The sequence below is a fragment of the Acidaminococcus sp. BV3L6 genome, assembly GCF_000468835.1.
In the GTDB taxonomy this organism is placed as follows: domain Bacteria; phylum Bacillota; class Negativicutes; order Acidaminococcales; family Acidaminococcaceae; genus Acidaminococcus; species Acidaminococcus intestini.
Genome location: NZ_AWUR01000034.1, coordinates 56,288 through 102,399, shown reverse-complemented (window position 1 = coordinate 102,399; position 46,112 = coordinate 56,288). Strand labels below are relative to the sequence as shown.

General features: G+C 50.7%; 44 protein-coding genes, 1 tRNA gene and 1 riboswitch (1 of these 46 cut by a window edge). Of the genes, 30 read left to right on the top strand and 15 right to left on the bottom strand.

The annotated features are described in order from the left end of the window. Positions 1–49: 49 nt before the first annotated feature. From HMPREF1246_RS06745 to HMPREF1246_RS06675, 15 genes are all read left to right on the top strand, one after another. Entirely contained in the window at positions 50–841 is a 792-nt protein-coding gene (locus HMPREF1246_RS06745) for a serine hydrolase (protein WP_021737010.1), read from the top strand. Between the two features lie 315 nt (positions 842–1,156). Further along, complete coding sequence (locus HMPREF1246_RS06740; RefSeq protein ID WP_009014899.1) at positions 1,157–3,055, top strand: glutamine synthetase; 1,899 nt, start codon at positions 1,157–1,159, stop codon at positions 3,053–3,055. Between the two features lie 28 nt (positions 3,056–3,083). Next, on the top strand, positions 3,084–3,665 hold the full coding sequence (locus tag HMPREF1246_RS06735) for a 3D domain-containing protein (protein WP_035224495.1): 582 nt from the start codon (positions 3,084–3,086) through the stop codon (positions 3,663–3,665). 13 nt (positions 3,666–3,678) lie between these two features. Then, the gene (locus HMPREF1246_RS06730) at positions 3,679–4,125 is read left to right on the top strand and encodes a PaaI family thioesterase (protein ID WP_009014897.1); all 447 of its coding nucleotides are present in this window, start codon (positions 3,679–3,681) and stop codon (positions 4,123–4,125) included. A 111-nt stretch (positions 4,126–4,236) separates the two neighbouring features. Beyond that, positions 4,237–5,370 (top strand): acyl-CoA dehydrogenase family protein, encoded by a 1,134-nt coding sequence (locus HMPREF1246_RS06725; protein ID WP_009014896.1) that lies wholly within the window; start codon positions 4,237–4,239, stop codon positions 5,368–5,370. A 60-nt stretch (positions 5,371–5,430) separates the two neighbouring features. Continuing rightward, complete coding sequence (locus HMPREF1246_RS06720) at positions 5,431–5,703, top strand: hypothetical protein (RefSeq protein ID WP_016459725.1); 273 nt, start codon at positions 5,431–5,433, stop codon at positions 5,701–5,703. A 293-nt stretch (positions 5,704–5,996) separates the two neighbouring features. Continuing rightward, on the top strand, positions 5,997–7,562 hold the full coding sequence (gene pckA, locus HMPREF1246_RS06715; RefSeq protein WP_021737029.1) for a phosphoenolpyruvate carboxykinase (ATP): 1,566 nt from the start codon (positions 5,997–5,999) through the stop codon (positions 7,560–7,562). Between the two features lie 136 nt (positions 7,563–7,698). Further along, on the top strand, positions 7,699–8,160 hold the full coding sequence (tsaE, locus tag HMPREF1246_RS06710; protein WP_009014893.1) for a tRNA (adenosine(37)-N6)-threonylcarbamoyltransferase complex ATPase subunit type 1 TsaE: 462 nt from the start codon (positions 7,699–7,701) through the stop codon (positions 8,158–8,160). After that, positions 8,154–8,846, top strand: a complete 693-nt coding sequence (gene tsaB / locus HMPREF1246_RS06705) for a tRNA (adenosine(37)-N6)-threonylcarbamoyltransferase complex dimerization subunit type 1 TsaB (protein WP_009014892.1) — start codon at positions 8,154–8,156, stop codon at positions 8,844–8,846. The genes tsaE and tsaB overlap by 7 nt, the downstream gene beginning before the upstream one ends. After that, positions 8,819–9,280 (top strand): ribosomal protein S18-alanine N-acetyltransferase, encoded by a 462-nt coding sequence (gene rimI, locus HMPREF1246_RS06700; protein ID WP_009014891.1) that lies wholly within the window; start codon positions 8,819–8,821, stop codon positions 9,278–9,280. The genes tsaB and rimI overlap by 28 nt, the downstream gene beginning before the upstream one ends. A 9-nt stretch (positions 9,281–9,289) precedes the next feature. After that, positions 9,290–10,312 (top strand): tRNA (adenosine(37)-N6)-threonylcarbamoyltransferase complex transferase subunit TsaD, encoded by a 1,023-nt coding sequence (tsaD, locus tag HMPREF1246_RS06695; protein WP_021737046.1) that lies wholly within the window; start codon positions 9,290–9,292, stop codon positions 10,310–10,312. A gap of 178 nt (positions 10,313–10,490) precedes the next feature. Beyond that, complete coding sequence (gene wbaP / locus HMPREF1246_RS06690; protein ID WP_026385645.1) at positions 10,491–11,888, top strand: undecaprenyl-phosphate galactose phosphotransferase WbaP; 1,398 nt, start codon at positions 10,491–10,493, stop codon at positions 11,886–11,888. A gap of 33 nt (positions 11,889–11,921) precedes the next feature. After that, positions 11,922–12,800, top strand: a complete 879-nt coding sequence (galU, locus tag HMPREF1246_RS06685; protein WP_021737022.1) for a UTP--glucose-1-phosphate uridylyltransferase GalU — start codon at positions 11,922–11,924, stop codon at positions 12,798–12,800. A gap of 19 nt (positions 12,801–12,819) precedes the next feature. After that, positions 12,820–14,055 (top strand): nucleotide sugar dehydrogenase, encoded by a 1,236-nt coding sequence (locus tag HMPREF1246_RS06680; protein WP_009014887.1) that lies wholly within the window; start codon positions 12,820–12,822, stop codon positions 14,053–14,055. Between the two features lie 77 nt (positions 14,056–14,132). Beyond that, positions 14,133–15,323, top strand: coding sequence for an iron-containing alcohol dehydrogenase (locus HMPREF1246_RS06675; RefSeq protein ID WP_231368254.1), 1,191 nt, complete (start codon positions 14,133–14,135; stop codon positions 15,321–15,323). A 308-nt stretch (positions 15,324–15,631) separates the two neighbouring features. On the opposite strand, the gene HMPREF1246_RS06670 is transcribed toward HMPREF1246_RS06675, so the two are convergent. The 7 genes from HMPREF1246_RS06670 to HMPREF1246_RS06645 form a co-directional block, all read right to left on the bottom strand. Continuing rightward, positions 15,632–16,846, bottom strand: a complete 1,215-nt coding sequence (locus HMPREF1246_RS06670; RefSeq protein WP_009014885.1) for an FprA family A-type flavoprotein — start codon at positions 16,844–16,846, stop codon at positions 15,632–15,634. 78 nt (positions 16,847–16,924) lie between these two features. Further along, positions 16,925–18,832, bottom strand: a complete 1,908-nt coding sequence (locus tag HMPREF1246_RS10860; protein ID WP_009014884.1) for an acyl-CoA dehydrogenase family protein — start codon at positions 18,830–18,832, stop codon at positions 16,925–16,927. 487 nt (positions 18,833–19,319) lie between these two features. Beyond that, positions 19,320–19,475 carry a FeoB-associated Cys-rich membrane protein gene (locus HMPREF1246_RS10280; protein ID WP_016459719.1) on the bottom strand — a complete coding sequence of 52 codons (156 nt, stop codon included), beginning with the start codon at positions 19,473–19,475 and terminating at the stop codon, positions 19,320–19,322. A 46-nt stretch (positions 19,476–19,521) separates the two neighbouring features. After that, positions 19,522–21,675 carry a ferrous iron transport protein B gene (gene feoB / locus HMPREF1246_RS06660; protein ID WP_009014883.1) on the bottom strand — a complete coding sequence of 718 codons (2,154 nt, stop codon included), beginning with the start codon at positions 21,673–21,675 and terminating at the stop codon, positions 19,522–19,524. 53 nt (positions 21,676–21,728) lie between these two features. Further along, the gene (locus HMPREF1246_RS06655; protein ID WP_014128177.1) at positions 21,729–21,956 is read right to left on the bottom strand and encodes a ferrous iron transport protein A; all 228 of its coding nucleotides are present in this window, start codon (positions 21,954–21,956) and stop codon (positions 21,729–21,731) included. Positions 21,957–21,969: 13 nt separating this feature from the next. Next, a complete protein-coding gene (locus HMPREF1246_RS06650) occupies positions 21,970–22,182 on the bottom strand; it encodes a FeoA family protein (protein WP_009014881.1) in 213 nt (70 codons plus the stop codon). 144 nt (positions 22,183–22,326) lie between these two features. Then, positions 22,327–23,223 carry a DUF368 domain-containing protein gene (locus HMPREF1246_RS06645; protein WP_009014880.1) on the bottom strand — a complete coding sequence of 299 codons (897 nt, stop codon included), beginning with the start codon at positions 23,221–23,223 and terminating at the stop codon, positions 22,327–22,329. Between the two features lie 138 nt (positions 23,224–23,361). On the opposite strand from HMPREF1246_RS06645, the gene map reads away from it, so the two are divergent. The 3 genes from map (at position 23,362) to HMPREF1246_RS06630 (ending at position 25,317) form a co-directional block, all read left to right on the top strand. Then, a complete protein-coding gene (gene map / locus HMPREF1246_RS06640) occupies positions 23,362–24,180 on the top strand; it encodes a type I methionyl aminopeptidase (RefSeq protein ID WP_021737026.1) in 819 nt (272 codons plus the stop codon). A 17-nt stretch (positions 24,181–24,197) separates the two neighbouring features. Next, complete coding sequence (locus HMPREF1246_RS06635) at positions 24,198–24,713, top strand: nitroreductase family protein (protein ID WP_009014878.1); 516 nt, start codon at positions 24,198–24,200, stop codon at positions 24,711–24,713. Positions 24,714–24,855: 142 nt separating this feature from the next. Continuing rightward, positions 24,856–25,317 carry a hypothetical protein gene (locus tag HMPREF1246_RS06630; RefSeq protein ID WP_021737053.1) on the top strand — a complete coding sequence of 154 codons (462 nt, stop codon included), beginning with the start codon at positions 24,856–24,858 and terminating at the stop codon, positions 25,315–25,317. Positions 25,318–25,695: 378 nt separating this feature from the next. Here the strand turns inward: HMPREF1246_RS06630 and HMPREF1246_RS06625 are convergent, their stop codons facing one another. Together HMPREF1246_RS06625 and HMPREF1246_RS06620 are read right to left on the bottom strand one after the other, a co-directional pair. Then, complete coding sequence (locus HMPREF1246_RS06625; RefSeq protein WP_009014876.1) at positions 25,696–27,081, bottom strand: NCS2 family permease; 1,386 nt, start codon at positions 27,079–27,081, stop codon at positions 25,696–25,698. A 35-nt stretch (positions 27,082–27,116) separates the two neighbouring features. Then, complete coding sequence (locus tag HMPREF1246_RS06620) at positions 27,117–27,902, bottom strand: ATP-binding protein (protein WP_021737058.1); 786 nt, start codon at positions 27,900–27,902, stop codon at positions 27,117–27,119. 104 nt (positions 27,903–28,006) lie between these two features. Between HMPREF1246_RS06620 and pcrA the strand changes: the two genes are divergently transcribed. Beyond that, positions 28,007–30,259, top strand: coding sequence for a DNA helicase PcrA (gene pcrA / locus HMPREF1246_RS06615; protein ID WP_021737037.1), 2,253 nt, complete (start codon positions 28,007–28,009; stop codon positions 30,257–30,259). A 12-nt stretch (positions 30,260–30,271) separates the two neighbouring features. After that, entirely contained in the window at positions 30,272–32,305 is a 2,034-nt protein-coding gene (ligA, locus tag HMPREF1246_RS06610) for an NAD-dependent DNA ligase LigA (protein WP_021737047.1), read from the top strand. A gap of 60 nt (positions 32,306–32,365) precedes the next feature. Here the strand turns inward: ligA and HMPREF1246_RS06605 are convergent, their stop codons facing one another. Continuing rightward, on the bottom strand, positions 32,366–33,292 hold the full coding sequence (locus tag HMPREF1246_RS06605; RefSeq protein WP_014128181.1) for an AEC family transporter: 927 nt from the start codon (positions 33,290–33,292) through the stop codon (positions 32,366–32,368). Positions 33,293–33,449: 157 nt separating this feature from the next. On the opposite strand from HMPREF1246_RS06605, the gene HMPREF1246_RS06600 reads away from it, so the two are divergent. Further along, positions 33,450–34,064, top strand: a complete 615-nt coding sequence (locus HMPREF1246_RS06600) for a PolC-type DNA polymerase III (protein WP_021737060.1) — start codon at positions 33,450–33,452, stop codon at positions 34,062–34,064. A gap of 79 nt (positions 34,065–34,143) precedes the next feature. Here the strand turns inward: HMPREF1246_RS06600 and HMPREF1246_RS06595 are convergent, their stop codons facing one another. Continuing rightward, positions 34,144–35,808, bottom strand: a complete 1,665-nt coding sequence (locus tag HMPREF1246_RS06595) for a carbon starvation protein A (RefSeq protein WP_016459714.1) — start codon at positions 35,806–35,808, stop codon at positions 34,144–34,146. Between the two features lie 588 nt (positions 35,809–36,396). Here HMPREF1246_RS06595 and HMPREF1246_RS06590 point away from each other — a divergent pair. Beyond that, complete coding sequence (locus HMPREF1246_RS06590; RefSeq protein ID WP_014128184.1) at positions 36,397–37,356, top strand: lactate dehydrogenase; 960 nt, start codon at positions 36,397–36,399, stop codon at positions 37,354–37,356. An 80-nt stretch (positions 37,357–37,436) separates the two neighbouring features. Here HMPREF1246_RS06590 and HMPREF1246_RS06585 read toward each other — a convergent pair whose 3' ends face one another. Continuing rightward, on the bottom strand, positions 37,437–38,297 hold the full coding sequence (locus HMPREF1246_RS06585) for a fumarylacetoacetate hydrolase family protein (RefSeq protein WP_021737035.1): 861 nt from the start codon (positions 38,295–38,297) through the stop codon (positions 37,437–37,439). Positions 38,298–38,456: 159 nt separating this feature from the next. Here HMPREF1246_RS06585 and HMPREF1246_RS06580 point away from each other — a divergent pair, with 159 nt between their 5' ends. Further along, entirely contained in the window at positions 38,457–38,645 is a 189-nt protein-coding gene (locus HMPREF1246_RS06580) for a hypothetical protein (protein WP_009014867.1), read from the top strand. 37 nt (positions 38,646–38,682) lie between these two features. Here HMPREF1246_RS06580 and larA read toward each other — a convergent pair whose 3' ends face one another. Next, complete coding sequence (larA, locus tag HMPREF1246_RS06575) at positions 38,683–39,984, bottom strand: nickel-dependent lactate racemase (RefSeq protein WP_021737027.1); 1,302 nt, start codon at positions 39,982–39,984, stop codon at positions 38,683–38,685. Between the two features lie 114 nt (positions 39,985–40,098). Between larA and HMPREF1246_RS06570 the strand changes: the two genes are divergently transcribed. Then, a complete protein-coding gene (locus tag HMPREF1246_RS06570) occupies positions 40,099–40,485 on the top strand; it encodes a C-GCAxxG-C-C family protein (protein ID WP_009014865.1) in 387 nt (128 codons plus the stop codon). A 56-nt stretch (positions 40,486–40,541) separates the two neighbouring features. On the opposite strand, the gene HMPREF1246_RS06565 is transcribed toward HMPREF1246_RS06570, so the two are convergent. Continuing rightward, positions 40,542–41,762, bottom strand: a complete 1,221-nt coding sequence (locus HMPREF1246_RS06565; RefSeq protein ID WP_021737039.1) for an OFA family MFS transporter — start codon at positions 41,760–41,762, stop codon at positions 40,542–40,544. Positions 41,763–41,874: 112 nt separating this feature from the next. Then, positions 41,875–41,956: riboswitch (ZMP/ZTP riboswitch) on the bottom strand. A 108-nt stretch (positions 41,957–42,064) separates the two neighbouring features. Then, positions 42,065–42,141, bottom strand: a tRNA-Val gene (locus HMPREF1246_RS06560). 187 nt (positions 42,142–42,328) lie between these two features. On the opposite strand from HMPREF1246_RS06560, the gene HMPREF1246_RS06555 reads away from it, so the two are divergent. From HMPREF1246_RS06555 to HMPREF1246_RS06530, 6 genes are all read left to right on the top strand, one after another. Further along, positions 42,329–42,898 carry a peptidylprolyl isomerase gene (locus tag HMPREF1246_RS06555; RefSeq protein ID WP_009014860.1) on the top strand — a complete coding sequence of 190 codons (570 nt, stop codon included), beginning with the start codon at positions 42,329–42,331 and terminating at the stop codon, positions 42,896–42,898. 13 nt (positions 42,899–42,911) lie between these two features. Beyond that, positions 42,912–43,913, top strand: coding sequence for a PhoH family protein (locus HMPREF1246_RS06550; protein WP_009014859.1), 1,002 nt, complete (start codon positions 42,912–42,914; stop codon positions 43,911–43,913). Further along, positions 43,891–44,373, top strand: a complete 483-nt coding sequence (ybeY, locus tag HMPREF1246_RS06545; protein ID WP_009014858.1) for an rRNA maturation RNase YbeY — start codon at positions 43,891–43,893, stop codon at positions 44,371–44,373. The genes HMPREF1246_RS06550 and ybeY overlap by 23 nt, the downstream gene beginning before the upstream one ends. A 2-nt stretch (positions 44,374–44,375) precedes the next feature. Beyond that, the gene (locus HMPREF1246_RS06540; RefSeq protein ID WP_009014857.1) at positions 44,376–44,762 is read left to right on the top strand and encodes a cytidine deaminase; all 387 of its coding nucleotides are present in this window, start codon (positions 44,376–44,378) and stop codon (positions 44,760–44,762) included. 5 nt (positions 44,763–44,767) lie between these two features. Further along, positions 44,768–45,688, top strand: coding sequence for a GTPase Era (era, locus tag HMPREF1246_RS06535; RefSeq protein WP_021737009.1), 921 nt, complete (start codon positions 44,768–44,770; stop codon positions 45,686–45,688). A 184-nt stretch (positions 45,689–45,872) separates the two neighbouring features. Further along, on the top strand, positions 45,873–46,112 hold the 5' end (the start) of the coding sequence (locus HMPREF1246_RS06530; RefSeq protein ID WP_009014855.1) for a hemolysin family protein. 645 nt of this gene lie beyond the right edge of the window; the window shows 240 of its 885 coding nt (coding positions 1–240); its start codon is at positions 45,873–45,875; the stop codon falls past the right edge of the window.

Genomic DNA, 46,112 nt, shown 5'->3' with positions numbered 1-46,112 from the left:
CCCCAAAATAAATTATAGAACCTCTCTTTTTGTGAAAGGAGGAATTGTTGTGGAAACATGGGATGCATTGCAAAAGGATGTGGAGATGTATCTTGCAAAGCGCCCGGGCAAGACCGCAGTCAGTTGCTGGCTCCTTACGGAGAAGCAGGGGTTTTCCATCGGAGGAAAAAATGAACTGCCTTCGGCAAGTCTCATCAAGCTTCTTGTTCTTGTGGAACTTTGTGAAGAAGTCAGGCGAGGCAGGGCAAACCTTAAGGAAGCAATCTCCATTTTAGGGTCAGCCATAACTGGCGGTGATGGAATCATAAAGGAATTGAAAATTGGGCACACTTTCACGCTGGAGGAACTGGCCACGCTCATGATCATTGTCAGTGACAACGAAGCGGCCAATCAGCTGATAGATAGACTGGGCATGAAGGCCATCAATGAAAGAGCAAAAAAGTTGGGCCTTGCACAGACTCACTTGGGACGCTTGATGATGGCTGATGCGTCAGGGGAAAAAGAAAGGGACAATTGGACAAGCGCTGATGACACAGTTCATCTGCTGCGTGTAATCTGCGAGACTGCTAAAACAGGCAGCCCCCTCGGCCGCTGGATGATTTCCCTTCTTGCCCGTCAGCAGCAGGAGGGAGGCCTTAGACGCAATCTTCCTGACTTTGTGCAGGTTGCCCATAAATGTGGAAATCTTGCTGGCGTGGAACATGATGCAGGCATCTTCTTTGGAAAACGGCCTTACTTATTGGCCGTCCTTACGACAGAACAGCCTGCATCTTATGTGGGACGGGAAACCATCGGTATGGTCAGTCTCCTTTGTGCCAGAGCCTTTGGCTTGTTAGGATAATCTAATTTACTAAAGTTCGGGAAAATAAAGGAAATGCGCGAAAAAAGAGAAGAAAAATAGATGAAAATGAAAAAAATATGATAAAAACTCAAACTTTAAGATTATAAAAATATAAAACGTTCGTAAAATTTGCAAAAAAGACTAGGCAATCTTTTTTTCGTATGCTATAATAAGCCATGTAATTCAAGAGGAGATTCAATTCTCTCGGATTGCTTCCTTGTTGAAGGGTGTACATTGTGGATGGATGGCTGTCCGCGGTGCAGACCAAATGTGTAAGTCGATAGATAGGCGAGATAGGAAAGGGGTAATGAAACTATGTATCAGAAAGATCTTCTTTATGTGATCAAACCGAGCCAGCTCACACCGGATACGTTGAGAGCCATCCTCCTGCAGCATCCGGAAGTCCAGTTCGTTTCTTTCATGGGCATTGATTTTGCTGGCAACGATACGGATGAAAAAGTTCCTATCAGCGCTTTGCTCGATGATATGGAAACCATGCTCTATGAACACACGGCCCAGACGGATGGTTCTTCCGTTGTCCTGCCTGGCGTGGCTTCTCTTGATGACGCCCGTGTTGACATGGTGGCCGATCTCAGCGTCAACTGGTTTGTTGACTACAACACGGAAAACTTTGATGCTGATAACGGGAAGATGATTGGGACGCTCCGCATCCCTTGCTTCTTGAAGCACAACAACGAATTCGTTGATTCCCGCTATATCCTTAAGAGCACCCTTGATTATGTGGGAAAGGAACTGCTCGCGGAAATGAAGAAGGAAGGCAGCGTCCCGGGCCTTGCCTGCGATCCCAAGGAAATCGAGGAAATTGTTTTCACCAGCGCAACGGAACTTGAGTTCTGGACCAAGACTCCTCGTGAAAATGTTTCAACAACGGATCTTTCCTCTTCCCAGGTCATGCAGGAACAGTATTGGCAGCGTACGCGCGGCAATGTTCGGACTTCCTTGGAACAAGCCGTCCAGACCTTGAATCTCTATGGTCTTAACCCTGAAATGGGGCATAAGGAAGTGGGCGGTGTCCGCGGCCAACTCGATGAAAACGGCAATATGACCCACGTCAATGAACAGCTGGAAATTGATTGGCGTTTTTCGACCCCGCTCCAGGCTGCGGATAATGAAATCCTGGTCCGCAGTGTTGTGAAGGAAATCTTCCGCTCCAATGGACTTGAAGTTTCTTTCCAAGCCAAACCAATCTTCGGGGTGGCCGGAAGCGGTGAACATACTCACGTCGGGATTGCCGCCCGCCTGAAAGACGGTAAGATCATCAATCTCATGAGCCCTGCTGATATGAAGAAAGATTTTCTTTCTGCCGTAGGCTATGGCGTGCTCATGGGCATTCTCAAGAACTATGAAGTCGTAAACCCCATCGTTTCGGCTACGACCGATGCTTTTAACCGTCTGAGACCTGGATTTGAAGCCCCTATCTGTATCGTAACGAGTCTTGGCCGCAGCTATGATGTGCCGACCCGTAATCGGACCATCCTTGCTGGTCTCATTCGTGATGTTGATAACCCGAAGGCAACGCGTATCGAAATGCGGGCTCCCAATCCTTTTACCAACACTTATATGGTTACGGCGGCTTTCTACCTGTCCGCCCTTGATGGAATTGTTGCCGTCTTGCGTTCGGGCAAGGATACAAAAGCCCTTGAAAAAGAAATCTCCAAGAAACCGGGAGAAGAAGGATTCTACCTTGAAAAAGATCGGGCCTATCGCGCTGAAGATAACGTCTTTGAGGACTATACGGAAGACGAACGGAACAAGTACTTTGGCAAACCGCCGGCAACGGTTTGGGAAAACATGAAAGCCTTTGATGCCTATCCGGAAAAGGTGGAAGTCCTGACCCGCGGCAACACATTAAAGAAGCTGTACCTTGAATCCTTCAAGGAAGGAGCCTTGATTCGCTGGCAGACGGAACTGCTCCAGCATCTTATCCCCAATGACCGCAATAAGGTCAAGGCCATGAAACCCGTGAAGACGGCTTCGTCAACGGCTTGGGATGATGGACTGTGGCAGCGTGTAGAGGACCTGCGTGTTGAAATTGCCAAGGATACGGACACGAATACGAGCCTTTTCAGTCAAATCAAAAAAGCGTTTGCTGACGGAGATTTTGACAAAGCCTCCAATCTTCAAGTACAATTAAATCGTAAGATGGAAGAATTGGAAGCGTTGTATACGGATTACCTAGACAACATGATCTGATCCTTCCCGTAAGGGAGGTTGAGAAGCTGTGCGTGTAAGGAAATTAGGTTTCCTCCTGGCACTCCTTCTTCTTTTGACAGCGCCCCTTAGTTGCGTACAGGCCGCCAAGCTAGTGGCCCAGTACGGTGCTAAGGGGCGTCGTGTCGAAGAAGTCCAATCGATGCTCCATGAGCTGAAACTCTATCGGGGCGAAATTGATGGAGAGTTTGGTAAAGGAACCAAGGAAGCTGTCCTATCATTTCAGAAAAAACAAGGCAAAAAATTAACCGGTTCCGTAGATTGGCCCCTTTATAACCTGATGAGTAAAAAAAGCGGCCTTTCTTTTGGTCGGTACCGTAAGATCTGGACCATGGAAGCCTCGGCCTACAGCCCTCAGGATCCCGGTGTAGGAAGAATGACTTCGACCGGGCGCGTCCTGCGCAAGGGGATTGTGGCCACCGATCCTTATATCATCCCCATGGGAACCAAGCTCTATATCATGGGCTATGGGGAAGCGGTCGCGGCTGACGTGGGCAGCGCCATCAAAGGAAACCGGATCGACCTTGCGTTCATGAGCCGGCGGGAAGCCCTTGAGTGGGGCAGACGACGCGTCACTGTCTATATTTTGTAGAGGAGGATTTTCCATGGCAAATGTAATGAATGCCCAAGAAATCAAGGAATGGATGTACCACAAATTCGAAGAAAATGCTTTTATGAAACTGGCTGATATCAGCATCCTGGAAGTGACCTGCGGCGCTTGTAAGATGGCTATGGACGTCGACCCGAAAAAACATGGGAACCGTTACGGCGTGGTTCATGGCGGGGCTCTTTTTACGCTGGCCGATACGGCCATGGGAGCTGCCTGCTACAGCATTGGAGCTAAGGTTGTCACCCTTTCAAGCTCCGTCAATTTCATCCGCAATACCGCAGAAAAATGCCGCGTCATCGCCACGGCAACCCTCATTCACGTGGGGCATTCCACCATTGTCTGCCGTGTTGATATTGAAGGACCGGATGGACGCAAAATGGTTGATGTGACGGGCACCATGTTTGTTGTCGGCCATTTTGACGAGATTCCCCAAAAGTGGTAAAATAAAAACTACCTATGAGTCATTTGTCAATACTTGCCTGACTGGCGGGTCCGCTAGGCTAGACCAAGAGGGAGCCCGTTAGGGAAAACAAATCATAATCAGGAGGATCACATGGATTTCGCATTAACGGAAGAACAGTTGGAACTTCAGGCCATGGTTCGGGAGTTCGTCGAAAAGGAAATCGTTCCTTACACGGATGAAATGGATAAAAACAATGCCTGCCGTCCGGAAATTATCAAAAAAGCAGGGGACATGGGGCTGCTGAACCTAGTTGTCCCGGAAGAATATGGCGGACCGGGCCTTGACAGTGTGACCATTGCCATGATTTACGAAGAACTGGGTAAGGGCTGTGTTGGCGTGGCTACGTCCATTGCTGCAAATGCTCTTGCTTCCTATCCTATCTTGATTGCTGGCAATGATGAACAGAAGAAATATCAGTGTGATCTACTCAATAACGGCGGCTTGGCTGCTTTTGCCCTCACTGAACCGGACGCTGGTTCCGACGCGGGCGGTGTTTCGACGAAAGCCGTCAAGGAAGGCGACCATTATGTCCTTAACGGGAGCAAGGTCTTTATTACTAATGGCGGGATTGCTGACAGTTTCCTTGTCTTTGCCAATACGCGTAAAACAGGCGGGATCCGCGGCTTGACCTGCTTTATCGTCCCGAAGGGGACACCGGGCTTTTCTGTTGGCCGTAAGGAAGATAAGATGGGGATCCGTCCTTCCAATACGTGTGAGCTCATCCTGGAAGATGTTGTTGTTCCTGAATCCATGCGCGTAGGCCGGGAAGGCCAGGGCTTCCGCATTGCGATGCAGACGCTTGATTCTGCCCGTCCCTTCGTTGCTTCCGTAGCTGTAGGTGTGGCTCAGTCGGCGCTTGATATTGCAGCTCATTACGCACGGGAAAGAAGACAGTTTGGCCAGCCCATTTCTTCCTTCCAGCTCATCCAGGGCATGGTGGCAGATATGGCCATGAAAGTCCATGGCGCCCGCCTGATGGTCCAGCAGGCCTGCTGGATGCGTGACCAGGGCCTTGAATTTGGCATGGAAGCAGCCATGAGCAAGTGCTTTGCTTCTGATGTGGCGATGGAAGTCACGACAGATGCAGTCCAGATTATGGGCGGTTATGGCTATATGAAGGACTATCCTATGGAAAAGAAGATGCGTGATGCCAAGATTCTCCAGATCTACGAAGGAACCAACCAGATCCAGCGTCTTGTCATTGCCAATAAAATCCTGTACTGATGATGCTGAGGGGGGCTGCTTGGGCAGTGCCCCCCTTTTTTTGCTGAAAAGGAGACAGTCATGAAATCTTTTACCATGTTTGGCAGCCATGTCTGCCCTGATACGATTGCCGCTATGTGCATCCTGGACAAAAAAGGACTTTCCTATACGTACAAGGATATTACGGGCACCATGATCTTCCTGAAGGAATTTCTTCATCTCCGTGACAGCCGTGAAGACTTTCAGGCCGTCAAGGAGGGCGGATATGTAGGCATTCCCTGTTTTCTTTTTGAAGACGGGAGCCTTACGTTTTCCGTAGAAGAAGCCATTGTGTGGAGTGGGAAGGCAAAATGATTATCAATCTGACACCGGAAGAAATAAAATGTTGCTGATGTCTTTTATGAGTGGACAGAATACTCCATTTGCGGGGTGCCTGTCCGCTTTTTTCTAAGGGATGATCTCAAAAAAAATACGTAAAAGTGGGATAAAATGCGGCCCGGTGGGCCATAAGCGCCAAAGTGCATTTTCCGTCAATGCAGGCAATTTTCAGATACTTAGAGTTGCCAAGGCGGACAATCTGTCATATAATGAGTGTTATGAATGAAACGGTTTTTCTTCAATAATTAACCATAGGAAGAGGTAACGACATGAATAGTGAAAAGCTGCTGGCCGAAGCCAAAGAAGTCGTTCGGGACCTGAGTGTCCGCGAACTGATCGAAGCATCCATCCGCAATGGGGAAGGAACGTTCTCCGATCGGGGAGCCCTGCGTGTTACGACGGGTACCCATACGGGACGGTCCCCGAAAGATAAGTTCATTGTCGATACGCCCTTGACCCACGATATCGTAAATTGGAACAATAACCAAGCCTGCACGGAAGAGACCTTCAACCGGCTTTATGCCAAGTGTGAAAAGTTCATCAAGACTCATCGTGTCTATGTAAAGAACGTCAAGGCCGGAGCCGATCCCAGTTATCAGATCCGCGTCAAGTTCATTAATGAAATGGCCTGGCAGACGGTCTTCATCAGCCAGTTATTCATCAAGACGGATGAGCCAAGTACGGTGCCGGAAGACTTTACGGTCATTTCCCTGCCCGATGTCATGGCAGATCCTGCTGTTGACGGAACGAACTCTGAAACCTTCATCATTTTGAACTTTGACAAGAAAGTTGTCCTCATTGGCGGTGGTCTTTATGCTGGGGAACTCAAAAAATCCATTTTCTCCGTCATGAACTTCCTCCTGCCCCAGCAGGATGTTCTTTCCATGCACTGCTCCTGTAATGAAGGCAGCAAGGGTGATGTGGCCCTTTTCTTTGGGCTTTCCGGTACGGGGAAGACGACCCTTTCCGCAGATCCCCATCGTGCTCTTATCGGTGATGATGAACATGGCTGGGGGGATAACGGCGTCTTCAACGTTGAAGGCGGCTGCTATGCCAAGTGCATTGACCTGACCGAAGACAGTCAGCCTGAAATCTATCGCGCGGTCCGTTTTGGCGCCGTCATGGAAAATGTTGTTGTCGACCCTAAGACGGGAGCGCCTGATTTCAGTGATAATACCATCACGGAAAATACCCGCGTGGCTTATCCTTTGAATTATATCCCCAATGCTAAGATTCCAAGCCGTGCCGGCCATCCCAAGAACATCATTCTCCTCACGGCCGATGCTTTCGGCGTTCTGCCTCCGATTTCAAAGCTTACGAAGGAACAGGCCATGTACCATTATCTGACGGGGTATACGAGCAAGGTCGCTGGGACGGAACGGGGCATTACGGAACCGCAGGCAACGTTCTCCACTGCCTTTGGCGCACCTTTTCTGCCCCTGCAGCCCCTTGTCTATGCAAAACTCTTGGGTGAACGGATTGCTCGTCACGAAACCAATGTGTACTTGGTCAATACGGGGTGGAGCGGCGGTCCTTACGGCGTTGGCAAGCGGATGAAGCTTGCCTATACGCGGGCCATGATCCATGCAGCCCTTGATGATGAACTGGGGGAAGAAGGTTGGACGACCATGCCCATGTTTGACATTGCCATTCCTAAGTCCTGTCCCAACGTGCCGAGCACGATCCTCAATCCGCGGAATACGTGGACGGATAAGAATGCCTACGATCAGATGGCAAAGAAACTGGCCGGCCTCTTCATTGATAACTTTAAGAAACTCTTTGAAGGCAAGGTCACGGATGATATTGCCTCTGCCGGTCCACATATTGATGATTGACTGCCCGTCCAGGGAGTGCTGCCATCAAGCAGCACTCCTTTTGTTTTCTTGTGAAGTCCCTTCCTTTTCTGGGAGACTTTGGCAAAGGTCAGGGGGAAGTGTGGTATAATAGACGCCGTAAAGGAAGGTGGAAGCCATGATCATCGCGTGTCCCACGCTTAACGAAACAAAAAAATTGGGCCGTGCCCTGGGAACCGTCCTTGGTGACGGTGATGTGGTCCTTCTTGACGGGGACCTCGGTGCCGGCAAGACGACCCTTGTTACGGAAATTGCAGAAACACTGGGCGTGGACAGACGGGACGTATCAAGTCCCACGTTTTCTCTCATGAATGTCTATCGGGGGAAGAAGCTGACTCTCCAGCATTTTGACCTCTATCGTCTGACTTCCAGTGAAGAATTGGATGATATCGGGTTTTATGAATATGTCGGTGCTCCCGGTGTGACCTTCATTGAATGGGCAGAACTTTTCCCTTGTGAGATGCCGGAAGACCATTTGTCCATTACCCTCCGTCAGGAGGGGGCTGGGCGAGTGGCCGAACTGGTGCCCCATGGTGCCCATTATGAAGCGCTTGTACGAAAGGTGGAAGAATTGTGCTGACCCTTGGAATCGATACATCGACCCGGGTCTCCTCCGTTGCTCTTTGTGATGGGGAAAAGATCCTGGGAGAAGTGGATATCAATGTTGGAATGACCCATTCTGAAGGACTCGTGCCCCAACTGGAGGTCCTATTGGAACGGACCCATATTCAAAAAAGCGAGCTGGAACTGATTGCCGTAAGCCGCGGTCCCGGCTCCTTTACAGGACTGCGTATCGGTATGGCGACGGCGGAAGCCCTGGCTTACAGCCTAAAGATTCCGCTGCGTGCCGTCGACACTTTGGAAGCCATCAGCTATAACCTGCCTGTGGCAGGAGTACTCCTTGTCCCCGTCCTTGATGCCCAGAAAGGAAACCTTTATGTAGGGCAATATCTTTGGGACCAGGGACGCCTGGAAGAAGTGGAACCGGTTTCTATCCTTTCCCAGAAGGAAATCATTCCCCTTATGGAACAAAAGGACCGGCCTGTGATCCTTTTGGGAGAATGTCATCGCATCCCCAAAAAAGAGGGGTTCCTGGTTGCTATGGCACCGGAAAGTGCCCGCATGCCCAGAGCCAGTTCTGTTGCAATCCTTGCCCAGGAAAACTATGAACCGGGGGACCTTTACGATTATTTTGGAATGGAGCCTTTTTACATCCGGCGCTCTGAGGCGGAGGAACTATGGGAAAAGCGGCATCCATCGAAGTAAGAGAGCTGACGGAAGGGGATCTTTCCTGGGTCCTTCCCATGGATGAAGGGGCCTTTTCCTTAGCGTGGAAAAGGGAAACCTTTTTGGAAGAACTGACAGGGCGGCTTGCCCATTACTATGGCGTGTTTGAAGACGGCACGCCTATTGCTTACGGCGGTTTTTGGCTTGTTGCCGGCGAAGCACAGATTATGCGTCTTGCTGTCGATCCAGGCCGACGGGGTGAGAAAAAAGGGCTCTTTTTGGTGGCTTCCCTGATTGAAAAGGCACGGGATCTTGGTGCGGAGGAAGTGACCCTTGAAGTGAGGGAACACAACCTGCCGGCCCGTAAAACCTATGAACATTTGGGCTTTTTTTCCTGCGGAAAACGGCCCCATTATTATGCAGACAGTGGGGAAGACGCCGTGCTCATGCGCCTTCTCCTTACTGATATGTAAGAAAGGAACATGATGGAAAAAGATCTTACCATCCTAGGCATTGAAAGCAGTTGTGATGAAACCGCAGCATCCGTCGTCCGGAACGGGCGGGAAGTGCTCTCCAGTGTTGTATCGACACAAATCTTGGTACACCGTAAATTTGGCGGTGTCGTTCCGGAAATTGCGTCCCGGAAACATATCGAACATGTCATGCCCGTCATTGACGAGGCGCTCAAGAAGGCCCATCTTGGGTTAACGGAGATTGACGCCATTGCTGTCACCTACGGACCGGGCCTTGTAGGGGCCCTGCTTGTCGGCCTCAGTGCAGCAAAAGGGCTTGCGCTTGGAACAGGAAAACCCTTGATTGGAGTCAATCACTTGGAAGGGCATGTTTTTGCCAATTTTCTTTCCGATCCGGATCTAAAACCGCCTTTTTTGGCCTTGGTTGTGTCTGGCGGTCATACCTCCCTGCTTGTTGTGGAAGACTATAACACGTTCCGCCTTTTAGGTCAGACCCGTGATGACGCAGCCGGTGAAGCCTTTGATAAGATTGCCCGCTTTATGGGCCTGCCTTATCCTGGCGGTCCGGAAATCGAAAAACTCGCCCTTTCCGGCAAGGCGGAGGCCATTGATTTTCCGCGTCCGCTTCTGCCCAACAGCTATGACTTTAGCTTCAGCGGCCTGAAATCTGCCGTCATCAACTATCTTCATGCACAAGCACAGCGCGGTCTTGAGGTCAAGCGGGAAGACGTGGCTGCTTCTTTCCAGGAAGCCATTGTGGACGTTCTTGTAACCAAATGCAAGGAAGCTCTTATTGCGACAGGACTTAAGAAAGTTGTCCTGGCCGGCGGGGTGTCCGCTAACCGCCATCTGCAGGAAGCCCTTGCCCAAGGCGCTGATTCCGTGGGGGCGGAACTTGTCCATCCAACGCCCATCCTCTGTACGGATAATGCTGTCATGATTGCTGTACGGGGATATTATCAGTATCTTGCTCACGACTTTGCCACCCTTGATCTTAATGCCAATCCTTCGCTCAAATTGGGGGAGGCGTAAGAACGCAGTCTTAATGAGGAGCGCAGGCGGATATTGTAACCGCCTGTTTTTTTCGATATAATATAAGATATGTAAAATACCCGGTTTTCCGGTTCTATGATGGGAGTGTGTGCTTGTGCGTCCTGAGTCTAAGCAGGAGGGATCCCGGGGGACCCATAAACGCTTCATTGAGCATCATTTGAGTTATTTCTTGCCCACGTTCTATATGCTGAGCGACTGGATCTTTATCCTTTTGGCGGAACATCTGGCCGTCAGTGCCCGCAATGGTCTAATGGGCAGTTCCGTGCTGCACATTGCTTGGCTCAATAAGTGGATTGTATTCCCCCTCTTTTTTATTTTATTTTTACGGGCCGGGCGGGTCTATCAGAAACCGATGGGAATCTGGCGCCTGCTGGAGCGTATTTTTTACGGCTGTGCCTATGCCATTTGCCTCATTATCCTCTTGGTCTACTTGACCCACATTGGCAATTCCACGAGCCGGCTCTTCATTGCTTTCTTGGGAATCTTTTCCTTCCTTTTCCTCAGCCTTTCGCGCCTTGTTATGACAAAAATCCTTGACTGGGCCGGTATTGGGCGCTATCCAGTCCTTCTTGTTGGGGCCGGCAAGACGGCACAGCTGCTCCTGCGCGGCATCAAGGACGACGTCGGGCTGAATTATCATGTCATTGGCTATGTCGATGACGCTGGGGAGCGAAAGGAAAATGTTGGCAATCTTCCCTATCTGGGAACCTTGGACGAGATTGAGCCGATCTTGACAAAAACGCAGGTCAATGATGTTTTCATTGCCGCTCCCGGGCTTTCTCCAAAGAAGCTTGACAGCCTGATTTACCGCATCCAGCCCCTTGTCAGGAATCTCTCCTTCATCCCTGATCTCATTGGGCTTCCCGTCAATGGGGTCACTGTGGAAAGTCTCTTTAATGAGCGGCTGCTTGTCATGGGCCTGCGAAACAATTTGGCTAGAAGTTACAATAAGATTCTGAAATACCTTTTTGACATGGTCCTGACCCTCATTGGCATCCTTGTGATCAGTCCAATCCTGCTTCTCTTGGCTCTTTTGGTACGGCTTGATTCACCAGGCCCCATTCTTTTTGCCCACAGGCGGATCGGACAGGGCGGTAAGGAATTCCCTTGCTATAAATTCCGTACCATGTGCGTTGATGCCGATGTGAAATTAAAGGAGTACTTGGCTTCCCATCCGGAGGCCCGGGAAGAATGGGAACGGGACTTCAAGCTTAAGGATGATCCCCGCATTACGCGGATTGGGCACATCCTGCGCCGGACGAGCCTTGATGAACTGCCCCAGCTCTTTAACGTCCTTAAAGGAGAAATGAGTCTTGTTGGGCCGCGCCCCATTGTTCGGGCTGAAATCCCTAAATATGGCAGCTATATCTCTGACTTTTATATGGTTCGTCCCGGCATTACGGGGATGTGGCAGGTGAACGGACGCAGTGATACGACCTATGAGGAGCGGGTCCAAATGGATTCCTGGTATGTCCGCAATTGGTCGATTTGGCTTGACCTGTCCCTGCTTTGGAAAACATTCAGTGTTGTATTACATCATAAAGGGGCCTACTGATGAGGAGGCCCTCTTTGTTTAGGAGGAACACTCATGCAAAAAGTGCGTAAAGCCGTAATTCCGGCTGCTGGTTTCGGAACCCGTTTCCTGCCAGCTACAAAAGCGATGCCCAAGGAAATGCTTCCCGTTGTTGATATTCCGACCATCCAATACATTGTAGAGGAAATCCGTGCAAGCGGGATTGAACAGATCCTTATCATCAGCGGCCATGCAAAGCGAGCCATTGAGGACCATTTTGATTCATCTCCCGAATTGGAAAATCATCTCTATCAAGCAGGAAAATTGGAACAACTGCGGCAAATCCGTGATATCTCAAGCATTGATATCCATTATATCCGTCAAAAGCACATGCGCGGCCTGGGAGATGCCATTTACTGTGCCAAGGACTTTGTTGACGGTGAACCTTTTGCCGTCATTTTAGGGGATGATATTGTCTATACGGAGGGAAAGCCGGCCCTGCGTCAGCTCATGGACCAATACGAGGCGACAGGAGCAACAATCCTGGGCTGTCAGACCGTGCCCCGCGAAGATGTCTCCAGTTATGGCATTGTAAAGGGCAAGGAAGTCGATGGTGTAGATGTCCTCATGAAAGTCGAGGATATGGTGGAAAAACCGGCTGTCAAGGACGCACCAAGCCGTATGGCGATTTTAGGTCGGTATGTGATTACGCCGGATGTATTTGATGTCCTTTCTGAAACAAAGCCAGGAAAGGGCGGCGAAATCCAGCTGACTGATGCCCTTCGGGTCATGAGCCATCGTGAGCCCCTTTATGCTTACCGTTTTTCCGGCCGTCGCTACGATGTGGGCAATAAACAAGGTTATCTCCAGGCCATGGTGGAATATGCCCTGCGTCGGGATGACCTAAAAGACGAATTTGCTTCCTATTTGAAGAACATCGTCAAAGGTCTGTAGCTGATTCGAAGGTGAAAGAATGGAAAAAGAAAAACGGGATCTTGTCCTTGCTGTGGCAGGTCTGGGCTATGTTGGACTATCCCTTGCGGTCCTGTTATCCCAGCATCACAAGGTTTATGCAGTTGATGTGGATCCACGGCGTGTAGAAGAGTTGGCACAGGGCCACTCCCCGATTTCAGATCGGGAACTGGAACATTACTTGAAAGATCGGCCGCTCCAGCTTCAGGCAACACTGGATGCGCGGCAGGCCTATGAACAGGCTGATGTTGTGATTGTCGCGGTCCCAACAGACTATGATGAGACTCATCATCAGTTTGATACATCCCATGTAGACGAAGTCCTGACCCTGATTGAACAGGTTCATCCAGAGGCTCTGGTTGTCATCAAATCCACGATTCCTGTAGGGTATACAAAAGCGGCTGCTCAGCGTTATCAGAAGCTGCACCTGCTTTTCAGTCCTGAATTCCTGAGGGAGGGAAGGGCCCTTTATGATAACCTTTACCCTTCCCGCATCATCGTGGGGATTGGCTCCCAAGGGCCGGACATGGAAACCGAGGCCCAGCTGTTTGCACAGCTTCTTAAAGAGGGTGCGGAAAAAGAAGACGTTCCTATCAAGATAATGGATTCTTCAGAGGCGGAAGCGGTCAAACTTTTTGCCAATACCTACCTTGCCCTGCGTGTGGCCTATTTCAATGAACTTGATACCTATGCCTGTGTAAAGGGCATGGATACAAAATCCATCATCGATGGCGTCTGCCTTGATCCGCGGATTGGCGGGCATTACAATAATCCCTCCTTTGGATATGGCGGGTATTGCCTGCCCAAGGACACGAAAGAACTTAAGGCGGATTATGGCGGCGTCCCAGAAGCCCTGATGGATGCGGTCATCCGTTCCAACGAGATTCGCAAAGCGTTCATTGCGCAGCAAGTCTTGGAAACGGCCCGATCGGCTGCAAATAGCGATGCTGCCCGTCCTGTCATCGGTATCTATCGCCTCATCATGAAATCCGGCAGTGATAATTTTCGGCAAAGTGCCATCCAGACAATCATGGACTTACTCAAAAAGGAAGGGGCACAGCTTCTCATCTACGAGCCAACCCTTGAAGAAGGCAGTTTATTTGGGGGCGGCCGTGTAACCCGTGACTTGCCCTACTTTAAGGAAACAAGTCAGGTCATTGTTGCAAATCGTATGGACAGCGCACTTAAAGATGCTGCCCACAAGGTCTATACACGTGACCTTTTTGGCCGTGATTGATAATGGGATGCTAAAAACCAATGACGCCTGCAGAAATGCAGGCTTTTTTTGAAAAGCAGGAAAGGAGGGGGCTTATTATGATTTGTGATTTCACCTATTATTCCCCGACTAAGGTTGTCTTTGGGAAGGGAAGGGAAAGAGAAACCGGTGTCCTTGTAAAAGAACGGGGCGCCCAAAAGGTTCTTATTCTTTATGGAGGGAAAAGTGCCCAAAAAAGCGGGCTTCTTTTCCGCGTCACGGACTCCCTTGAACAGGCGGGCATCGCTTATGCTGCCTTAGGCGGTGTTACCCCCAATCCCCGTTTGTCCTTTGTCCGGATGGGCACCCAAAAAGCCAGGGAAGAGGGCATTGACCTGATTCTTGCCGTAGGCGGCGGCAGCGTAATCGATGCGGCAAAGGCCATTTCCTACGCACTTTGCTATGAAGGCGATGTGTGGGACTTCTATGCGGGAAAGGCCCAGGCCCAAAAAGCCCTTCCTGTCGGTGTGGTCCTTACCCTTGCTGCTTCGGGAAGTGAACTTTCCAATTCATCGGTCATTACAAACGACAGGACCCATGAAAAAAGGGGCTATAACAGCGATCTGGCCCGCCCGGTTTTTGCTGTCATGAACCCGGAACTTACCATGACCCTGCCGGCTTACCAGACGGCCTGCGGCTGCTGTGATATCATCATGCATACGCTGGAACGCTATTTTGTCCAAGGCCCCAGTATGGAACTTACTGATGCCCTCGCAGAAGGCCTGCTGCGGACCGTTATGGCTCAGAGCCTCATCCTGCGGGATCACCCTGATGATTATGATGCACGGGCTGAAATCATGTGGGCGGGCAGTCTTTCTCATAATGACCTGACAGGCCTTGGTCATTGTGCCAGGGATTTTGCTACCCATCGCCTGGAACATGAAGTGAGCGGTCTTTATGATGTTGCCCACGGGGCAGGTCTAACGGCCCTATGGGGAAGCTGGGCCCGGTATGTCTATAAGGACTGCCTTCCCCGCTTCTGTCGTTTTGCCCTTCATGTCATGAATGTGCCGGAAATCGGAAGTGATGAAGCCATTGCCCTCAAGGGCATTGAGGCCCTGGAGGCCTTCTTTGCTTCCCTTTCCATGCCGATTTCCCTTAAGGAGCTGGGCCTTATCCTTTCAGATGAGGATCTTCGCACACTGGCACGCATGTGCAGCCATACCGCAAAGGATGCCCTGGGATCGGCAAAAGTGCTTCATGAAAAAGATATGTACACAATTTATAAAGCGGCCTATGAACGCACCTAAGGCACGGTAAATGGAACAATGACCATCTGGCAGGGAAAGTGTCCAGATGGTCATTGTTCGGCTTTTTGGGAGGACCGCTAAAGGCACTGGTGCTATTTTATAAAAAAGCGGAATGAACGAAGAGACTCGAAGGAGGCAGCACCCAAAGACGAAGGACCCGACTGGGAACATGCCTAGTCGGGTCCTTTTAACGGCACTATGAGAGAGAGGGTAACGGATGCATGCATCAAAGATGCAAAAGATAGGAGGTCGGCCCGCCCATCATAGGAGGATGCGCCCGTGATGGGCGGAGCGTTCTTACGTGAGAGTTATTTCTTTTCTTCCTTCATGGAATCCAGAAGGGCATCGACCATGTCGTCCATGGAGCGGTTCTGGCCCTTGGTCATGCTGGAGTTGATGGTGACGCTGTCTTGAAGGATCGTCATTCCCTTCATTTCGTCTTCCAGGTAATCATGCATCAAGGTACCAACTGTGCAGGCCCAGGACCCATTTTCGATGATGCCGACATAGCGGTTCTGGACATTGAGCATTCTCATATGATCCAGGAAGGTCATCATCTTCGGATAGATGTTGAGGTTGTACGTCACAGAAGCCAGGACGATGTGGCTGTACTTGAACGCATCGGAAATGAGATAGCTCGTATCAGTCTTGGAGACGTCGTACATATGGATGTTGGACATGCCTTTTTCTGCAAGGCGGGCGGCAAAGACCGACGCGGCACTTTCCGTGTTGCCGTACATGGAGGCATAAACGAGGAGCACTCCTTTTTCTTCTGGTTCATAAGAGGCCCAATGGACATACTTATCAAGGAACCAAGGAATGTTCTTTCTCCAGACAGGTCCATGGAGAGGGCAGATCATCTTGATCTCGAGGGCGGAAGCCTTTTTCAGGAGGTCCATGACATGAGCACCGTATTTACCAACGATGTTGGTATAGTAGCGGCGGGCATCATCAAGCCAATCCCGTTCAAAATTCACTTCATCCGCGAAGATGCGGCCGCCCAAGGCACCAAAGGTACCAAAGGCATCGGCCGAGAAGAGGGTGCCAGTGGTCGTATCAAAGGAGACCATGGCTTCCGGCCAGTGGACCATCGGCGCGGCGACAAAGGCAATGGTGTGCTTTCCGAATTTGCGGGTATCGCCTTCGGCAACCACTTCGGCGCGGTCATCCACGCTGAACCCGAATTGACGCATGAGATCAAAGGCTTTCTCATTACTGATGACCTTGGTCTCAGGGTGACGGATGAGGACTTCCTGAAGGCTTGCCGCGTGGTCCGGTTCCACATGGTTGACAATCAGGTAATCCAAGGGACGGCCAGCAAGGACGGCTTCGACATTTTCCAGGAACTGACGGCAGACAGACCAGTCAGCTGTATCGAAAAGAACCGTTTTTTCGTCCAAAAGGACGTAGGCATTGTAGGATACGCCCCGAGGAATGGGATGAATATTTTCAAAAAGTTCCAAGCGGCGATCGTCAGCGCCAACCCAGTACAAATCTTTCGTTAATTTTCTTACGCATTCCATATTGTTATCTCCTTCTTTGGTGTGGGGAGAAGGGCCCTTCTCCCCCTTGAATCTCGCTATCAGAGTGGATTGAACCAGTTAGGATTCCTGTACGAAGTGGGCTTTTTCTTCGCCGCATTCAGGGCAGGTCCAATCTTCCGGCAGGTTCTCAAACTTCGTTCCTGGTTTGATTTCACCAGCAGGATCGCCCTTATCCGGATCGTATTCATATCCGCAGCCGTTGCAGACAAACAGTCCAGGAGGCAGTTCCTTCTTGATGAGCGGTCTCTTCATTTTCACCATGGGAGGAGCCGGTTTCTTTTCGCCCGTTCCGAAGGCTTTGGCTAAGAGCGGCAGGATGACTTTGACATCACCGACGATCCCGTAGTCGCAGTTTTTGAAGATCGGAGCACCGGCATTGGTGTTGATGGCCACAATGGTGGTTGCATCCTTGATGCCCTTGAGGTGCTGGATGGCGCCGGAAATCCCGCAGGCGATGTAGAGGTTGCCCTTGAATTTCTGTCCGCTCATGCCGACATAGCGTTCAATAGGAACATACTGCAGGGTTTCAGCAACCGGGCGGGAGGAGCCAACTGCCGCGCCAGCAGCGTGAGCCAGTTCCTCAATGAGTTTCATGTTTTCTTTTTCTCCAATGCCCTTACCGGCACTGACAACGCGTTCAGCGTCAACAATCGGCGTATCCATCGGGATGCCGACCGTGAAGTCATAGCCATCCCCTTTCAGGGCTTCAACAAGGGAAGCCACTTGTTCTTCCGGAGAGCCATCTTTGAAGATCATCTTCTTGCGGGAGCCTGTAATGGCCTTTTCCTTGCGGGACCCACCGCCGCCATGTTTGGCGTTGGACAGACGGTCCGTAATATGGGCTGCAATAACGACACGCTGGATCTCGTTGGTGCCTTCGTAAATCGTAGTGATCTTCGCGTCGCGGTACATCCGTTCGATATCCATCCCCTTGAGGTAGCCCGTACCGCCAAAGATCTGAAGGGCATCGTTTGTGATTTCAACAGCAAGGTCAGAAGCATAGAGCTTTGCCATGGCGGACTGCATGCCATAATCCATATGTTCCGTCTTCATTTCAGCCGCACTGTAAACGAGGAAACGGGCAGCTCTCAGTCTTGTTGCCATATCAGCCAGCTTGAAGGAAACACCTTGGTTCTGGCAGATCGGCGCACCAAATTGGATTCTTTCCTTGGAATAGTTTAGGGCTGCTTCGTACGCGCCTTGGGCAATCCCCAGAGCCTGGGCAGCAATCCCGATACGGCCGCCGTCAAGGGTTGCCATGGCAATCTTGAAGCCTTGGCCCAGTCTGCCCAGGAGGTTTTCCTGAGGAACCTTGACGTTGTTGAAGATCAGTTCAGCCGTAGCGGAGGAACGGATCCCCAGTTTGTCGTAATGATCGCCGAAGGTAAAACCGGGCATGCCTTTTTCGAGGATAAAGGCACTGATGCCGCGCGTACCTGCGTCGGGATCGGTGACAGCAAAGACAACGTACGTATCAGCTTCGCCGCCGTTGGTAATGAAAATCTTGTTGCCGTTGAGAATCCAGTTCTTGCCATCAAAGACAGCCGTTGTTTCTGTGCCGCCTGCGTCAGAACCGGCATTGGGTTCTGTAAGGCCAAAGGCACCGATCTTCTCACCTTTGGCAAGGGGAACGAGGTATTTTTGCTTTTGTTCTTCTGTCCCAAAGGCAAAGATAGGATAGGAACCCAGGGATACGTGAGCCGAAAGGATAACGCCAACACCGCCGTCAACACGGGCCAGTTCCTCTACGGCAATGGCATAGGCAATGTAATCCATGCCGGCCCCGCCGTATTCTTTCGGATAGGGAAGTCCCATCCAGCCATTTTCGCCCATTTCCTTGACGATTTCAGTGGGGAACTTGCTTTCCTTATCGAGGGAGAATGCAATCGGCTTGACTTTCGTTTCAGCGAATCCGCGTATTGCAGCGCGTAATTCTTCATGGTCATTGGTAGTGGTAAATAACATCTGTTTCCGACCTCCTCTGTACAGAAAATCCTTCTTCTCGGTGATAGAATAATTCCTATCACTTAATAACAATCCTTGATGAGTTAATTGTAACCCGAATGATTACACATGTCAAGAAGTTTATGGAGTTATCTGAAAAAAACTTTCTTTTAGGGAAAGGCCCTGACCGTTCAAAGATATATCCATAAAAAGGGACTGCAACGGGCTTCTCTGTCTATTCTATCTTGTTTGGACCCCGAATACCAATGAAATGGGAATTTCCCTGAAAATAGGAAATTCCGTGGTGCTTATTGTAATTTTTGGTACAAATTAATAGAAAAGAGAGGTTAATATAATCAAATGCGCATTTGATCGAATAAAGGTCGCGGGAAAAAGGGACGGAGAATAATGTCTCGTTTTTCCCTATTGCAGGACCGGGATGGGGGAGAAAAACGCAAAAAAAAAGGGGGCTGCTTACGCAGCACCCTTTTTGTACCCAACATGCAGGTTATTTCTTTTCAGGAGCCGAATGGAAGGCACAGCCGCCACAGGAGGCGCAGTTGCCGCCACACGTTCCAATCCCACTTTTATGGTCATGCACGATGGTGTACACCGAAACAAGGACGAACAAGAGGATAACAAGTCCTACAATGAGCGTTCCCATAAGGATCAACTCCTTTGCTCTACATTGCAATTCCTATCGGATTGCTTTACTTATTATACTCCAAATTGACTTCAACTGCACCCTCATATTTTTTTGCGGGACGCAGCAGGAGATAAAGGAGAATGGCAAAGATCACAGCGGCAAAGGCTGTACCGATGGTAAAGACCCCTGTCGTAAGGAACATGCCAAACTGATAGAAAATCAAGGAAACGGCATAGGCAAAACCACATTGATAACCGATGGCAAAGAGCGTCCATTTGCCGTTGTTCATTTCGCGGCGGATGGCTCCCATGGCAGCAACGCAGGGCGCGCACAGAAGGTTGAAGATGAGGAAGGAATAGGCACTGAGGGTACTGAAGTCCTTGGCAAAGGTACCCCAGAATTCTTCACCGTCCTCGGCGGCTTCTGCAAGACCGTAGAGGATACCGAAGGTTCCTACGAGGTTTTCCTTGGCAATAAGGCCCGTAAAGGCGGCGACAGCGGCTTTCCAATCACCCCAGCCGAGGGGGGCAAAGATCCAGGCGACTTTTTCACCGATGTAGGAAAGGAACCCGTCGTTCAGGTCTTCGACCATGGCAATCTCACCATCAACATAGCCGAATCCGGAAAGGAACCATACGAGGATGGTGGAAAGGAGGATGACCGTGCCGGCCTTCTTAATGAAACTGGAAGCTCGTTCCCAAACACTGCGGGCAATGTTGGAAAGGGTCGGCATGTGGTAAGCTGGCAGTTCCATGATGAAAGGCGCGGGATCTCCGGCAAACAGCTTGGTCTTTTTGAGGATGATCCCAGAAATGATGATGGCTGCAATCCCGACAAAATAAGCTGAGGGAGCGACCCACCATTCACCGCCGAAATAGGCCCCTGCGACAAGGGCGATGATCGGCATTTTGGCAGAGCAAGGAATCATGGTCGTTGTCATGATGGTCATGCGGCGGTCAGGCGCATTTTCAATGGTCCGGGAGGCCATGATGGCAGGAACTCCGCAGCCGGAACCAATCAGCATAGGAATGAAAGATTTTCCGGACAGCCCAAATTTACGGAAGGCGCGGTCCAGGATGAAGGCGATCCGGGCCATATACCCGCAGGCTTCGAGGAATGCCAGGAAGATAAAGAAGACCACCATCTGCGGCACGAAGCCAAGGACGGCACCGACGCCGGAGATGATCCCATCAACGACGAGGCCTTCCAGCCATTCCGCCACTCCCCAGGAAGCCATGAGCTCGTGGGCACCGGGAATGACCCATTCTCCAAAAAAGGTATCATTGACCCAGTCCGTTGCTTCTGTTCCGATGGTCGTGACACTGATATAGTAGACAAGGAACATGATGACGGCAAAAATGGGGAGTGCCAGGAAACGGTTTGTGACAATGCGGTCGATTTTATCAGAAACAGTCAGACGATGCTTGTCTTTTTTGACGAAGCATTTTTCGATGACTTTTGAAACATAGTTGTAGCGTTCGTTGGTAATGATGCTTTCCGCGTCATCATCCATTTCCTTTTCGACGGAGATGATATCATCCTCAATGTGGGAAATGAGCTCCGGAGAAAGCTTTAGGGCATCGAGCACATTGGCATCCCGTTCAAAGAGCTTGATGGAGTACCAGCGGCTCTGGGATTGGGGAAGGGCGCCCTGCGTGGCTTCTTCGATGTGGGCCAGGGCGTGTTCAACCGGACCGGCAAAGGTATGGATTGGCTCAGCTGGAACCTTGGCCTGAACCATTTGCGCAGCTTTTTGGACGAGGGTCTTGATGCCTTCGCCTGTCCGAGCGGAAATTTCCACAACCGGGCAGCCAATGGATTTAGCAAGGACTTCCGTATAGAGGATATCTCCGTTAGCCCGCGTGACGTCCATCATATTGACGGCCATGAGGACGGGAATCCCCAGTTCCATGAGCTGTGTCGTCAGGTAGAGGTTGCGTTCAAGGTTGCTGCCATCAACGATATTCAAGATGGCATCAGGCCGTTCCTTTACGAGGTAGGTGCGGGAAACGACTTCTTCCAAGGTGTAAGGGGAAAGGGAATAGATCCCAGGCAGGTCCTGGATGAGGATCTCGGGATGACCAATCAGGGTCCCTTCCTTTTTTTCAACTGTAACGCCAGGCCAGTTGCCAACGAACTGATTGGATCCAGTGAGGGCATTGAACAGGGTCGTTTTGCCCGTATTCGGGTTCCCTGCAAGAGCAATCTTATATTGCATAATAAAACCTTCCTTTCAAAAAGTTGCAATAGACTAATCGATTGGGAAATTGATTACACTTCTTTGATTTCAACGATTTCGGCATCGCCTTTGCGCAGGGACAGTTCATAACCCCGAACGGTCATTTCAACCGGATCCCCTAAAGGCGCGACACGGCGGATATGCAGGGCCGTTCCTTTGGTCAGGCCCATATCCATGATGTGGCGCTTCATGGCGCCGCTGCCGTGGATCTTGATGACTTCGTAGTTATGACCGGTTTCAGCATCTTTTAAGGTAAGCATCGCAAGTTCTCCTTTACTGCACAAATATTTTATTGGCCATCTCCATACTGATGGCGACACGGGAATCGCGGATGTTCACAATGATTCCTGAGGGGGTGTTCTGGACAACCGTAATGGGGGCGCCTAGGGTGATTCCAAGATTTTCCAGGTGGCTCCTGACCTTGGGGGAACCGCCAATCCGGATGACCGTTAGGACGTCGCCTGATTTTGCAAACGCTAAGGGCATGATGGCCTCCTTTGAGATTTTTAGGAAGAGTTTCTTTTAACGTCACAATGTTAGCACAGACTAACATAATATGCAAGGAGTTTTCCCGTAACAAAGAAACTTTTGAAGTAAAAAAAAAGCACTGCCGAAGCAGTGCACAAAGGATTACCCTTCTGGATGCAATTTCTTTTCCGAGAATTTTCTGAGCTTGTCAAGGGCGTAAAGGAAAATGCCTCCCAGGAGAAAACATAGGGGACTGAAAGTTTCAAAAGTCATGGCTGGCTGGGGAATCTTAAGGGTGGTGGGGCCCGTAACGATGGTGTAGAGGGAACCGACCATGAGTCCCAAGATAAAGTAAACCATGGCGGCTCGATGCATTTCCAGTGCGTTTTTCACAATACGGATGATGCCGACAATCCCTGTAAGGACGCCGCAGCCAAAAATGATAAGGACGGGAAGGTAGGAAAGGTTCATATGAAGGAATTCACGAATGGCTCCGATGATGGGAACGTACAGCCCAAAGATGAGGAGCATGGTGGAGCCCGAAATCCCTGGCAGGACCATGGCACAGATGGCAATCATGGCACAGACGAAGATATAAAGGCCTAGCGTAGGGGTGAGCTGGGCAACGTCTACCTGTACGCCTTTTCCGCCGGCAGGATTGAACCAGGTAATCACAAAGACCACAAAGAGACCCAAAAGAAAGAAAGGCAGCCGGTTTTTCTGGGAAAGCGCCTGCTTTTCCTCTTTGAGGATCAGGGGGAGGGAAAAGAGCGAGAGGCCCAGGAAGAGGGAACTGAGTTCATAGATCCTGGTTGTAAAAAGACTTCCCAAAACCATGACGGATGATCCCATGCCAAGAGCCCAGCCAATTCCTAATTTCCCCAAGAAAACCAGGGCATGTTGTTTCAGTTCCCGTGTCCCATGGGTCAGGACATAAAGGGAACCGATGAATTCATCATAAAATCCCAGGACAAAAGCAATGGTTCCTCCGGAAACACCGGGGACACTGTCTGCAAGGGCCATGGAAAAACCACGGATAAGGTTAAGGAAAAGGTCCATTTGATCATATCCTTTCTATGCCAGCATCAGGGTATTGCATGGATATGGTATAATAGTTACGCTTTCAGGGATATCTATGCATTGAAAGCCTATTATATCGTATTTTTTCAAGAATGAAAATAGAAGGGAGCTAGGAATTTGGAACGAGAAGAAGTCAAGATGAAACTCTTTGAACTTGCGGCGCAAGGCGTGGAAGTCCCCCGCATGGAGATGATCAAGACACCGGAACAGATTGCCGGCATCCGCGAAGCGGGACGGCTCAACTCGGAAGTCCTGGATGCCGTGGAAAAGGCAATCCACGTGGGTATGACGACGGAAGAAATTGACCGCATTGTCTACGAATATACGGTCAGCCACGATGCCACTCCGGCCTGCCTTAATTTTGAGGGCTTTCCTAAAAGCGTCTGCACCTCTGTGAACGATGTAATCTGTCATGGCATCCCAAGCTCCGATGTGGTCCTTAAAAACGGTGATATCGTCAATGTCGATGCCACGACCATCTACAAGGGATATGTTGGGGATGCTTCCCGCATGTTCATGCTCGGAAACGTGCCGAACAATCGCCGGAATCTCGTAGGCATCACGAAGGAATGTCTCCGCCGCGGCATGCAGAATGCTGTTGGCTGGAAGAACACGCTGGGCGACATTGGCGCGGCCATCCAGTCCTTTGCCAGGAAACACGGCTATTCCGTGGTCCGCGAATTTGGCGGTCATGGTGTGGGGCTTTCCATGCATGAAGATCCTTTTGTTTCCCACGTCGGGAAAAAAGGAACGGGCATGCTCCTTGTGCCGGGCATGGTCATTACCATTGAACCCATGATCAATGAAGGGCGGGCAGCGCTCTATATTGATGAAATCGACAATTGGACGGTTCGCACGGAAGACGGGAAGTCTTCGGCTCAGTGGGAGTATACCCTGCTCATCACGGAGGGAGAACCGGAAATTCTTTCTTACTAAGAAAAAGGAGCAATCTTATGGATTTTTTCACGCTTGCCAAAAATCGTTATTCTGTACGGAAATTCAGTGAACGCTCTGTTGAACCGGAAAAACTGGAGAAGGTCCTTGAAGCCGCGCGTGTGGCACCGACAGCCCATAATTATCAGCCTTTTCGCATTTATGTGCTTAAAAGCAAGGATGCCATTGCCAAGATCCGTGAACTGACGCCCTGCGCCTTTAATGCCCCGATCGTTCTTATGGTGACGATCTGCCGTGATGAGCAGTGGGTCAATGAACTGGAAAAAGGGTTCCTTTCCGGGCAGGTTGATGCAGGAATCATTGGAACCCATCTGATGCTGGAGGCTTGGGAACAAGGACTGGGAAGCTGCTGGGTGGCTCACTTTCCGCCCGTTAAGACCGCCGACGCCTTTGGCCTGTCCCATAATGAAATGCCTGTTTTTCTCCTTCCCTTGGGCTATGCCGCAGATGGGGTGAAAGCCTCCTCTCTTCATGAAAAACGGCGCAGTGTAACGGAACTGGTGAAGGAACTTTAAGGTTTCCATACTTCGTAGGATAGAAGGAAAATTAAAAGTTTTTATAAAGAATGACCATCAATTAGATAAAATCTCCCTGAACTTTCCATTTTTCTTCCCTATGGAGTATAATAAGGGAAATTCTAAAAAAGGACGTGACCCCATGAATAAGAGAGCAGAACGCTTCAAGAAATTCATTGCTGACCAAAAAGTAGAAGGCTTTACCATTGAAGAACCCAAGAGCGAACCTAACAATCTGGTCCTTTTCCGGAGTAATTTCCGCATGGATGGCAATCTTCTTCCTTTTGGTATCTTTGTTGATGATACGCCCTTTGCCATGATCCGTGTCGTTGTCGTGGCAGAGGCCCTGCGGGATGATAACGAGAAGGAAGTCACAGGGCTTATCAATCAGCTCAACCTCAAGTATAAACCGTATAAGTTCTATATTGACGGTGCCAAGAATCTTATGGCTGAATCCTGCGTCATCCTCCGTGATGGGGAAGATGCCGTGGGGGATATGCTCCTTTTTGTGCTGAATCTGGCCCAGCAGGACCTTGGAAAGGAATACAAGGCCATCATGCAGACCGTTTGGGGTAAGGGCAGTGAGGATAAAAAACAAAACTGACGGCTGAGGGCCGTAATAAAGCTGACTGTAGGACCCGCTGCAGCCAGCTTCTTTTCTTATGGCAAAAGGGAAAGGGCTAGGGCGAAAAGACTCCTTATGGCAGTTTTTACAAGGGGCAGGGAGCCCCTTTTTTTGAATGTAAAGGATTCCTGATCAAAACTGCAACTGTTGATGCAAGAAATATAAGACCGATACAGTTCAGGATAGATCTGGCGGCAATTAAAGACGATACCGATTGTCAGCTCGAATGAGACGGAAACTCAGGACAATCGGATCTTTGAGCCGCGGGACCTAGGTACAGGCGGCCAGTATCCCCGCAGTAAGATAGGAACTACGAAAAAAAGCCACCCGCGATGCGGATGGCTTTTTTGATGAGGTTCAAAGCATGATGTATTTGCCGATAAATAGTATGGTGAGGATGTACATGAGGGCACTGATCCTGTCCGTGTGACGCGTCAGGACATTGAGGATCGTGTAGGAAATGACACCAAAGGAAATGCCTTCTGAAATGCTGTAGCAAAACGGCATGGCAATGATGGCAATATAGGCTGGAATGGCTTCGGAAAGATCATCCATGTCAATCTTGTTGACGGATGAGAACATGAGAAAGCCAACCACGATGAGGGCCGGTGCTGTTGCAAAGGCCGGGATGGCCATGAAAAATGGTGACAGGAACAGGGAAAGGAGAAAGAGCACGGATACGGTTACCGCCGTAAGCCCCGTGCGTCCGCCTTCAGCAACGCCGGCTGCACTTTCAACAAAGGTCGTGACCGTACTTGTTCCCATGAGGGCGCCCGTGCAGGTTGCGACGGAGTCGGCCATGAGGGCTCCTTTGATGTGGGGCAGACGGCCCTTTTCGTCGAGCATGTTGCTCTTGGAGGCAACTCCGATGAGGGTTCCCAGTGTATCGAAGAGGTCAACAAAGAGGAAGGCGAAGATCACGGCAAAGAAGTCGAGGGAAAAGACCGAGGAGAAATCCATTTTGCCCCAAACCGGCAGGGGATTTAAGGGAATGAAAGCGGCCAAACCGGCGGAAAGGTTGGGAAAGACACTGAAGGTCCCCAATTTCGGATCGGGAATGTAAAGGCCCGATGCTTCTGCAATCATCCCGAGGATCCAAGTGCCCAGGATGCCAAAAAGAATGTTGCCGCGGATGTTCTTGATGATGAGAAAGCCTGTAAAAAGAATCCCGATGAGGGCGATGACGACAGTGATGCCCACGCTGTGGAACGTCCCGTCAGCAACCGCTTTCGTAAAGGAATAGAGCGAAACCTTGGTTGCCGGATTGGCCACGACAATCTTGGCGTTAAGCAGACCAATGAAAGCGATGAAAAGACCAATGCCAACGGAAATGGCCCGTTTCAGTGTGAGGGGGATGGCATTGAAAATGGCTTCACGGATATTTGTGAGGGAAAGAAGAATAAAGACAAGGCCTTCAACAAAGACGGCAGCGAGGGCAACCTGCCACGTATACCCCATCTGCAGGACGACCGTATAGGCAAAGTAGGCATTAAGCCCCATGCCTGGAGCTAGGGCAAAGGGGTAGTTGGCAAAGACGGCCATGAAGAGGGTCCCCAAGGCAGAGGCAAGGGCGGTCGTTGTCACTAGCGCCCCCTTATCCATTCCTGTAGCACTGAGGATGGAGGGGTTTACAATGAGGATATAGGCCATTGTCATGAAGGTGGTGATGCCGGCAATGATTTCGGTCCGGGCATCAGTGTGGTTTTCCTTGAGGTGGAAAACGCGGTCAAAGAGTTCTTCCATGGTGTGACTTCCTTTCTTTACTGGACAATGAAAAATCAGGACTTTTTCCAGAAGGCGCGGAAGCGCTCCAGCATCGTTTTCTGGGGTAGTTTTTCCGGCCAAAGTTCCTCTTTATCGGAATGACGCAGGGCCGAGGCCATGTGGTCATAGAAATGGGGAATTTCTTTTTCAAGACGCCGAGCCAGTTCCTTCATATCCTGGCGCTGGGTCTTGCCGTCATAGGGGCAGGGATTGGCCAAAGGGTGAAGGCAAATCTTTTTGCCGATGGCAATGATTTCCGCTTCCCGGTAAAAAAGCAGGGGCCTGATGACGGTCATGCCGCTGCGGGAAAGATGGGTCACGGGCAGGAAGGTCTTGTTCTGCCCCGACTGGAAGAGATTCAGCATCAAGGTTTCCACGGCGTCATCATTGTGATGGGCCAGGGCAATCTTGCTGCAGCCAAGTTCGCGGGCTTTGCGGTTCATCGCGGCCCGGCGGAAGTAGGCACAGGAAAAGCACGGGGTGTTGCCCCGATGGCCCCAGAGGGCCTCGACATTGACCTGCTCCGAATAATGGGTGAGTCCGTAGGTGCGGCAGAAGTCTTCCAGTTCTTTTTTGGGAAAATCTTCGGCAAACATGCCGTCCATGGTGTAGCACAACAGGTCAAAATGGCGGGGACTGTGTTTTTGGATCTCGGCTAGGGCCGCTGTAAGGAACATACTGTCCTTGCCGCCGGAAAGGCCGATGAGAATCTTATCCCCTTCTTCAATCATATTGAATTCAATCAGGGCCCGCCACAGTTTTGTAAGGTCGCTGGCGGGGACAAACGCATCGTGTTTCATGAGATGATGTTCACACTCCTGGAAAAGGATTCTTCTATTATAGCAAAAATAGAGCGGACATGTTAGAATAATAAAGCAAATTCTAGACGAATTGTGAGGAAAAAATGGAAGATTTATTATCATCGCTCAATACTCAGCAGGTTGAAGCCGTCAAACATGTGGCTGGGCCTATTTTAATTTTGGCGGGTGCCGGAAGCGGCAAGACAAAGGCCCTGACGACACGGATTGCCTATCTTTTGGAAAAAGGGGTCCCTCCTTACAGCATCCTTGCCATTACATTTACGAACAAAGCGGCCAAGGAAATGCGCGAACGCGTGGATAAGCTTGTTGGTCCCCTTGCCAAAGATGTCTGGCTCTATACGTTCCACGGTTTCTGCAACCAGCTCCTGCGCCGGGAAATCAAGCATCTGTCCCACTACGGCTATGGGACAGGCTTTTCCATTTATGATACGACGGACTGCAAGAATGTCCTGAAGGGCATCTTGAAGGATCTCAAGATGGATGAAAAGTTCTACCCCTTGAGCGCGGTGATGTCGGTCATTTCAAATGCCAAGAATGCACAGCTTTCCAGTGCCGCTTTTGCCAGGAAGGCCGATGACTTCCATGCCAAGAAAGTGGCCGAGATCTATCTTGAATACGAAAAGCGCATGCGTCAGAACAACGCCGTTGATTTTGACGACCTCCTGCTCCTTTCCGTGGACCTGCTGCAACATGACAGGGACGTGCGGGAAAAATACCAGCATAAGTTCCAGTATGTCATGATCGATGAATACCAGGATACGAACCATGTGCAGTATCTTCTGGCCAAACTCATCAGTGCCCCGGAAAACAACCTTTGTGCCGTCGGCGATATTGACCAGAGCATCTATGGGTGGCGCGGCGCGGATATCAGCAATATCCTTGATTTTGAAAAAGATTATCCCGATGCCAAGATCTATAAACTCGAGCAGAATTACCGTTCTACCCAGGTTATCCTTGACGCGGCCAATGCGGTCATTGAACATAACAGTGCCCGCCGGCCCAAGAACCTTTGGACGGAAAATGGGAACGGGAAACCGATCACCTATTTTCAGGCTTTCAACGACCGTAATGAAGCGGAATTTACGGTCCATAATATGCGGCGTCTGCGCGACGAAGCTCATTTCCATCTGGGCGATATGGCGGTCCTTTACCGGACCAATGCCCAGTCCCGCATGTTTGAAGAAACCCTCATCAAAAATGGCCTTCCTTATATCATGGTTGGCTCCTTGAAATTCTATGACCGCAAGGAAGTCAAGGACCTGCTTGCTTATTTGCGTCTCCTTGTAAATGGCCGTGACGAGCAGGCCTTGGAACGGGTCATCAACGAACCGAAACGGGGCATTGGCAGTGCGACAGTGGAAAAACTCAAGATGCTCCTTAATGAAACGGGACTGTCGCTGCATGAAGCCCTCAAGGCACCTTCTGCTGGTGAACTCCTTGGTCGGAGTCTCCTTAAGGTGACCGCTTTCAGTACCCTTCTAGAAAGCCTTCGCAAGGAAACTGATACGGTCCCTGTGGAGCAGCTCATGACGGATATCCTCGAAAAGACCGGGTACTGGGATGCTTTGCTCCTGGAAGGCTCGGAACAGGCTCGGGGCCGCATGGATAACCTTGACGAATTAAAGCGCATTGCCATGGAGTTCCAGGAAGATGAAAACGAGGAGGAAAAGACCTTGGAGGATTTCCTGAACCATGTGGCCCTTGTTTCCGATATCGATGATGCCAAACTCAGCCGCGATGCCGTGACGCTGATGACGCTCCACTCGGCCAAGGGACTTGAATTCCCTGTTGTCTTCATGGCCGGCATGGAAGAGGGTCTTTTTCCGAGTCAGCGCTCCCTTGACGACACGGATAAGCTTGAGGAAGAACGGCGTCTTTGCTATGTTGGGATTACGCGGGCCAAGAAAAAACTATTCCTTACAAGCTGCCGGAGCCGCATGATGTACGGCCGGACGGTCATGTTCCCGCCGAGCCGCTTCCTTGAAGAAATCCCCCGCCATCTTATTGAAACGGCCCTTGTCGGCCAGCAGGATAGGAGCGGGGCGCAGCGCGCGGCATGGGAAAATCGGCCGCAGGAAGAAGGGTCAGGGCTTCGCAGCATTGCCAGAAGACGCGGCGCAAGCATCCTTGACCGGCGCGACAGGCGCTCCGAATATGTGCCGGATGGAAAGCTGGAAGTCTTCAAGGCTGGCGATAAAGTCCGTCATAAGGCATGGGGCGTGGGGACGGTCATCTCGGCCCAACCCGACGCTGATGGGCAGATTGTCAAAGTGGCCTTCCCCGGTACGGGCATCAAGGCCCTTTCAACGAAATACAAAGTCATCCAGAAAGTATAAGAGGCGAATCTCATGACGATCATGACAAAACAAGAGGCTTTGCTAAAGGCCCAAGCCCTTCGCAAGGAATTGGAACGCAACTCCTACCTTTATTATGTGGAAGATATGCCCACCATCACTGATGCGGAATATGACAGCCTTATGCGCCAACTGCGGGCTATTGAGGCGGAATATCCTGAACTTGTGACGCCGGATTCCCCGACCCAGCATGTCGGCGGCTACGCGAAACCTGGGTTTACGGAAGTGCATCACATTACGCCGCTGTTAAGTTTAGCCAATGCCTTTTCACCGGAAGAAATGAAGGAATTTGACCGCCGGGTCCATGAAGGCCTTCCTAAGGACGCCAAGGTAGAATATGTGGTGGAACCGAAAATCGACGGTCTTGCCTGCAGCATCATCTATGAAAATGGTCGCTTTGTCCGAGCGGCGACGCGAGGCGACGGCATGGTCGGCGAAAATGTGACGGAAAATGTGCGGACCATCAAAAATATCCCTAAGGTCCTATCCTCGCTTCCTGGCGTTCCCATACCGGAACTCCTTGATGTGCGGGGAGAAGTCTATATGCCCCGTCATGCCTTTTTGAAGCTGAATGAGGAACGGGTGGAAAAAGGGGAGACGGAATTTGCCAATCCCCGGAATGCCGCTGCCGGTTCCTTGCGTCAGCTCGATCCCCGTGTCACGGCTAGGCGTTCACTGGCATTTTTTGCCTATGGCATTGGCACGGGCGCCCTTGATACGCATAATGATTCCATGGATCGCCTCGAGGCCTATGGGTTTACAACGACAGAAGGACGGACCAAGGTTGCGACCATTGAAGAGGCTAACGCACTCATTGCTCGTCACGGTGAGCGCCGCAAGAGCCTTGGCTATGACACGGACGGTGTCGTCGTCAAGGTCAACGCCGTATGGCAGCAGAACATCCTCGGGGCCACGGGAAAGGATCCCCGCTGGGCCATGGCCTATAAATTCCCGCCCGAACAAGCGGAAACGACGCTGCGGGATATTGTTATCCAAGTGGGCCGGACGGGCGTCCTTACACCGACGGCTGTCCTTGATCCCGTAAAGCTTTCGGGGAGCACCATCAGCCGTGCTACGCTTCATAATGAAGACTTCATTGCGGAAAAGGATATTCGCATCGGTGATCGGGTCATTATCAATAAAGCCGCGGAAATCATTCCAGAAGTCCTGCGTGTCGCCGTGGAAAAACGGACCGGTGAGGAAAAGGTTTTCCATATGCCTGCGGAATGTCCGGAGTGTGGCTGGCCGGTTGTCCGAAAAAATGGAGAAGCCGCTGTGCGCTGCACCAATCCCCACTGTCCCGCCTTGGGCAGGGAAGGCCTCATCCATTTTACCAGCCGTGACGCCATGAACATCGATGGCTGCGGCCCTGCTGTCCTGCTCCAGCTCCAGGAAAGGAATCTGGTGAAGGACCCGAGCGACCTTTATCTTGTTACGGCAGATGACCTCATGGAACTTGACCGCATGGGCGCAAAGTCCGCCAATAACCTTGTCCGGGCCATTGCTGCCAGTAAGGAAAACAGTCTGGATAAGCTCCTTTTTGCCCTCGGGATCCGCCACGTTGGGGCCAAGGTGGCCCGGACCCTTGCCATGAAATACCAGACCATGGATGCCCTGATGGAGGCAACACAGGAAGAATTGGCACAGATCCCTGATATTGGACCGGTCATTGCCGAAAGTGTCGTGACCTATTTTGGCGATCCAGGAAACCAGGATTACATAGAACGGCTGAAGGAATTGGGCCTTAATATGAAGATGCTGGGGACGGCTGCTTCCAATGAGAATCATCCCTTCTACGGGAAGACCATGGTCTTTACTGGAACCCTGCCCACCCTCGACCGGGCAACGGCCCAGACCATGGCTCAGGAAGTGGGCGCCAAGGTGACAAGTTCTGTCAGCAAGAAGACGGACTATGTTGTCGCAGGGGCCGATCCAGGCAGCAAATATACCAAAGCCCAGTCCTTGGGTGTCACCATCCTTGATGAAGCTGCCTTCCGGCGGCTCCTGGAAAATAAGGACATGCAATAAGCCCGATAAAAAAGCTGCGGAGAAAGAAGAGCTCTTTCTCCGCAGCTTTTCTTATTGGATTCAGCCGGCTAAATAAGTGAAGAGGGCAATCATGAGCGGCATGGTGATGACGCACAGGACCATACTGATGAGGTTGACACTGCCAGCAAGGAAGGCGTCCTTCCTAAACATGACGGCAAATTGGGTCAGCAGTGTTGCCGGAGGGGCGCAGACAGCCAGCATTCCAATCTGGAACAAAAAGAGTTCTTCTGGATGGGCCTTCAAGAAGCCTGTTGCCAGGACAAGGAGGGTGACAAAAAAAGGAAAAAGGAAAAGCCGGCCTATACAGATGAGCCATACCTTGGCTGAATGAAAAAGGCCGGACAGGTCCTTTTCAGCCATGACCATGCCCGTTACGAGCATGCTCAAGGGGCCAATCATGCTGGCCAGCATGCCCATGGTGTTTTGGATGATCGGCGGCAGTATGATTTGAAAGAAAAAGAGGGTCATGCCAATGGCCACGGAAAGGATGTTGATGTTAAGAAGCACTTGCCGAAGGGTGACACGGCGTTCCCCGCTCATGAGGACCATGCCGTGGGTCCAGATAAAAAATTGTTGGACGGCATTGTACATGCAGGCATAAAAGACGTATTCTTCACCAAAAACGGAGGCCACCAGGGGAAAGATGAGGTTTCCTGAATTGGTGTACATCAAGGAGGCCCGCGCCGTACCATCAAGACTCGTTGCCTTGCCTAAGAAGGTGGTGAGAACCAGCCAGAAAAGATGGACTGCAATGGCAAAAATGACGGCAATGCCAAAACCATGGACTTTTTCTTCCGATAAGGGAAGCTGCAGGGCCTTGATGATGGACGAGGGGATGATAACATAAATGAGGAGCGTTGAAATGGGCTTGCACTCGGACGCTTTCATGATGCCTTTCTTGACGGCCGCGTAGCCGATGATGGCAATAAGGAGCAGGGAGGATAGCTGGGAAAACAAAAGAGGCACGATTGCCAAGTAGGGTCACCTCCGTAAGAATGAATTTTTACCATTATAGGTGCTTTTGTGAAATTTTGCAAAAACTCGTTACTTTCCTATCAAAATGCTATATAATAGAACATCCAAGATTTGGATGCTGACAATGATACTTGAAAGGAGGATTCCTATGGAACCTTATTCCCTTTCCTTATTTGATAATCCGGCACCGCGGGATGCAGAACTGGAAGAAAAACGCCGCAAGGGAAAGCTTACCTTGGTGCGTCCCCTGTCCTACGTGGTCATTGATATTGAAACGACGGGCCTTGACGTGGCACGCAGTGCCATCATAGAAATTGGGGCTATCCACGTACGCAATGGGGCCGTTTCAGGTCGTTTCCAGACCTTCCTGACCCCGGAACCGTACCAGAGCCTGTCACCTTTTATTACGAACCTGACGAGTATTACGGACAGCGACCTTGTTGGGGCACCGACCTTTAGGGAGATCCTGCCGCGGCTGCGGGATTTTTTAGGTGGCTATACCTTGGTAGGGCACAATGTCAATTTTGACATCAACTTCCTTTATGACCGGATTTACCGGGAAACAGGGGAACATTTGAATAACCCCTATCTTGATACGAAGAAGCTTGCCAAAACCGTTGTGCCGGGCCTGTCCCACTACAGTCTGGAAGCCCTTTGCAAGCATTTTGGCATTGCGGGCAACCATCACCGAGCCGTAGATGATTGTGAACTTACGGAAAAAGTGTTGGATGCACTCTGGCGCCTCAAGACGCAGCAAGGTTAATTTCACAAGGAAGAAAAAGACCTAGGTCCGCGGGATCTAGGTCTTTTGCTGTAAAGGAAGGCGCAGCCTCCTTCTTTTTTTATTGTGCCGTTTGACTTTTTGCCGTATCACCCACAAGCTCTTTTCCGCAGTGTTTGACAACCATCAGGGCAAGGAACATGAGGGCAAGGGCAACGACAAGCTGCAGGCCATCGACCATAAGGACGAAGGTGCCGGCCATGAGTTTGCCATAGATCCCGTAAAGGGACAGGCAGAGGGCACTCATGGTGACAACGAACATGAAGGTCATGGGGATGTAGAGCATCCAGCTCTTGCGGCCTGTCGTACGCAGGAAGACAGCAAGGGCAATGAGGACCAGTGCGGAAAGCAGCTGATTGGCAGCCCCAAAGAGCGGCCAAATATTGAGGTATCCGCCGAGGCAGAGCAGGTAGCTCGGGATCAAGGTAACAATCGTTGCCACATAGGTATTGGAAAGGAATTTCGCAGCATTGCTGTCATATTCGCTCAGCAGTTCCTGGAGCATCATGCGGCCGATGCGGGTGACAGCGTCGATGGTCGTCATGGCAAGGGCGGAGATGCACATGGTCACGATGCAGTTGCTGACATAGGGCGGAATCCCGAAGATAGAGAAATAACGGCCGATGGCAGACCCGAAGATGGCAAAGGGCGTTGCTTTCGGCAGGGCTCCGTTGACTGCAACGGAGCAGGCAATGACGAGGGAAACAACCCCCAGGACGGATTCAATGAGCATAGCGCCATAGCCAACAGGAAGCATATCCTTTTCATTGGAAATGGTCTTGGAAGAAGTACCGGAAGAAACCAGGCTGTGGAAGCCGGAAACGGCACCGCAGGCGATGGTTACAAAAAGGATGGGGAAAAGGGGCCTGTTTGCTACCGTAAAGCCTTTAAAAGCCGGCATATTGATGGTGGGGTTACCGACAAGAATACCGACAACGCCTGCCAGGATCATGCCAAGGAGTAGGAAGACACTCAGATAATCACGAGGCTGGATAAGGAGCCACATGGGAAGGACAGAAGCAATGAAGCAATAGGCATAGGTTGCATAGAGCCAGCTGGTGCGGGAGGCAAAAAACGGATTGGCAATCCCTACAGCAATCATGGCAACCATGCAGATGAGGGCCAGAATCACTTCTTTGACGCCGCCGATATGAAAGCGGCGAACGGCCCAGCCAAACACCATGGCGACAAAAACGTAGAGGGTGGAAATGGAGCCAGCAGCTGCATTTGGTCCCAAGAGTTCGCCCGTCTTGGAAAAGCCATTGAACGTGCTTGCCATGATGTCGGAAAAGGCAGCGATGACAAGGAGGGAGAAGAGCCAGCTGAACAGGAGGAACATCTTGCAGCCCGTCTTGCCAACGTACTGTTCAATGATCTTGCCCATGCTCTTGCCGTCGTTGCGGACTGAAGCATAAAGGGCCGTAAAGTCCTGGACAGCGCCGAAGAAAATGCCGCCTACAATAATCCATAAGAATGCAGGAACCCAACCAAACATAGCGGCAATAATCGGGCCCGTGACAGGGCCTGCGCCCGTAATTGAAGAAAACTGATGGGCAAAGACCGTAAACCGGGAAGCCGGCGCAAAGTCGCGGCCATCTTCAAAGCGATAGGCGGGCGTCTTGGCATCGGGCTCGATGCCCCAGGTCTTGACGAGCCAACGGCCGTAGAACAGGTAGGCAAACGCAAAGATGACGATTGCAATACAAACCAAGGTTAATCCATTCATCATAGCCACTTCCTTTCCAAAAATTTCAAGTCCCGCATGAATGCTGGGATTGAGGGGGTGATGAGTGTTTACAGAGCCATAATTTATCACTTGTATACAAAATTGTCAACATAAATTTTAAAAATAAGTGGTAAAATACAGCTATTCTGTTATGAAGTTACAAAAAAGAACACAAAATATGGCGATAAAGTCTTTTTAGAATGGACGTATTCGTGAAAACGTACATTGAGGGAAATAGGAATTGAAAGAAATTTTACTTTTGCAGACGAAAAAATAAAAAATCCTATGAGATGAAACGCTTATTTTTTAAATCAACAATAAAAATATAGAAATGTTATCTTTTTATCAATAAGGTGTGAAAATAACTGGTAATTGTTCATAAATTTTTTAGGTGTATAAATACAAAATGTACTGTTTATTACGTACTTAAGGAATAAAAAGGATTGTATATGGTTCAGAATAAAGAGACTTATGTGGAAAATTTAGCGAAAATGATTCATTATACAAAATAAAATGAGGACAAAGGTTGCTTTTTTGCACAGAGAGGATACAATAGAATATACTTGTAAGAAGAAGGAGAGTGGTAGCATGCCGAAGAAACGAATCGTAGGTGTTGTTGGTCTGGGCCACGTTGGTGCCCATGTTGCCTATACGTTAGGGGTCACGGGAACGGCTGACCTTGTCAAACTTTGTGATATCAATGAAAAGAAGCTTGTCAGTGAGCATCAGGATCTCATGGATGCGGCCATGTTCATGCCCCATCATGTCAAGTATGCCATGGCTTCCTATGAAGAACTGGGCGACTGCGATATCATCATCAATGCCATTGGGAAAATTGATCTGTTGGTTACCCATAACCGGGATACGGAAATGAACTTTACGGTGGCTCAAGTTGCTGACTTCATTCCCAAGATCATGAAGGGGGGCTTCAAGGGAATCTTCATCAACATCACCAATCCCTGTGATGTGGTGTCCGATCTCATTTCCAAATTGAGCGGTCTGCCTGCGGGCCATGTTTTTGGGACGGGGACGGGTCTTGACACGTCGCGACTGGTAAGTGCCATTTCCCAGCAGACCGGCCTTGACCATAAATCCATTACGGCCTACATGATGGGCGAACACGGCAACGCGCAGATGGTGCCTTGGTCCGTCATCCAGTTCGGCGGCAAACGCCTTGAAGAACTGAAAGATGATTCCCGTTTCGTTTTTGATCATGATGCCATCAAGGAAAAGACCATCAAAGGCGGCTGGGTGACCTACGTGGGCAAGGGCTGCACGGAATACGGCATTGCGTATACGGCAACGACCCTTGCCGGATACGTCCTGCGCGATGAAAAGCATATCATGGCAACGAGCGCGCCCCTTCGCGGTGAATATGGCGAAGACGGTATCTTTGCAGGTGTACCTGCCGTGGTTGGTGAAAATGGCGTGGAAAAGGTTGTTGAACTTTCTCTCACGGACACGGAGAAAAAGGAATTCAAGACGTGCTGCACGGCTATTCGGGAAAACATCAAAAAAGCCGAATCCATTTGGAAAAAAGCCGAATGAGGGGAACGAAAAAAGCTGTCACCAAAAAAAGGTGACAGCTTTTTCATGTCTTTAGCGTGACGGTTGTTCTTGCTGGACCGCTATTTGACGGTATTTCTTAAGACGCCGATGCCTTCGATCTCACATTCGACGACGTCGCCGCGCTTTAGATACTGGGGCGGGTTCATGCCGACGCCTGTGCCGGCTGGTGTACCCGTGGAAATAATGGTGCCGCAGCGCAGGGTCATTCCGTGGGAGAGTTCACTGATGATGTAGGCAATGCTGTGAACGAGGTTCTTTGTATTGTCCTGTTGCCGCAGCTCACCATTTACGCGGCATGTAATGGTGAGCTGCGGCGGGAAGGCAAACTCTTCTGCCGTAACGATGACAGGTCCCATGGGCGCAAAGTGGTCCAAGCTTTTTCCAAAGTACCACTGCTTGTGGGCCGTTTGGACATCCCGGGCCGTGACATCATTCAGGATGGTATAGCCAAAGATATAGTCCGGGGCTTCTTTCTCGCTTACATCTTTGCAGTCCTTTCCGATGATGACGGCAAGTTCACATTCGTAATCAAGTTTGCTGACGATATCGAAATGACCGTCGATGGCTCCATCAGGATCGACGCAGCGCGTGACCCGTTTGGAAAAGTAGACGGGCACGTCCCGCTTCTGGATCTTTTCTTCCGTGTATTCCTGCGGCAATTCCTCATCGTGGGAGGCATAGTTGATTCCCAGGCAGATGATGTCATTGGCCGGTTCCGTAATGGGTGCCAGGATCTTGACCCTTTCTATGGGGACGGCGGCAACTCCCATGCGGCTGATGGCAAGCAGTTCCTCGAAATCGCTGTGAGCCATGAGGTCGGGCATATCGGCATACTTGTTGGCGGGAATGACAGATTTACCGTCTTCAGACAGGATGCCGACTTGCTCCTGCCCGTCATTTAACATGGTTACAATTTTCACGGGAATCACTCCTCTGTAGGGTACTTCCTTTATTGTACCTTTTTTTTATCTTGATTTCTAGAGAATTCAGACGATTTTTACTTAGAAATTTCTCTTTCTCAAGGCGGCTGGCTGTGATAGAATAGCAGAGAAATTGATTTATGGAAAGAAGAGGGTCCTATGGAGCAACTGATCTATCAATGTGATGATGGGCACGGTGACTATAATCGGAGCTATGAATCCCATTTTGAAATTGATTATGCGGATTATTCAACGGACCACCGGGAAAACAATTTCCGCAACTATGAAAACAAGGTCCCCAAGAGCAAGAAGGAACGGGTCCGCAATATCCTGAACCATTATGAATGAAGAAAATCCCTCCAGGTCATCCGGAAGGGATTTTTTGTCAGCGTTCAAGGGGAATGACCGTGCCGCAGTTGGGAATGATATTGACCGTAAAGTCTGTCTTTCCTTCTGAAAGGAGCTGGGCTTTGGCTTTTTCATAGGCTTCTTCCAGCGTCCTTGTGGGAATCTGGTGGATGCGGCGGACAGCTTCAAAGTTTTCTTTCTTGGTCACAAGGTAAAGGGTATAGTCCTCTGCCAGGGTGTAGAGAAAATAAGCGACAAAAAAGGGAATGGTAAAATGCTGCCGCAGGGCCTTTTCCATAGAAAGGCGGCTGTTGTAGCGGAAACTGTCCCAGAAGATTTGTGGTTCCTTGATGTCCGGTGATTCGATTAGGGCAATGATGATTCCACCCTTTTTGGTTACGTCCCGGGCTGGCTCATAGCATTTGCAGCCTTGGTAGAGGGAAAGGTCCTTGGGATACCCGCCGGCACCAGCAATGGTCAGGTCTGCTTTTTGGGTAAAGGAAACCGCGTCATTGCTGAGCACCTCCTGCGTCCCTTCAAGCCAGGCCTCGTAAGGATCGCCGCTGACAAATCCGCAGACCTCGCCCCGTTCATTGATGAGGGAGTGCAGCAGGAAATCAGGCCGGCAGAATTCCATGCCTTCCAGCATATCCTGATGGACGGGATTGTGCGTCAAGGACCGGCCCTCCGTAAGGGGATTGATGCCTTCCCCCGGGGTATCTGAAAGGGCGAGGGCGTGGTTTTTCTGGATTGTTTCCCAACTGGCAACGCCGGGAAGGATCATTTTTCGTCCGCCGCCAAAGCCTGCAAACAGGTGAGGCATGATCCCTCCGGCCACGATGACGAAATCCGCTTCGACAACACGGCGATTGAGTTCAACTGGGGTTCCATGCGACGTGGTCCCCACAAGGACAAGGTTTTCCCGGTCGTGACAGTCGTGCTGGTAAAGGCGGATCCGGCGGGCGACTTCTTCTCCGACGACAGCTATGTCCTCATCAGGGGTCTGGGCTCGGTGCGTGCCTTGGGCAAAAACGATGGAAATATCCTCATCGGGGATGCCTGCCTCATTGAGTTCGTTGATCAGGGGCCGCATGAAATCCCGTGAATGGTTCCAGGCACGGGTAATATCCGCCGTTACAATGACTACGGAGGCTCCTTTTTTTACCATCTCACGCAGGGGGGGAGAAGCAGTGGGGTGACGCAGACAGGCCGTCACGGCATCGTCTATGGAAAGGGCGGCATGGTGCCGCGGCACAAGGATGGAACCAATCCGCTCTTGAGGAAGCGTCAGCGTGGCCTCGCCTTTTCCGTAGGGAATATGAATGGTTTTTTCAGCCATAGGATGTCTTCCTTTCTTTAGATGGTCCTTATTATATCACCTTTTGCCCCAGCCCTCTATTCAATTGATACCCAAATAGGGTATAATGGGGCCTGTACAAAGGAGGAGTGATCCATGAATCACGTTGTAAAAGCCAAAATGCTTCGCGAAAGCGATGAACCCATTCATTATAATTGTGCCCAATCCCTTTTTGTCGCTTTTTCCGATGTCCTCGGCGTCAGTGACGAGCGGGCCTTTGCCATGGGCGCAAACTATGGCGGCGGTATGATGCACGGCGGTACGTGCGGTGTGGTGAGCGCCGGCCTTATGATCTTGTCCCTTGCAGGGATCCCCCAGGAAAAGGCCATGGCCCTGCTCCAGGATTTTTCCCGTGACCACGGGACCACGGCCTGCACGGAACTGCTTATGAAAGCCGCTCAGGAAGGCGTGACAAAGAAGGTCAATTGTGATGGGCTGGTCATCCACATGGCAGAGCGGCTGGACGCCATCCTTTCCGCCTAAAGCCCCATCCAGCCCATAAAAAAAGCAGCCTTTTCAGGGCTGCTTTTTTCATGCCTTCATTTTGTTTCCAGGGAGTCGAGGGCGGGGACTTCTTTCTGTTCAAACCCTTTACCCTTGAGCTGGATGGCTATGATGAGATTCGGGATGAAGAGAACGGCAAAGAAAATGAGCACCGATGCATAGGTGCCTGTCTGCTTATAGAAAAAGGAGATGAGAGTTGGACCGGCAATGCCTGCCATTGCCCAGGCAGAAAGGATGCGGCCGTGAATGGCACTTAGCTGTTTGGTGCCGAAAAGGTCGCTCAAATAGGCCGGCATGCAGGAAAAGCCGCCGCCATAGGCACTGATGATAAAGAGCACAAGACCTTTAAAGACAAAGGAAGAGGTGGTGGCACTGAGGGCGAAGAAAGCCAGGATCTCAAGGGCAAAAAAGAGAATGTATGTTACAGGGCGGCTCAGCCGGTCAGAAATGGTGGACCAAAGGATGCGTCCGCCGCCGTTCATGATGCCAATAATGCCCACAAAAGCGGCTGCTTCCTGAGCTGACATGCCAATCACGTCCTGGGCCATGGGACTTAAGACGGCAAGCAGGCCGATGCCGCAGGTAATATTGATGAAAAAGACCCACCAGAGGCTTTGGAACTGCCAGGTATGCATGGCTTCTGATGCAGTCTTTCCCGTAAGGGACTGGGAATCAGCGTCATGTTCCTTTTTCAGGACGGGCGGTTTGAGGTAGAGGGCACAAAGGACCATGATGACCGAGTAGGCACCTGCCATGAGGCAGAAGGTGCGGGTAAGGCCCACCGTGCGGGTGAGTTGCTGCATGAGGGGAGCTGCAATGAGAGCGGCAAAACCAAAGCCCATGATGGCAAGACCTGTTGCAAAACCGCGGTGGTGGGGAAAATATTTCACCAAGGTTGATACGGGTGTGATGTAGCCTGTGCCAAGACCAATGCCGCCAATGCACCCATAAAAGAGATAGAGGAGGGAAAGGCTTCTGATGGAAAGGGCATACGCCGTACCCAAAAGGCCCGTTCCGAAGAAAAAGGCGGCCATGAGGCCACTTTTTTGGGGGCCTATTTTTTCTACAAAGCGCCCCAAGAGTGCGGCTGACATGCCAAGAAACAAGATGGCAAGGGAAAAGGTCCAAGTGACATCCCCCATAGAAGCCCCCAAGGTTTCCATGATGGGGCGGACAAGGACGCTGAAAGCATAGACGCTCCCAATGGAGAGGTGAATGCCTACGGCGGACAGTGCAATCAGTGAGCGGTTTCTCATGTTGCTTCCTTTCTGGGAAAACTTCCCCTAGAAAGAGAAAAGGCCCGGACCAATCTGCAGCATAAGGCTGCAGAGGAAAAGGCCGGGATGAAAAAGGACCGTCCGGGCTGCTTTTCTCTGCCCAGACGGTCGGCAAGTTACACAATGCAGAGCACGTGGTCAATTCCACTTATCCGTCAGTCCTGCACTGCTTTATTTGAATGTGATGCGGATATTATAGCAGGTATGACAGAACGGAGCAAGAAGAAATTCAGAAAAAAGATAAAAAAACCGCCCCCCAAGGAGCGGCTTCATCTTTAAAGTGGTGGAACTAACTGGATTCGAACCAGTGACCCCCACGATGTCAACGTGGTACTCTAACCATCTGAGCTATAGTTCCGAGACGAATATTAGTATACCCAAAGGAAAGAGTCTTGTCAACTCTTTTTTTATTTTTTCCAGGGGAAAAGGATTTGGACATAAGGGGCGGTGATGTTTATTTTTTTGCCTTAAACAGATATAATAAGGAAGACGAAGACTTTCATAGTGGGACCCACGGGTCCTTTTTTTGGTAAAGGAGATTGACCATGAAAAAGCTGTTCTTACTGATTGCCGTCATTACGGCACTTTTCACGGCTGCCTGCGGCAAAAGCGGCAAAGCGGCTGGAACGGACGCACCGGCCCTAAAGGGCCCTGTCACAGCCCAATTTGAGACCAGTCTCGGCAATTTTGAGGTCCGCCTTGCCGTAGAAGGGGCACCCAAGACCTGTGCCAATTTTGTAAAGCTTGCGGAATCTGGTTTCTATGATGGACTCACTTTCCACCGCGTCATTGACGGCTTCATGATCCAAGGCGGCGATCCCAAAGGCGATGGAACGGGCGGACCGGGCTATACCATCAAAGATGAATTTTCAAAGAATCTGCGTCACGATGGACCGGGCATCCTGTCCATGGCAAATGCTGGCCCTGATACAGGTGGAAGCCAGTTTTTCATTACCCTGGAGAAGACGCCCTGGCTGGATGATCATCATGCTGTCTTTGGCCGCGTCGTCAAAGGACTTGATGTAGTCCAAAAGATTGGTAAGGTTAAAACGGACGCCAATGACCGGCCAGTGACGCCCGTTGTTATCAAGAAAATCAAGATTGTAAAAGGCTAAGGAGGAAATCGGGTTGCCAGAAACGCTGGAAAAGAAGCTGATTTTTAAGGACAATCGGGAAATGGTGGCTGTCCTGGGGAAAAATGATGAATACCTGAAACTGATGGATGATCCGGAGTGCCGGATTATCCCCCGGGGCAATGAACTGCTCCTTACCGGGACGGAAGCGGCGCTCAGGCGGATGGAACGAGCCTTTTCGGAACTGCTCTATCTCTATCGCCAAGGGCTGCCCATTACGACCCATGATGTGACATACACGCTGAAGCTGGTTCGTGACGGCAAGGAAGAGGCCCTGCATCAGCTTTATACGGATACGGTCATTACGACCTACCGGGGAAAACAGGTCAAGGCCAAGACCCTGGGCCAATGGCAGTACCTCAAGACCATTGGGGAAAATCAAATGACCATTGCGTTAGGACCGGCGGGAACGGGCAAGACCTACCTTGCCGTGGCTATGGCGGTCAAGGCCCTTAAGAACCACGAAGTGGAGCGAATCATCCTCACGCGGCCGGCTGTGGAAGCAGGGGAAAAACTGGGCTTTTTGCCCGGGGACCTGCAGGAAAAGGTGGATCCATACCTGCGGCCCCTTTATGACGCCCTTTACGAGATGCTCGGCATGGAATCCTTCCAGAAGTATTTGACCCGGGGAACCATTGAAGTGGCGCCCCTTGCCTATATGCGCGGACGGACGTTGAGCGATGCCTTCATCATCATCGATGAGGCCCAAAATACGACGGCTGAGCAGATGCGCATGGCCCTTACCCGTTTTGGCTTTGGCTCCAAGCTTGTTGTGACAGGGGATGATTCCCAGGTGGACTTGCCGCCGGGCAAGGAGTCCGGGCTCACCAATGCCGCCTATGTTCTCCAGGGAATCCCTGGCATTGGCATTGTTCACTTTACGGACGGCGATGTCATCCGGCATGAAATCGTGGCGGCCATCATCCGGGCGTACAAAAAATACGATAATGCTAAAAAGAAAGGAAGGGACGGCTATGATCGTCACACTCGAAAATAACCAGGAAAAGGTCTCCATTCCTGAAGCGCTGGAAGCGGACCTGACCAAAGCCATGAATGTCGTTGCGGAACTGGAGGCCCTGTCCCCGCAGACAGAAGTGGATATTACCCTTGTCGATGACGCTGCAATCCATGAACTCAACCGCACTTACCGCGGCATTGACCGGCCGACGGATGTGCTTTCCTTTGCCCTTGACGAAGGGGAAGAGGAACCGGAAGTGGACGATGACGAGATTGAACATCTATTGGGTGATGTCATCATTTCCGCTCCGACAGCAGTCCGCCAAGGTGAGGAATACGGTCACGGACTCGAACGGGAGATGACCTATTTAGCCGTTCATGGGATGCTCCACCTCCTGGGATACGATCACATGGAAGAAAAGGACAAGCTTATTATGCGCAAACGGGAGGAAGAAGTCCTGCGCAGGCTTGACCTTGCCGAGGAAAATTTTGGAGGCTGACGATGGACCTGATCCTTTTTGAAGCGGCCAAAGCGGCACGGAAAAACGCCTATGTCCCGTATTCCCACTTTGCCGTGGGAGCGGCAGTCAGGGCGAAGGACGGCCGCGTTTTTACGGGCTGCAATATCGAAAATGCATCTTACGGACTGACGGTCTGCGCCGAACGAAATGCTATCTTTGCAGCCGTCAAAGAAGGCGTACGCGATTTTGAAACCCTGCTTGTGACGGCTGATACGGAAGGACCTGTGTCTCCCTGCGGAGCCTGCCGCCAGGTCATGGCTGAATTTGGGATTTCCCATATTGAACTGACAAACCTCAAGGGGCTCAGCCAGTGTGTGAGCCTTGAAGAACTCCTGCCTTACGGCTTTACTCTAAAAGAAAAGGAATAAGCATCATGCAAGTACAGCAGCAAGAACATCGGGCCGGTTATATCGCCGTTATTGGACGCCCCAATGCAGGCAAGTCGACCCTCATTGACAAACTGATCGGGGAAAAGGCGGCCATCGTATCAGACCGTCCTCAAACGACGCGCAATCGCATTCTTTGCATTTTATCGACGGAAAAGGCCCAGCTTATTTTCCTTGATACGCCAGGCCTCCACAAACCTAAGGATAAATTGGGGGAGCATATGGTCAAAGCCGCCGAGGATTCCTTAAAGGACGTTGACGCCGTGCTCTATGTCGTTGACGCCACAGAAAAACGGGGAAAAGGGGAGGCCTATATCCTGGAACGGCTCAAAAAGGTTCAGGTCCCGGTCATCCTTGTCCTTAACAAGGTGGATCTCATCAACCTGAAAGAAAACCTTCTGCCGCGTATTGACGCTTTTCAAAAGGCCTATCCCTTCCACGGCATCATGACCCTATCTGCCTTGGAAGATAGGGATTTCACGCCCCTTATCGAGGAACTGACAGGCCTCATACCGGAAGGCCCTAGCTTTTATCCGGAAGACCTTTACACGGATCAGACGGAACGGGTCATGGTAAGCGAAATCATCAGGGAAAAGATCCTGCGCCTCACCCATGATGAAGTGCCCCATGCCGTTGCCGTCAAGGTAAACGAAATGAAGACCCGTGATAATGGGATGGTTTATGTGCGGGCCGATATCTATGTGGAACGGGATTCCCAAAAAGGAATTCTCATTGGTCGCAAGGGACAGATGCTGAAACAGATCAGCGCGGAAGCCCGCAAGGATATCGAAGATCTTGTCGGCAGTCAGGTTTATCTTGAAATCTGGGTCAAGGTGCGTCCCAAATGGCGGGAAAAGGAAACCGAACTCCGACAGCTTGGGCTGAGTTCCGATCATAGGGCATATTGACCATGCCGCGGCACCTATTGTATAATGAAAATTAACATTGACAGCCCAAAAGTGCCCAAAAATGGCACACTGTGATTCGTTGAAGTGGTGCTGTGGTTCGAGGATGGCGCTTTGCCGAAGGACCACAGTCCTTGGAAAAAAGGAGAGATGACTTATCGACGCGGGTCCTGCGCTTGGACGCATATTGAAACCGATTGTATATCCTTTTGCTTATCTTTTTTGGCATGTGGGCCGCAGCCTTTATCGCTTCATGGGCATTCAGCCCTATGATCCTGATATGAGCCGCTCAGAAGATGATATTCGGCGGATGGTCAGTGACAGCGAAAAAGGCGGGGAAATCGATCCCGTAGAAAGCCGCCTGATTGATAATGTCTTTGATTTTGCCGACCGAGTTGCCCGGGAGGTCATGGTTCCCCGGCAGGAT

Excerpts from the sequence above, each read along its gene's own strand:
- HMPREF1246_RS06540 (WP_009014857.1), top strand. The coding sequence starts at position 44,376 with ATGGACCTGATCCTTTTTGAAGCGGCCAAAGCGGCACGGAAAAACGCC.
- galU (WP_021737022.1), top strand. The coding sequence starts at position 11,922 with ATGCAAAAAGTGCGTAAAGCCGTAATTCCGGCTGCTGGTTTCGGAACC.
- HMPREF1246_RS06620 (WP_021737058.1), bottom strand. The coding sequence starts at position 27,902 with ATGAAACACGATGCGTTTGTCCCCGCCAGCGACCTTACAAAACTGTGG.
- HMPREF1246_RS06600 (WP_021737060.1), top strand. The coding sequence starts at position 33,450 with ATGGAACCTTATTCCCTTTCCTTATTTGATAATCCGGCACCGCGGGAT.
- rimI (WP_009014891.1), top strand. The coding sequence starts at position 8,819 with ATGGGAAAAGCGGCATCCATCGAAGTAAGAGAGCTGACGGAAGGGGAT.
- HMPREF1246_RS06730 (WP_009014897.1), top strand. The coding sequence starts at position 3,679 with ATGGCAAATGTAATGAATGCCCAAGAAATCAAGGAATGGATGTACCAC.
- HMPREF1246_RS06645 (WP_009014880.1), bottom strand. The coding sequence starts at position 23,223 with ATGGACCTTTTCCTTAACCTTATCCGTGGTTTTTCCATGGCCCTTGCA.
- HMPREF1246_RS10860 (WP_009014884.1), bottom strand. The coding sequence starts at position 18,832 with ATGTTATTTACCACTACCAATGACCATGAAGAATTACGCGCTGCAATA.
- ybeY (WP_009014858.1), top strand. The coding sequence starts at position 43,891 with ATGATCGTCACACTCGAAAATAACCAGGAAAAGGTCTCCATTCCTGAA.
- HMPREF1246_RS06650 (WP_009014881.1), bottom strand. The coding sequence starts at position 22,182 with ATGCCCTTAGCGTTTGCAAAATCAGGCGACGTCCTAACGGTCATCCGG.
- HMPREF1246_RS06680 (WP_009014887.1), top strand. The coding sequence starts at position 12,820 with ATGGAAAAAGAAAAACGGGATCTTGTCCTTGCTGTGGCAGGTCTGGGC.
- HMPREF1246_RS06590 (WP_014128184.1), top strand. The coding sequence starts at position 36,397 with ATGCCGAAGAAACGAATCGTAGGTGTTGTTGGTCTGGGCCACGTTGGT.
- HMPREF1246_RS06655 (WP_014128177.1), bottom strand. The coding sequence starts at position 21,956 with ATGCTTACCTTAAAAGATGCTGAAACCGGTCATAACTACGAAGTCATC.
- era (WP_021737009.1), top strand. The coding sequence starts at position 44,768 with ATGCAAGTACAGCAGCAAGAACATCGGGCCGGTTATATCGCCGTTATT.
- HMPREF1246_RS06725 (WP_009014896.1), top strand. The coding sequence starts at position 4,237 with ATGGATTTCGCATTAACGGAAGAACAGTTGGAACTTCAGGCCATGGTT.
- HMPREF1246_RS06630 (WP_021737053.1), top strand. The coding sequence starts at position 24,856 with ATGAATAAGAGAGCAGAACGCTTCAAGAAATTCATTGCTGACCAAAAA.
- pckA (WP_021737029.1), top strand. The coding sequence starts at position 5,997 with ATGAATAGTGAAAAGCTGCTGGCCGAAGCCAAAGAAGTCGTTCGGGAC.
- feoB (WP_009014883.1), bottom strand. The coding sequence starts at position 21,675 with ATGCAATATAAGATTGCTCTTGCAGGGAACCCGAATACGGGCAAAACG.
- HMPREF1246_RS06675 (WP_231368254.1), top strand. The coding sequence starts at position 14,133 with ATGATTTGTGATTTCACCTATTATTCCCCGACTAAGGTTGTCTTTGGG.
- HMPREF1246_RS06555 (WP_009014860.1), top strand. The coding sequence starts at position 42,329 with ATGAAAAAGCTGTTCTTACTGATTGCCGTCATTACGGCACTTTTCACG.
- HMPREF1246_RS06580 (WP_009014867.1), top strand. The coding sequence starts at position 38,457 with ATGGAGCAACTGATCTATCAATGTGATGATGGGCACGGTGACTATAAT.
- tsaE (WP_009014893.1), top strand. The coding sequence starts at position 7,699 with ATGATCATCGCGTGTCCCACGCTTAACGAAACAAAAAAATTGGGCCGT.
- tsaD (WP_021737046.1), top strand. The coding sequence starts at position 9,290 with ATGATGGAAAAAGATCTTACCATCCTAGGCATTGAAAGCAGTTGTGAT.
- ligA (WP_021737047.1), top strand. The coding sequence starts at position 30,272 with ATGACGATCATGACAAAACAAGAGGCTTTGCTAAAGGCCCAAGCCCTT.
- larA (WP_021737027.1), bottom strand. The coding sequence starts at position 39,984 with ATGGCTGAAAAAACCATTCATATTCCCTACGGAAAAGGCGAGGCCACG.
- pcrA (WP_021737037.1), top strand. The coding sequence starts at position 28,007 with ATGGAAGATTTATTATCATCGCTCAATACTCAGCAGGTTGAAGCCGTC.
- HMPREF1246_RS06720 (WP_016459725.1), top strand. The coding sequence starts at position 5,431 with ATGAAATCTTTTACCATGTTTGGCAGCCATGTCTGCCCTGATACGATT.
- HMPREF1246_RS06565 (WP_021737039.1), bottom strand. The coding sequence starts at position 41,762 with ATGAGAAACCGCTCACTGATTGCACTGTCCGCCGTAGGCATTCACCTC.
- HMPREF1246_RS06670 (WP_009014885.1), bottom strand. The coding sequence starts at position 16,846 with ATGGAATGCGTAAGAAAATTAACGAAAGATTTGTACTGGGTTGGCGCT.
- HMPREF1246_RS06595 (WP_016459714.1), bottom strand. The coding sequence starts at position 35,808 with ATGAATGGATTAACCTTGGTTTGTATTGCAATCGTCATCTTTGCGTTT.
- HMPREF1246_RS06635 (WP_009014878.1), top strand. The coding sequence starts at position 24,198 with ATGGATTTTTTCACGCTTGCCAAAAATCGTTATTCTGTACGGAAATTC.
- HMPREF1246_RS06740 (WP_009014899.1), top strand. The coding sequence starts at position 1,157 with ATGTATCAGAAAGATCTTCTTTATGTGATCAAACCGAGCCAGCTCACA.
- HMPREF1246_RS06570 (WP_009014865.1), top strand. The coding sequence starts at position 40,099 with ATGAATCACGTTGTAAAAGCCAAAATGCTTCGCGAAAGCGATGAACCC.
- HMPREF1246_RS10280 (WP_016459719.1), bottom strand. The coding sequence starts at position 19,475 with ATGGGAACGCTCATTGTAGGACTTGTTATCCTCTTGTTCGTCCTTGTT.
- HMPREF1246_RS06625 (WP_009014876.1), bottom strand. The coding sequence starts at position 27,081 with ATGGAAGAACTCTTTGACCGCGTTTTCCACCTCAAGGAAAACCACACT.